Origin of the sequence: Streptacidiphilus jeojiense (assembly GCF_000719095.1) — a bacterium.
Classification (GTDB): domain Bacteria; phylum Actinomycetota; class Actinomycetes; order Streptomycetales; family Streptomycetaceae; genus Streptacidiphilus; species Streptacidiphilus jeojiensis.
Map to the genome: position 1 here is coordinate 1 of NZ_JOEH01000042.1, position 46,693 is coordinate 46,693.

Consider the following 46,693-nt stretch of genomic DNA (forward strand, 5'->3'; position numbering starts at 1 on the left):
CGGACGCTTCCTTCGAGCGGCTTTCACACCAGCCCTCCGGGCGCTTCCTTCGTTTTCTACTCTAGCAGACCGTTTCCGGCTTGCTTTCCGTCCTCCCGGCCCGTGAAGTGTTTGCTTCGCGGCCCGTTCCGACGAGTGAAACTCTAGCGGAATTCCCCGGCCGGAGCCAATTCCACCGCTTTCCCGATAAACGGCATGCCAAAGCAGAGCCATGCCGTCTCATCAGGGGTTTCGCCGCCACCGCTGTCCGCAGGGCAACTCGAAGAACGTTACGCGTCCGTCAAGACCGTGTCAAACCGAGAAGCGGGGAACCGGAGCCCGGAACGGAGAGGGCCCGTGCAGACCAGGTGTCTGCACGGGCCCTCTCAGGCAGTCGGAGGGATCAGACCTCCACGACCACCGGGAGGATCATCGGGCGGCGGCGGTAGGTGTCGGACACCCACTTGCCGAGGACCCGGCGGACCAGCTGCTGGACCTGACGGGGCTCGATGACGCCGTCCTGCGCCGAGCGCGACAGTGCGTCCTGCATCTTGGCGATGGCAGGGCCGAAGGCGTCGTCGTCGATGCCGGAGCCGCGGGCCTGGATGTTCGGGCCCGCAGTGATCTTGCCGGTGTTGGAGTCCACCACCAGGAAGACCGAGATGATGCCCTCCTCACCGAGGATGCGGCGGTCCTTCAGCGAGCCCTCGCTGATGTCGCCGACCGAGAGACCGTCGACGTACACGTAGCCGGCCTGGACCTTGCCGACGATCTTGGCAGAGCCGTTGACCAGGTCGATCACCACGCCGTCCTCGGCGATGACGATGTGGTCCTTGCTGATGCCGGTCTTCTGGCCGAGCTCGGAGACCGCCCGCAGGTGCCGCCACTCGCCGTGGACCGGCATCAGGTTGCGCGGCTTGCAGATGTTGAAGAAGTACAGCAGCTCGCCGGCCGATGCGTGGCCCGAGACGTGCACCTTGGCGTTGCCCTTGTGCACGACGTCGGCGCCCCACCTGGTCAGGCCGTTGATGACGCGGTAGACCGCGTTCTCGTTGCCCGGGATCAGCGACGACGCGAGGATGACGGTGTCGCCCTCGACGATGCGGATCTGGTGGTCCCGGTTGGCCATCCGCGACAGCGCGGCCATCGGCTCGCCCTGGGAACCGGTGCAGATCAGCACCACGTCCTCGTCGGGCAGGTCGTCCAGCGTCTTCACGTCGACGACCAGGCCGCCCGGCACCTTGAGGTAGCCGAGGTCACGGGCGATGCCCATGTTGCGGACCATGGAGCGGCCGACGAAGGCGACCTTGCGGCCGAACTCGTGGGCGGTGTCCAGGACCTGCTGGATGCGGTGGACGTGGCTGGCGAAGCTGGCCACGATGATCCGCTTGTCGGCGCGGTCGAAGACCTGCTGGAGCACCGGGCCGATGTCCCGCTCCGGCGCGATGAACCCGGGGACCTCGGCGTTGGTGGAGTCCACCAGCAGCAGGTCGATGCCCTCCTCACCCAGACGGGCGAAGGTCGGCAGGTCGGTGAGCCGCTTGTCGAGCGGCAGCTGGTCCATCTTGAAGTCGCCGGTGGCGACGACCATGCCGGCCGGGGTGCGGATGGCGACGGCGAGCGCGTCCGGGATGGAGTGGTTCACCGCGATGAACTCGCAGTCGAACGCGCCGATGCGCTCGCGCTCGCCCTCCTTCACCTCCAGCGTGTACGGCCGGATGCGGTGCTCGGTGAGCTTGGCCTCGATCAGCGCCAGCGTCAGCTTGGAGCCGATCAGCGGGATGTCGGGCTTCTCGCGGAGCAGGTACGGAACGGCGCCGATGTGGTCCTCGTGCCCGTGGGTGAGGACAATGCCGTCGATCTTGTCCAGCCGGTCCCGGATGGAGGTGAAGTCGGGCAGGATCAGGTCGACGCCGGGCTGCTGCTCCTCGGGGAACAGGACGCCGCAGTCGACGATGAGCAGGCGGCCGCCGTACTCAAAAACCGTCATGTTGCGGCCGATCTCACCGAGTCCGCCCAGCGGGGTGACGCGGAGCGCCCCCTCGGCGAGCGGCGGCGGGGTGCCCAGGTCAGGGTGCGGATGGCTCAAAAGTCTCTCCTCTCCGCGCGCACCGCGCACCCCGGTTGGGCGCACAGTGCGGGCGGCATCGTTTCTTCTTTTCCGTGGTGCAACACGTCACAGTTCCGGCGGGCGGGCAGGACGTGGAAGTCTGTTGTTCGGAGGTGTACCCCTCCGGTGTCAGAGGTGTACCCCTCCGGCGGCAAGATCCTTCTTCAGCTGTTCGATCTCAGCGTCAGTGGCCTCGACCAGCGGCAGTCGCAGCGGACCGGCCGGGAGGCCCTGCAGGGACAGGGCAGCCTTGGTGGTGATCACGCCTTGAGTACGAAACATACCGGTGAAAACCGGCAACAGGCGCTGATGCATCTCCGCGGCCTTGGCCACGTCGCCCGCGAGGTGGGCGTCCAGCATGTCACGCAGTTCCGCCGAGACCACATGGCCGACGACGCTGACGTACCCGACCGCACCGATCGAGAGCAGCGGCAGGTTGAGCATGTCGTCGCCGGAGTACCAGGCCAGACCGCTGCGGGAGATCGCCCAGCCGGCCGCGCCGAGGTCGCCCTTGGCGTCCTTGTTGGCGACGATCCGGGGGTGCTCGCCCAGACGGACCAGCGTCTCGGTGTCGATGGGGACACCGCTGCGGCCCGGAATGTCGTAGAGCATCACCGGGAGGCCGGTGGCGTCGGCGACCGCGGTGAAGTGCCGGCGCAGACCCTCCTGCGGCGGCTTGTTGTAGTAGGGCGTCACGACCAGCAGGCCGTTCGCACCGGCCTGCTCAGCCTGGTGGGCCAGCTCGACCGAGTGGCGGGTGTCGTTGGTCCCCACCCCCGCGACCACGTGGGCGCGGTCTCCGACAGCCTCCACCACGGCCCTGACCAGCGCGCTCTTCTCGGCGTCGGTGGTGGTGGGCGATTCGCCGGTGGTGCCGTTCACGACGAGTCCGTCGTTGCCCGCGGCGACCAGATGGGCCGCCAGACGCTGGGCGCCTTCGAGGTCGAGGGAACCGTCGGCGGTGAACGGGGTCACCATCGCGGTCAGCGCCCTGCCGAAGGGGATCTCGGGGGTGGAGGTCGGAGCCATGAACCCAACGCTACTCGTTGCCGGTGCGTCCCAGCACAGGCGGTCCATCAGGAGAAACGGGAATGAGGAGCCCGGTGCCGCCTGCTCGGGGGTTCAGGCGGCACCGGGGCTCGTGTTCTGAGACTAAGGAACAGTGCGATATCCCGCAAATGGGACATATGAGAGATCTGACTCCATGTGAGACAAGAACCCCCACAACGCCGCTGTCCCTAGGGCGCGACCCGTCCGTGCTCGTTGAAGGCGGCGTGCGTCAGGGGCATCAGTTCGGCCCACTTCGCCTCCATCTTCTCCGCCACCATCTCGATCTCCCGCTGCGGAAACGAGGGCACCTTGGCCCGCTCGTCCTTGGTGCGCAGCGAGAGGAAGTGCATCAGCGAGCGGGCGTTGCAGGTCGCGTACATGGACGAGAAGAGACCCACCGGCAGCACCGCTCGGGCCACCTCACGGGCCACGCCCTCGGCGAGCATCGCCTGGTAGGCGGCGTAGGACTGGCGGTACGAGTCCTCCATCGCGGAGCTCACGGCCTTGTACTGGTCGGCCGTGCCCTCGAAGAACTCGTACTTGCCGGGGCGGCCCTTCTGCACCAGCTTGCGCTCGGCGGCGGGGACGTAGAAGACCGGCTGCAGCTCGCGGTAGCGGCCGCTCTCCTCGTTGTAGCTCCAGCCGCTGCGGTGCCGGTGGAACTCCCGGAAGACGAAGATCGGGGCGCTCACCAGGAAGGTCATCGAGTTGTGCTCGAACGGGGTGCCGTGGCGGTCGCGCATCAGGTAGTTGATCAGCCCCTTGGACCGCGCCGGGTCCTTTCCGAGCTCGTCGATGGACTGCTCGCCGGCGGTGGACACCCGAGCGGCGAACAGCACGTCGGCGTCCTGCGCGCTGCTGCGCACGAGCTCGACGGTGACGTCGTCCCTGAAGATCGGCTCCGGTACGGCGGGGGCTTCGTCGGTCACCTGCTGCGTCCTTTCGGTGGTGCGGTGCTGCGTCCGGGCCGGTAACGGCCGCGGGCCAGCCTAGCGGCGCCGGGGGCACGGGTCGGCCGGCCGACTCCCTACCCTGGGACACAGGAAAGGGAGGGTATGTCGGAACGACTGGAACAACCCCAGGTCCGGGATGTGGAAGCAGCGGACGTCGCCGAGGTGGTGCGGCTGCGTGCCGCGTCCTGGCGCGCCGCCTACGCGGACCTGATGCCGCCTGCCTACCTGGACGCCATGGACACCGGACCCGAGGCCGTCGGCCGGGCGGTGCGCAGGCTCCGGGGGAATCCGGCCGGCTACCACGACCTGGTGGCCCTGCGCGGCGACCGGATCGTCGCCTTCGCCCTGGCCGGCCCGGAACGGCCGATGCCGAGCCACTACCGCGACGGCGGCCACGGCTGCGAGGAGCACGGCGGGACCCGGGGCGAGGTGTACGCGCTGTACGCCCATCCGGACGCCTGGTCCACCGGCGCGGGGGCGGCACTGCTCGATGCCGCCTGCGCACGCCTCAGGGCGGACGGGCACCGGCAGCAGGTGCTCTGGGTCCTGGAGGGCAATGCCAGGGGTCGTTCCTTCTACGAGCGCCAGGGGCTGCGCCCGACCGGCGAGCGCACCACCCTGAGGCTGGGCGGCGCGCTCCTGACCGAGCTTCAGTACGCGACCGTCCCCGCCGCCGAACAGGTCGTCAGCCAGCGGTCGGTGCTCCCCGGGCTCCCCGCCCCGGTCCGTCGTGGAGCTTGATGGCGTGCTGCATCGCCTTGCGGGCGCGCGGGGTGTCACGGGCGTCCGCGTAGGCGACGGCCAGGCGGAACCAGGCGCGCCAGTCCTCCGGAGTGCGCTCCGTCTCGGCCTGGCGCCGGGCGAAGACCGCGTCCGCCGAGTTCCGGTCGATGCGACCGCCGGCACTGCGCTTCAGCTCGTCCACCGGGAGGCCGCCCTCGGCCTCCAGCGCCCGCGCCAGCGCGGCGCTGCGCCGGCCGAAGCGGTAGGTCTTCCAGAGGAACCAGGCACCCAGCACCACCAGCACCTCGGCGGCGACGCCCATGCCGATGGCCAGGCCGTTGCCGGTCGCCATCAGCTGGCCCCCGATCACCACGATGACCAGGAAGCCCAGCAGCAGGCAGATCGAGACGCCGAAATAGGTGATCTTGGCGATCATGCTTCCTCGAAGACGAAGTTCTCGAGGCCGACGGTCAGCCCCGGCGCGTCCACCACCCGGCGCACGCCCAGCAGGATGCCGGGCATGAAGCTGCTGTGGTGCAGCGAGTCATGACGGATCGTCAGCGTCTCGCCCTGGTCCCCGAAGAGCACCTCCTGGTGGGCCAGCAGGCCGCGCAGCCGCACCGAGTGCACCGGTACCCCGTCCACGTCCGCGCCGCGGGCGCCGTCCAGGCCGTGGGTGGTCGGGTCCTCCTGCGGGGCCAGGCCGGCCTCGGCGCGAGCCGCCGCGATGAGTTGGGCCGTACGGGTGGCGGTGCCGCTGGGGGCGTCCGCCTTGTTCCGGTGGTGCAGCTCGACGACCTCGACGGACTCGTAGAACCGGGCCGCCTGCTGGGCGAAGCGCATGGTGAGGATCGCGCCGATGGAGAAGTTGGGCGCGATCAGCACCCCGGTGCCGGGGGCACCGGCCAGCCAGGTTCTGAGTGCTTCCAGGCGCTCCGGGGTCCACCCGGTGGTCCCCACCACCGCGTGGATGCCGTTGTTGACGCAGAACTCGACATTGGCCATGACCTGGTCCGGATGGGTCAGCTCGATGGCTACCTGCGCCCCGGCGTCGACGAGCTTCTCCCGCTTGTCGGCCCGGCCGAGGGCCGCGACCAGTTCCAGGTCCGGGGCGGAATCCACGGCCCGGACGGCCTCGGAGCCGATGCGACCGGTGGCGCCTACTACTGCGACGCGGATAGGGGTGGTCATCCGGGGGGCAACTCCTTGTCTGAGGGCGAGTGACGGCAGGGCGTCGGTTGGCAGCGCAGTTCCCCGCGCCCTGACAGCCCCTTCGGGGCTAGAGGGCCTCGGTGAGGCGTTCGGCGCGTTTGCCGCTGACCGGCCCTATGACGGCCAGTGAGGGCTTGTAGCCGCCGAGCACCGACGTGGCGACCTCGCGGACGTCGTCCAGGGTCACCGCGGAGATCTTCGCCAGCAGGTCGTCCACCGAGAGGTGGGTGCCGTAGCAGAGCTCGGCCTTGCCGATCCGGGACATCAGCGAGCCGGTGTCCTCCATGCCCAGCACGGTGGATCCGGAGATCTGGCCGATCGCCCGGCTCAGCTCCTCCTCGGTGATGCCCTGCTCGGCCACGCGCTGGAGCTCCGCGCGGCAGATCGTCAGCACCTCCTCCACGCGCTTGGGCTGGCAGCCGGCGTAGATCCCGAACAGGCCGGTGTCGGCGTAGGAGGAGGAGTACGAGTAGACCGAGTAGGCGAGGCCGCGCTTCTCCCTGACCTCCTGGAACAGCCGGGAGCTCATGCCGCCGCCCAGTGCGGAGTTGAGCACGCCGAGGGCCCAGCGGCGCGGGTCGTTGCGGGCCAGGCCGGGCAGGCCGAGGACCAGGTGGGCCTGCTCGGTCGGCCGGTCCAGGATCTCGACCCGGCCCGCCGTGCGCAGCGCGCGGGTGCCGCCGCGCGGCTCGGCCGGGGCGGTGTCGCTTCGGGTCAGCGCGCCCGCCGCGGCGAAGGCCCTCTCGACCTGGCGGACCACCTTGGCGTGGTCGACGTTGCCTGCCGCGGCCACGACCAGGTGCTCCGGGCGGTAGCGGCGCTTGTAGAAGCCGGCCACCTGGTCCCGGGTGAGCGCGTTGATGGTGTCGACGGTGCCGAGCACCGGTCGTCCCAGCGGCGAGGAGCCGAACATCACCTGGGCGAACAGGTCGTGGACCACGTCCCCCGGGTCGTCCTCGGTCATCGCGATCTCTTCGAGGACGACGTCGCGCTCGGTGTCGATGTCCTCCTGGCGGATCAGCGATCCGGTCAGCATGTCGCTGACCACGTCGATGGCCAGCGGCAGGTCGTTGTCGAGCACCCGCGCGTAGTAGCAGGTGTACTCCTTGGCGGTGAAGGCGTTCATCTCGCCGCCGACCGCGTCCAGCGCGGAGGAGATGTCCAGGGCGCTGCGCCGCCCGGTGCCCTTGAAGAGCAGGTGCTCCAGGTAGTGCGTGGCACCGTTGAGCACCGGTGTCTCGTCGCGCGAGCCGACGCCGACCCAGATGCCGAAGGCGGCGGAGCGCACCGTCGGCAGGGTCTCGGTGACGACCCGCAGGCCGCCGGGGAGGACGGTACGGCGCACGACGCCGGCCCCGTCCGTGCCCTTGAGCAGGGTCTTGGTGGAACCGGGGCGCTGCTGCGCAGCCGTGGGCTGCTGTGCCACGTGACTTCCTTAGGCGCTGACGAGCACCGGCAGGTGTTGCCGGGTGCTGGGCTACGGGGTGCGGCCCGGTCCTCCGAACGGGGGACCGGGCCGCAGGGTGGTGCCGTACTGCTACTTGGCCTCGGCCTCGGCCGGAGCCTCTTCGCCCTCGACCACGGGGATCAGCGAGAGCTTGCCGCGCGGGTCGATCTCGGCGATCTCGACCTGCACCTTGGCGCCGACGGCGAGCACGTCCTCGACGTTCTCCACGCGCTTGCCACCGGCGAGCTTGCGGATCTGCGAGATGTGCAGCAGGCCGTCCTTGCCCGGCATGAGCGACACGAACGCGCCGAAGGTCGTGGTCTTCACCACGGTGCCCAGGTAGCGCTCGCCGACCTCCGGCATGGTCGGGTTGGCGATCTGGTTGATCGTCGTACGGGCAGCCTCCGCCGAGGGACCGTCGACCGCACCGATGTAGATGGTGCCGTCGTCCTCGATGGTGATGTCCGCGCCGGTGTCCTCCTGGATCTGGTTGATCATCTTGCCCTTCGGGCCGATGACCTCACCGATCTTGTCAACCGGGATCTTGATGGTGATGATGCGCGGCGCGAACTCGGACATCTCGTCCGGGACGTCGATCGCCTCGTTCATCACGTCGAGGATGTGCAGACGCGCGTCGTGGGCCTGCTTCAGCGCGGCGCCCAGGACCGAGGCGGGGATGCCGTCGAGCTTGGTGTCGAGCTGCAGCGCGGTGACGAAGGTCTTGGTGCCGGCGACCTTGAAGTCCATGTCGCCGAACGCGTCCTCGGCGCCCAGGATGTCGGTCAGCGCGACGTAGTGGGTCTCGCCGTCGATCTCCTGCGAGATCAGGCCCATGGCGATACCGGCGACGGCGGCCTTCAGCGGCACACCGGCGTTCAGCAGCGACATGGTCGAGGCGCAGACCGAGCCCATCGAGGTGGAGCCGTTGGACCCGAGGGCCTCGGACACCTGACGGATCGCGTAGGGGAACTCCTCGCGGGTCGGCAGCACGGGGAGCAGCGCACGCTCGGCGAGCGCGCCGTGGCCGATCTCGCGGCGCTTGGGCGAGCCCACGCGGCCGGTCTCGCCGACGGAGTACGGCGGGAAGTTGTAGTTGTGCATGTAGCGCTTGCGGGTCTCCGGCGCCAGCGTGTCCAGCTGCTGCTCCATCCGGAGCATGTTCAGCGTGGTGACACCCAGGATCTGGGTCTCGCCGCGCTCGAACAGGGCCGAACCGTGGACGCGCGGGATGACCTCGACCTCGGCGGCCAGGGTGCGGATGTCGGTGACCCCGCGGCCGTCGATGCGGACCTTGTCCTTGATGACCCGCTGGCGGACCAGCTTCTTGGTCAGCGAGCGGTACGCGGCGGAGATCTCCTTCTCGCGGCCCTCGAACTGCGGGAGCAGCTTGTCGGAGGCGAGGCCCTTCACCCGGTCCAGCTCGGCCTCGCGGGCCTGCTTGCCGGCGATGGTGAGCGCCTGCGCGAGCTCCTCGGTGACCGCGGCGCTGAGCGCCTCGAACACGTCGTCCTGGTAGTCCAGGAAGATCGGGAACTCGCCGGTGGGCTTGGCGGCGTGGGCGGCCAGCTCGGACTGCGCGCGGCACAGCTCCTTGATGAAGACCTTGGAGGCCTCCAGGCCGGCGGCCACGACGTCCTCGGTCGGGGCGGTGGCGCCGCCCTTGACCAGCTCGATCGTCTTGGCGGTGGCCTCGGCCTCCACCATCATGATCGCGACGTCGCCGTCGGCCAGGGTGCGACCGGCGACGACCATGTCGAACACGGCCTCCTCCAGCTCGCTGTGGCGCGGGAAGGCGACCCACTGGCCCTTGATCAGCGCGACCCGGACACCGCCGATGGGGCCGGAGAACGGCAGGCCCGCCAGCTGGGTGGAGGCGGAGGCGGCGTTGATGGCCACGACGTCGTAGAGGTCGTCGGGGTTGAGCGCCATGATCGTGCAGACGACCTGGATCTCGTTGCGCAGGCCCTTGACGAAGGACGGGCGCAGCGGGCGGTCGATCAGACGACAGGTGAGGATCGCGTCCTCGGAGGGGCGGCCCTCGCGACGGAAGAACGAGCCGGGGATGCGCCCGGCCGCGTACATCCGCTCCTCGACGTCCACCGTCAGCGGGAAGAAGTCGAAGTGGTCCTTGGGCTGCTTCGAGGCGCTGGTCGCCGAGAGGATCATCGTCTCGTCGTCCAGGTAGGCGACGGCGGAGCCGGCGGCCTGCTTGGCGAGACGACCGGTCTCGAAGCGGATGGTGCGGGTACCGAAAGAACCGTTGTCGATGACGGCTACGGCTTCGTGCGTGGTGTTGTCTTCCACCTGGAAGATCTCCTTCGTATTCCTCAGGTGGAGCGCCCCCGCACCGATCGACCTGGTGGCGGCCCTGGCCGGTCTTCGATCGAAGCCTCCGGACGGGCGGCGCTGGTGCGCTCGGTCCTCCGGCGGCCACTACCGAGGACCGGCGCCCGGTGGCGCCGGCGGTCGGGATGCGTGTGGACGCTCCGCGTCTTTGCGGGCGGCGACCGGTCCGGTCGTCCCGCGGTGTCGGGCCCTCTCGTCGTCACGCGCGGCGCGCGCGACCGGAGGGCGCTTCACCCTTCGTTCTCACCTTACGCACGCAGTCTTTCCCACGCGTGCGCCCTGCCCAATCATTTCCGCGGGGCGGCCCCTCCCGTTCACGGGAGGAGGGATCGGGACCAGGATGTGCCGAAGGGCGGCTCCCATCGAGTGGGAGCCGCCCCCGGGCGAGGTACTAGCGGGCCGCGCCGGCGGCACCGCGACGGATGCCGAGGCGGTCGACCAGGGTACGGAAGCGCTCGATGTCCTTCTTGGCCAGGTACTGCAGCAGACGGCGGCGCTGGCCGACGAGGAGCAGCAGGCCACGACGCGAGTGGTGGTCGTGCTTGTGGGTCTTGAGGTGCTCGGTCAGGTCCGAGATACGACGGCTGAGCATGGCGACCTGGACCTCGGGGGAGCCGGTGTCGCCCTCCTTGGTGCCGAACTCGTCCATGATCTGCTTCTTGACAGCGGCGTCGAGGGCCACAGCAACTCCTTGGTGTCTCAGTGCTGCCGGGTGGTCCTGGTCTGCTTCACAGGAACTCGTGGAACCCGGCGGGCGGGGCCAAGGACACGCCTTGGACCCTGCACCAGCCTACCAGCGCGGCAGAGTACCCCTTGACAGCCCCTTCCGCAGCCGTCAGCTGGTGAAGCTGCGGACCGTCGAGTAGACGTCGAGGACGGCCAGTGCCAGCGGGATCAGCGAGACCAGCAGCAGGCCGTCGACCAGGTCCAGGATGCGGCCCCAGAACGGGGAGACCCCGCGGGTGGGCACGATCAGCGCGACGGCCACCAGCAGTGCGGCGCCGAGGGCGATGGCCGCGCCCAGGCCCAGGATGTGCACGTCCACCGTCGAGGTCCTGGACATGTTGGTGATCAGGAAGCCCTGCAGGTTCAGCGAGATCCCGACCACCAGCAGGCCGAGGCTGAGCAGACCGGCCCCGAGCAGGCAGATGACCTGGGTGGTGTGCCGGAACAGACGGGCCCGGAGCATCGTGCTCAGGCCGAGGACCAGCGCCAGCACCTCCGGCCAGGTGCTGTCGGTGAAGGCGAGGACCGCGGTGCTGCCGATGACCACGGCGGCGCAGCCGCCGACCAGTCCGACCAGCAGTTCGTGGCCGCGACGGGCCTTGGCGGCGATCCGGGTGTAGTCGGCCGGGTCCTCCTCGGCGGCGGCCTGGGCTGCGGCCTGGCTGCTGAGCCGGCCGTTCGCGCGGGGGTCGATCTGCTGCGGGGCGTGGAAGGCGACCGGGAGGCGTGCGAAGCGGGCCGAGAGCTGGGGCAGGAAGCCGATCAGCGCCACCGCGACCACCGCGGCGGCCGCGGCCACCTGGCGGGCCGAGGCGTCGGTGAGGATGGCGGCGAAGGTGGCCGCGGTACCGGCCGCGGAGACCACGGTGGCGGCCACGAAAGGCGCGTCGCCGCCCGGCATCAGCGCGGTGAGCAGCACCGACAGCACCAGCACGGCGACGCAGCCGACCAGGAACTGGACCCGGCCGGGCCCGTTCGTCATGGCCTGGTTCTGGTCGATCGCGATGATCCCGGAGCCGCCGATCAGCGCGTGCGGCAGCGCGGCCAGCCCGAGCGCCAGCGCCGAGCCCCGGTCGTCGTAGACCCGGGCGCGGACCCCGGCCAGCGCGGTGAGCACCAGTGCGGTGACGCCGGAGAGCAGGCCCGGCAGGGAGTGCATGTCGTGGCGCAGGTCGCAGAACCACAGGGCGAAGCCCAGCAGCACCAGCAGCACCACGCCACCGATCAGCGCGGCGCCGCGCATCAGCTGCGGACCCCACAGGCTGCGGTCGGCAGAGACCGCGGTGGCGATGGCCTCGGCCACGTCGTCGTACACCGCCGGGGGCAGCGAGTCGGCGAAGGGGCGCAGGCTGAGCAGGTCGCCGTCGCGGACCTGCTGGGCGATCAGCGGCAGGCTGCTGTCCAGCACCGTGCCGTCGCGGCGCACCAGGTGGAACCCGGTGGGCGCGCCCTCGGGCAGGGTCTGCCCGGACAGCCGCAGCACCTCGGGGTAGACGTCGGCCAGGGGGATGTCCTCCGGCAGGGCGACGTCGATCCGGCTGTCCGGTGCGACGACGGTGACCCGGCAGAATCCGGTGGCTGCGCTGGTGCTCACCCGGAGCCCCTCCCCCTGTGAGTGCCGCGTTGGCAATCTTTGCTGTCCTCTGTCAGCCGCTCACCCTACCGGCATCCGCGGGTGGGCCGGTGCCCGGCCGGAGCGCCCACCGCACCACCGCTATGTGCACGACCGCTCCCTATATAGGGGGCGTGGGGAGTTCCGACCCCTGGCCTGCCCCTGTCACGGTAGGGACTAGGATCGGCCCCTGCGGAGAGCGGTGACACGGGGAGCGCGCCAGCGGCGACCGCCCGTGCCCGTCAGGGGACTCGACAGGACGAGGCTGGTACGACCTTGAGCGTGGTAACCGTCAAGCGACCGCCGCGGGCGCACCCGCCCACGGTTCCGAGCGAGGAAGTCCGCCTGGAATCGCCTCCCGAGCTCCCTCGCGGCGACGGCGGCAAGTGGTGGCAGTCCATGCTGCCGATGCTGGCCACCGCGGGTTCGGCCGCCTTCTTCTTCATGCCCGGCATGCAGATGATGATGAAGGTGATGGGCGGTCTGATGGTCGCCTCGACCGTCGCCATGGCCGTCGCCCAGATCAGCTCCCAGCGCAAGGGCGGCGGCGGGGAGATGGAGGACGCGCGCCGCGACTACCTCAAGTACCTGGCCCAGCTGCGCAAGCAGGTCCGCCGCACCGCGACCGAGCAGCGCGACGCCCAGCTCTACCTGCACCCCGCCCCGGACCAGCTGTGGGCCGTGGTCGCCGAGGGCCGCCGGCTCTGGGAGCGCCGGGCCAGTGACAGCGACTTCGCCCAGATCAGGATCGGCACCGGACCGCAGCAGCTGTCGACCCGTCTGGTCCCGCCGCAGACGGCGCCGGTGGACGAGCTGGAGCCGCTGACCGCCGAGGCGATGAAGAGCTTCCTCGCCGCCCACGGCACCCTGCCCGACCTGCCGCTGGCCGTCTCCCTGCGCGCCTTCTACCACCTCTCGGTCTCCGGTGACCCGGACACCGTGTACGGGAGCGTGCGCGCCGCGCTCGCTCAGCTGAGCACCCTGCACTCCCCCGACGATCTGATGATCGGCATCGCCGCCGCCCCCGGCGCCGGCCCCGAGTGGGAGTGGGCCAAGTGGCTGCCCCACGTCCAGCACCCCAGCGAGTCGGACGGGGCCGGATCCGCCCGCATGATCTGCACCTCGCTGGACGCCCTGGAGGACATGCTCGCGGACCAGCTGACCGGCCGGGCCCGCTTCCACCGCGACGCGACCCCGGTCCCGGAGCAGCCGCACCTGGTCGTGGTCCTGGACGGCGCCGCGGTCGGCGCGGACTCGGTGCTGGCCAGCGGCGAAGGACTGCAGGGGGTGACCGTCATCGAAGTCGTCCCCGGCGACCTGGACGAACCGCGCGGCGCCCTGGCCGTGGTGGTGGGCCCCGAGGAGATGCAGCTGACCTCGGCGACCGGCAGCGTCTACCGCGGCCGGCCCGACGTGCTCAGTGCCTGGCAGGCCGAGGCACTGGCCCGGCAGCTGGCCCCGCTGCGGGCCTCGATCGGCGACGACGACGAACCGCTGCTGGCCAACCTGGACTTCACCGATCTGATGGGCGTCGGCGACGCCATGTCGGTGGACGTGGCCCGGACCTGGCGGCCGCGGCCGATGCACGAGAAGCTGCGCGTCCCGATCGGCCTGGGGGCCGGCGGCGAGCCGGTGATGCTGGACCTCAAGGAGGCGGCGCTGGAGGGCATGGGCCCGCACGGCCTGTGCGTCGGCGCGACCGGCTCCGGCAAGTCGGAGCTGCTGCGCACCCTGGTGCTCGGCCTGGCGATGACGCACTCCTCGGAGGTGCTGAACTTCGTCCTGGCCGACTTCAAGGGCGGTGCGACCTTCGCCGGCATGGCGGACATGCCGCACACCTCCGCGGTCATCACCAACATGGCCGAGGAGCTCACCCTGGTCGACCGGATGCGCGACTCCATCACCGGCGAGCTGAACCGCCGTCAGGAGCTGCTGCGCGCGGCCGGCAACTACGCCAACATCCACGACTACGAGCGGGCCCGCGCCGCCGGGGCCCCGCTGGAGCCGCTGCCCTCGCTGCTGCTGATCATCGACGAGTTCAGCGAGCTGCTCACCGCCAAGCCCGACTTCATCGAGATGTTCATCCAGATCGGCCGGATCGGCCGGTCCCTGGGCGTGCACCTGCTGCTGGCCTCGCAGCGGCTGGAGGAGGGCCGGCTGCGCGGCCTGGACACCTACCTCTCCTACCGGATCGGGCTGCGGACCTTCTCCGCCGCCGAGTCCCGGGCGGCGCTGGGCGTTCCGGACGCCTACCACCTGCCGCCGGTGCCCGGCGTCGGCTACCTCAAGTTCGGCACCGATGTGATGGCACAGTTCAAGGCCGCCTACGTGTCCGGCCCCTACCGCAGCGGCGCGGTCCAGGAGTCGACCGGCCGGGTGCGCAGGCAGCGCCCGGTGCTGTTCACCGGCGCCCCGGTGGCCAAGCCGCTGCTGCCGCTGAACGAGATGGAGCCGGAGGCCCCGCGCCGCCAGGACGACGCACTGGCGGACACCGTGCTGGACGTGATCGTGGACCGGCTGGAGGGCCAGGGCCCGCCGGCGCACCAGGTGTGGCTGCCGCCGCTCAGCGAGGCCCCCTCGCTGGACCAGCTGCTGCCGCCGCTGGGAGCGGTGCCGGACCGGGGCCTGTGCGCGCCCGAGTACGCCGGGACCAGCCGTCTGGTGGCCCCGATCGGCCTGGTCGACAAGCCCTTCGAGCAGCGTCGCGACCTGCTCTACCTGGACTTCTCCGGGGCCGCCGGGCACGGCATGGTGGTGGGCGGTCCGCGCTCGGGCAAGTCCACCCTGCTGCGCACCATGGTCAGCTCCTTCGCGCTCACCCACACCGCCGCCGAGGTGCAGTTCTACCTGCTGGACTTCGGCGGTGGCGGCATGATCGGGATGCAGGACCTGCCCCATGTCGGCGGGGTCGCCGGACGGCTGGACGCCGACAAGGTGCGCCGCATGATCAGCGAGGTCTCCGGCCTGCTGACCCAGCGCGAGGAGCTGTTCCGGGCCCAGGGCATCGACTCCATCGCGACCTTCCGCAACCGTCGCAAGAACGGCACGCTCCCCGGCGAGCAGTACGGCGACGTCTTCCTGGTGATCGACGGCTGGCTCACCTTCCGTCAGGAGTTCGAGCTGCTGGAACCGCTGGTCACCGACATCGCCCAGCGCGGTCTGGCCTACGGCGTGCACGTGGTGGTGGGCGCCTCCCGCTACGGGGAGATCCGTCCGGCGCTGAAGGACCTGCTGCAGACCAGGATCGAGCTCAAGCTCGGCGACCCGATGGAGTCGGAGATCGACCGCAGGGTCGCCCAGAACGTGCCGGCCGGGGCGCCGGGGCGCGGCCTGACCGCGGACAAGCTGCACTTCCTGGGCGGACTGCCGCGGATCGACGGTTCCGGCGGCATCGACGACCTCGCGGACGGCGTGACCGCCTTCGTCCAGGCCGTGAACAGCTCCTGGACCGGCCCGCGCGCCCCCCAGGTGCGGATGCTGCCCGCGGTGCTGCCCGCGGACCGGCTGCCCAAGGGCTTCGAGCACCCCGAGCAGGGCATCGCCATCGGCATCGACGAGAACGCGCTGGCGCCGGTGTTCCTGAACTTCGACACCGACTCGCACTTCATCGTCTTCGGCGACGGCGAGACCGGGAAGACGGCGCTGCTGCGGCTGCTGCTCAAGGGCATCACCGAGCGCTACACCCCGGAACAGGCCCGCATCGTCATCGGCGACTACCGGCGGTCGCTGCTGGGGGTGGTCACCAGTCCGCACCTGCTGGAGTACGCGGCGGCGCAGCCGGCCCTGCAGGCGTTCCTCGGCGACATCAGGGGCTCGATGGAGCGCCGCATCCCCGGCCCCGACGTCACCCAGGAGCAGCTGCGGGACCGCAGCTGGTGGTCGGGCGCCGAGCTGTTCCTGGTCATCGACGACTACGACCTGGTGGCCACGTCGACCGGCAACCCGCTGCAGCAGCTGTTGGAGGTGCTGCCGTTCTCCAAGGACATCGGGCTGCACATCATCATCGCCCGCCGCTCCGGCGGCGCCGGCCGGGCCCTCTACGAGCCGGTGATGCAGCGGCTGAAGGAGCTGGGCGCGCAGGGCATCGTGCTGTCCGGCGACCGCGACGAGGGCGTGCTGATGGGCAACGTCCGGCCGCAGCAGATGCCGCCGGGCCGGGGCGTCCTGGTCACCCGCAGGCGCGGGACGTTCACCGTGCAGACCGGGTGGGTCGGCCAGCAGCAGTAAATCGTTATCCGGACACGACCGTCCGATCCGAAGGGGTCGCTGAGTGATTCGTCACTCGGCGACCCCTTTTTCCATGCCCTCACAGGGCGGCAAAGATCCATAAGGATGACAGGTTGACAGCAGAGCCATCCTTTTAATTGCAGGCAGAGTTTCATGAAGTCAATCGATACCAAGGCAGATGGACAAAGAGGTCATTTGACTCAGATCGCTGATGGGCCATCACATCAGTTGCAACCTCGCCACTGCACAACGAAATCCGAAGCAAATCCGCCCTTGACGCCCCGTTAACGGCAGGGGTTACATGGCGGCCGGAGAGCGACAGATTCGCAGCAGCCAATCCGACCGGAGGCGATACCGCTTCTCCCGCACCAGAGCCCCACCGATCCGATCGGAACGCACATGACCGACATCCTGAGCCGTCCGCCCCAGGACCGCATCGCGGACGCCCCTCCGGCCGACGAGCCCCAGAAGCTGAAGCGATCCCTCGGCGTCGTCGGCGGGACCCTGCTCACGCTGTCGTGCGTGACCCCGGCCTCCTCGCTGTTCGTGCTGGTGCCGCTCTCCTTCGCCAGCCTCGGCACCGGGACCGCCCTGACCCTGTTGATCGCCATGGTCCTGTGCGTGGGCGTGGCCTGGTGCTACTCCGAGCTCGGCACGCTGATCCCCAGCGCCGGCGGCGAGTACGCGATGGCCGGCCACACCGTGGGCCGCTTCGCCGGATGGCTGGCGTTCATCCAGGCGATGATCGTGGTCATGATCGTTCCCCCGATCATCGCCATGGGCACCGCCGAGTACCTGGCACCGGTCTTCGGCGCCAACCCGGCAACCATGTCGTCGTGGATCCCGAAGATCGGCGGCGCCGCGGTCATGCTTGCTGCAACCCTGGTCGGTCTGCTGGACCTGCGCGCCAACGCCTGGATCACCGGCATCTTCCTGTGCCTGGAGGTCGCCGCGGCCTCGCTGGTAGCGGTGCTCGGCTTCGCCCACGCCAACCGGCCGGCCTCGGTGCTGATCCACCCGCACCTGCCCGGTGGCGCGGTCGGCACCAGCACCATCATCGTCGGGCTCGCCGGAGCGCTGTTCATCACCCAGGGCTTCTCCACCGCCGTCTACCTGTCCGAGGAGATGGACCGCCCGCAGCGCACCGTCCCGCGCACCGTGATGTGGACCCTGGTCATCGGCTCCGCCGTGATCCTGGTGCCGGTCATCGCCATCACCCTGGGCGCGCCCAGCCTCACGGCCCTGGCCAACGGCGACATCAGCGGCATGGTGACCGCCTGGACCAACTCGACCGTCGGCAACATCGTCAGCCTCTGCGTCGCCCTGGCCATCATCAACGCGGCCATCGTCATGGTGATCCAGAACTCCCGGGTGCTCTACGCCTCCGCCCGGGACAAGGCCTGGCCCGAGCCGGTCAACCGCGCCTTCTCCACCATCAGCGCCCGCTTCGGCGCCCCCTGGGTGGCCACCCTGGCCGTCGGCGTCCCCGGTGCCGTGCTCTGCTTCGTCAACCTGGGCACCCTGAGCCTGGTCACCGGAGTGGCGGTGACCCTGCTCTACGGCTTCGTCGCGGTCGCGGCGCTGGGCGCACGGCGCGGAAAGCACAAGGAGTCCGGAGCCTGGCGGATGCCGGCCTGGCCGGTCGTTCCCGTGATCATCCTGGCCGTGCTCGCCTACGTCATGAAGCAGCAGGACGCCGAGGCGCTGTGGATCACCGGTGGCATCACCGCCGCCGCCGCCCTGTACTGGGTGTTCTACCTCCGGCCGCGGCCGGAGACCCGCTGGGTGATCACCGTCCCCGAGGACGAGAAGCCCGCCGTCTGACCAGCGGCCCCAGCAGGATCCGAAGCGCCGCCGTACGGCTCAGTCCGTGCGGCGGCGCTGCATGTCGCGGACGACCACGGCGGTACCGGTGATCAGCAGCACCACGAGCAGCCCGATGCCCAGCACGTACGCGGCGGTCCGCCGGTCGCGGTCGGCCTGGGTCTCGCCGAGCGCCATCGGCATCGGCTGCAGCGGTGCTGCCGAGGTCCTGCTGCGCACCGTGGGCACCGCGGCGGACTCCGGCGGGGAGTCGTCCGAGAGGGCCGCGACCGGGTCGACGACGCCCCAGCCGACGTAGTTGTTGCGGCCGGCGTCGGTGCGCTGCGCGGTCTGCTCGATCCTGGCGATGATCTGCGCCGGGGTCCAGGTCGGGTACTTCTGCTTGAGCAGGGCCGCGACCGCGGCCGCGTACGGTGCGGCGAAGCTGGTGCCGGAGTCGACGCACTGGCCGCCCTTGGGCACGGTGGAGACCATGTCCACGCCCGGTGCCGCGACCTGCACCGAGGGGCCGGTCTCGGAGAAACCGTCGGCACGTTCGTTGTCCCGGTCCGAGGCGCCGACACCGAGCACCCCGGGGAACGCGGCCGGGTAGGTCGGATCCGAGAGGTTCTCGTTCCCGGCCGCCGCGACCACCACGACCCCGTGCCGGATCGCCTTGGCGATGGCCTTGCCCAGGTCCCCGCTCTCCGGCTGGTAGACCGGCTTGCCGTTCGAGGAGACGTCCTGCGAGATGTTGATGACGCCGGCGCCCTTGGCCACGGCCTCGTCCACGGCCTTGGCCATGTTCTCGATGTCGCCGCCGCTGCCCTGGCCGTCGTTCTGGCGCAGCGACAGGATGGTGGCGTCCTTGGCCAGGCCGACGAATCCGGTGCCCTGGGCCGGGCGGGCCGCGATGATGCCGGCCACCATGGTGCCGTGGCCCACGGTGTCGGTGAACGACGTGCCCTTGTCGCCGGTCAGATAGCTGGTCCCGGCCACGACCGCGCCGCGGAGCTGCGGGTTGGTGTTGTCGACACCGGTGTCTATCACCGCCACGGTCACCCCCTTGCCGGTGGCGTAGCGCCACAGCTGCGACAGCAGCACCCGCTGCAGCGACCAGGGTTCGCCGGGGATGTTCGCGGACGGGAAGACGCACTGGCCGTCCGAGGCGAGCGCGGTGCGCGGAGGGTGGTCGAGGGCCAGGGCGGGTCCCGGCGCGGTGACGGTCAGCGCGGCCGCGGCGAGCAGCGCCGGGAGCGCCGCACGGCGGCGGTGGTGGTGCCTGCTCACTGGTGTTCGTTCCCCCGCGGTGTCCGTGGTCGAGAAGGCGTCGGCAACAACGCGCCGTGCCGGGTCCCGCTCAGGCGGGCCCGGCACGGCGACGGCGTCCGCGACTGTCAGCCCCAGATGCTGGCGTTCTTGTTCTCGGTCGACTGGTAGTTCTGCGCGGCGCTGTCGAGCGCGGCGGCGATCTGCGTCAGCACGGTGTGCAGGTCCGAGGCGGAGGAGTTCCACTCCGCCTGGCGGGCCTGGTAGCCCTCCTGCGCCTTGCCCTCCCAGCTCTGGGCGATCCGGGAGACGCCGGCCTGCAGGTCGTCGAGCTGCGACTGGACCCGACCGGCGGTGCTGCGCACCTCTTCGGCGGCGTTCGAGATGGTGGAGAAATTGACCAGGATGTGGCCGTTGTCGGACATGCTGTCCCCTTCTCAGGCAGTGGAGTTGATGCGGTCTGGTCAGCCGAGAGCAGAAGCGATCTTGCTCATCGAGGACTGCTGCTCCTGCTCGGTGCCGCTGTACGAGGCCGAGGAGGCGTCGATGGCGTCCTTGATCTCGTTGAGCACCTTGTTGAGCTTGGCCGCGTCCTGGTTCCACTTCGCCTGAAGCGTGTTGTACGACGAGGCGGCGGAACCCTGCCACCCCGAGGTGATGGAGCTGACCAGGCTCTCCAGCCGGCTGAGCTCGGCCTGGATCTGCGCGTTGACGTCAGCGATGCGTGCCGAAAAGGCCCGCATCTCATCGGCGGTAGTCCTGAACTGACCCGACATGTACACCGTCCCCCATGAGACAGACCATCGAGACCGGGCGCCCTACCGGGCGCCGGCGGCCGACACCACTACGGTGGTGTCCCACAGCACTCTAGCTGTCATGTGCAACGCCCCCAACACCGGGCTGTGGACAACTTTCCCGTCCCGCGCGGGCGGTGCGGACACGCACCGCCGCTGCCTGCGCGGACCTGCGGGGCCGCACCGCGAGGGGCTGACGGAGACTCAGGAGCCCTGCTGCTGGCCCGCCGCCGCGGTGGTGAGTGCCGGACCGGCCGAGAGCAGCCCGGTCCACGCCTCCGGGACCGGCGGCGGCGTGATGCCGCTGTACCCCAGCCGGGACTGGGCGTTGTCCTGCTGCTGGCCGCTCTGGCCGGTGCTGGTCGAACCGCTGCCCGTGGCGGCCGAGGCGCCGGCGGAAGGGCTGCTGCCGTCGGAGTTGAGCTGCACCGGGTAGCGCAGACCGGTGTCGGTGAGCAGGCTGACCGGTCCGGCCGTGGTGCTGGTCCCGGTGACCGAGCGGAACAGCAGCCCGGTGCCGGGGGTGACGTAGACGCCCGCGGTCCCTGACGAACTGTCGACCGGGTACCCCGAGCCGGTCCACAGGCCCAGCACCGGCACGCCGGCGGCGGTCGTGGCACCCGTGTAGACGCTGCAGGCCACGCCGGTGGCGGAGGTGTTCACCTGGGTCACCGACTTCAGCGGCCAGTCCTTGTCCCCTTCGAAGGCCCCCTTGTTGTTGGCCCCGGCGACCGCGGCCGCGGACATCACGGTCTCGGTGGTCTTCTCCGGGTGCAGCGCCTGGACCAGGCCGTCGGTGAAGTCGGACATCGGGTGGACGCCGTCATGCAGCACCACGTAGTGCAGGTAGGCGCTGTTGCCCTCGGCCACCCGGAAGGTGTCGCCGACGTGGAAGTCGTGCCCCAGGAAGTTCACCGCCGCACCGAAGTCGGCGATGTCCGCCTTGGGGACGGTGATGGGGTCGCCCGTGCGCAGCGTGGCCAGCCAGTCCTTGGTCACGACCTGGGGCTGGCCGACGGTCGCGCCGAGGGCCACCGTGGCCAACAGCTCGTCCTGCCCGCTGTCCGCGGCCAGTTGGTGCGCGGTACCGGTCGAGTCGACCAGGTAGGTACCGCTGGGGGCCCGGACGTAGAGGGCCTGGTTCGCTCCGACGCTGCCGGCTCCGGAGACCTTGGCGGCGTCGGGGCCGCCCAGCACGAACAGCTTCTGGTCGGTGGCGTTCTGGCCGCCGGCGGCCGGGCGCTCGCAGTCCACCCAGGACTTCGCCGTGGCCGCGTCCTTGGCCGTCGGCAGGCTGTCCGGTGCGTAGGGGATGCCGACGGTCGGGGCGTGCGGGACCTTGCCCGAGTTGAGGACCTTGTCGTCGACCTCCTCCACCGTGGAGCCGGGGGTCAGCAGCAGCCGTGCCGAGGCGATGTTCAGCACCGGGTGCAGTTCGTGATCCATCATCACGTACCGGGTGGTGGTCTCCTTGTCCACGATCACCGCGTTGGCGGTGTCCCAGTGCAGCGGCGCCGACGGCTTGATCATGCCGTAGGCGCCGAACCCGGCGACCGCCACCGCTCCCACGATCAGACCGGGCACCACGGCGCGCCGGGGCTTGGGCGCGTCCTCCTCGTTGCCCCCGCCGGAGGGCTGGAGGAAGGCCGCGACGGTGCGCCTCCGTGAGAAGGTGTAGGCGCTCAGTTCGTTCCGGCGTGACGCCATGCTGTCGACTCTCCCCGTCCCCAGTTCTCCAACTCCGCGGGTGCCCCGATTTTCCGGGACCACCCAGCGCCCGCGCGCGGACCCTACGTACCGTACGGGTACGGTATTGCGATCAGCCAACCGGCCACCCTTAGCACCGCGCCGTCCGTCCAGAAAGGTTGACCCGGGGGATGTCAAGCCAGACCGCACCACCGCGCGACCAGCTGCCCGAAGCCCGCCGGTCGGCCCCGGTCCAGCCGGTGCCGCGACCGCGGCCGGGGCGGATCGGACCGCTGCGGCTCCCGCAGCTGGTGCTGTTCGAGATCGCCGCGGTCCTGGTGGCGGTGGGCCTGGGCGCCGGCATGAAGGTGCTGGTCCCCTGCGGATCCGTGGCCGCGGTCCTGGTGCTGCTGGCGCTGGCGCGCCGGCACGGGCTCACCCCGGCCGAGATGATGCGCGCCAGGTCCGGGCTGCGGGACCGGCAGCGCCGGTCCCGGACCGAGGCGCCGGGCGAGGTGGACCCGGCGATCGCCCCGGTGCTGGAGTGCGAGCCGGCGCTGCGGACCGTGCAGCACACCGTGCAGGTCGGCGGCAGCGCGACCACCGGCCGCCGGGAGCGGCGCGAGATCGGCATGATCGGCGACGGGACCTTCCTGACCGCCGTCATCCAGGTCGAGGCCCTGGACGATCCGCTGCGCCCGGCCCGTGACGGGCACGCCGGGCTCCCGCTGGACCTGCTGGCCGACGCGCTGCAGGTCGACGACGTGACCGTGGACTCGGTGCAGGTGGTCCAGTACAGCCAGCCCGCACCCGCGCCGCACCTGCCCGAGCAGGCACTGGCCGCCCGCGGCTACCGGGAGCTGCCGAACGGCGCCTCCACTCCGGGCCTGCGGATGACCTGGGTCGCCGTCAGACTGGACCCGGAGCTGTGCCGCACCGCGGTGGCCGCCCGCGGCGGTGGCGAGGCGGGCGCCCGCAAGGCGCTGCAGCGCGCCACCGACCAGCTGGCCAGCCGGCTGGTGGGGGCCGGGCTGCGGGCGACGGTGCTCGACACCGCCGGGGTGACCGCGGCCGTCTCCACCGCGACCTGCGCCAGCCCGCTGCGGACCAACGCGTCGGCCACCGGTGGCCGGCGCACCTCGGAGACCGCCAAGGCCTGGCGCTGCGACGACCGCTGGCACACCACCTACTGGATCGGCCAGTGGCCCAGGCTCACCGCCCCGGGGACCGGTACCGGCTCCGCGGATCTGGTCAACCTGCTCACCGGGATGCCGGCGCTGGGCAGCAGCTTCGGGCTGACGGTCCGTCAGGCCGGCAACGGCTCGGTGGCGCTGAGCGGACACGTCCGGGTGACCGCGCGCGGTGAGGGTGACCTCGATCAGGTGACCAGGCAGTTGGAGACCCGGGCCAGGAGCGCCGGGGTCGGACTGGTCCGGCTCGACCACGAACAGGTTCCGGGCGTGCTGGCGACGCTGCCGCTGGGCGGCACACGGTGAGGGGAGCGGGCGCGGTGACCACGGTGGAGGCAGGCGGCACGGCCGATCGGCGGGTGCTGCCCGGATTCGGCCTGCGCGGGCCGCGACGGGAACAGCACGTACTGAGCCGGGAGCAGTTGTCGGCGCTGACGCTGCCGGTCGGCGACGACGGGGTGGTGATCGGCGTGGACGGCTCCAACGCCCCCGCGGTGATCGGCCTGTTCCGGCCCAGCGCCTACGAGGTGATCCTGGTCGGCGGGGTGTGGACGGCCCAGCTGATCGCCCTGCGGGCGGCCGCGACCGGGGCGCGCGTCGCCGTGGAGACCGCGCGGCACCAGGCCTGGGCCTCGGTGGCGCAGGCCGCCGGTGGCGGCCAGCCCTGCGTCACGGTGCACCCGGTGGGCCGGATCGGCCCGCAGGGCGCGTCCGTCGCGGCCCCGGTGCTGGTGGTTCGGGACTGCGGCGCGCGACCGCCGCGCAGCCGGCTCTCGGCCGGCCCCTGGCAGACCACGCTGACCCTGCTGCCCTTCCTCGGGCCCGGCGCGGAGCGGCTGTTGGGCGCCGCCGACCTGGTCGGCGTCCAGCGGGTCGCGCCGCAGGAGGCGGCGCTGGCGGGACAGGTACTGGAGCTGCCACCGGGCGAGGTCGCCGCCCTCCCCACGCTCGGCGACGGGGTCACCCTCTGGGGTAACCGCCGGCGGCGGGTCTTCGTGATGAGCGGACCGACCGGTGCCGAGGCCCAGTTGTTGGGGCAGGCTCGAAGGGTGGACTGAGGCCGGCGGGCCCCCGGGTCGCACCACCGGGGCATCACCGGCGCAGGGGGTCTGCCAGGGGCATTGGCTGGTTGACTACGCTGGTGCACGACGGAGGCGAACGAGAGGGACAGCAGTGACGAGCGATCGCGACGGCGTCTATGCCGGCGACCATGCGCCGGACGAAGACGAGGAGTGGTCGGACGCGCCCGAATACACGCCTCCGGCCTGGTACACCCAGAACGCACAGCAGGTGGGCCCGGCGCAGCCGGCTCCACCGCAGTCTCCGGCGCCCGAGCCGTTCGTACCCGCACAGGCCTACCAGCCGCCGCACACGCCGGCCCTGGGCGTGCCGGTACCGCCGCCCGCCCAGGAGGCCGAACCGGCGGCGCCGGTAACGGAGCACGTGCCCGCGTCGGAGCCGGTGCCGGCGCCTGCGCAGGAGCCCGAGGCCGAGCCCGCCGACGCGGTCCCGGCCGACGCGGTCCCGCCCGCGCAGACGGAACCGGAGCCCGAGCCGGAGCTGGCTGCCGAGTCGCAGCAACCGGCCGAGCCGACCCCGACGGCGCCCGATGCGGCGCCCCGGCCCACGGCCGAGTCCGCGCCCGAGGGCGGCCCCGAACCGGTGGCCCCCGCCGCGGAGCCGCCGGTACCGCCGCAGGCCTACCGCCCCGCCAGTGCGGAGACCCAACTGCCCCCGCAGCAGCCCGTCGCACAGCAGCAGCCTCCGCAGCCGCCCCAGCCCGCGCCCTGGCCGCAGCAGCAGCCCCAACAGCAGTGGGCTCCGCCCGTCCCGGCTCCGCCCGCCCCGGCGCCGGTCGAGCAGCCCCAGTGGGCGCCGCCGCCGGCACCCCCGCTGCCGACCGCCGAGCAGCAGCCGCAGTGGGCGCCGCCCGGTCCCCCGGCACCCGAGCAGCAGCATCCGCAGCAGCAGCCCCAGCAGCAGTGGGCTCCGCAGCAGCCGGTCGATCCGCGCCAGGGCGGCTGGCCGCAGCAGCAGCCCGGGGGCGCCCCGGGTGCGCCGCTGGGCTACACCGCCGCCGTCGAGCTGTCCTCGGACCGGCTGCTGCGCAAGCAGCCCGAGGAGCGCCGCAACACCCCGCGCTTCCGTTTCGGCGGCAAGGCCGCGGAGGAGGACCGGCAGCGCAAGCTGGCGATCATCCGCACCCCGGTGATGAGCTGCTACAAGATCGCGGTGATCAGCCTCAAGGGCGGTGTCGGCAAGACCACGACGACCACCGCGCTGGGGGCCACGCTGGCCTCGGAGCGGCAGGACAAGGTCATCGCCGTCGACGCCAACCCCGACGCGGGGACGCTGGGCCGGCGGGTGCGCCGCGAGACCGGCGCCACCATCCGCGACCTGGTGACGGCGATCCCGCACCTGAGCAGCTACATGGACGTGCGCCGGTACACCTCGCAGGCGCCCAGCGGCCTGGAGATCCTGGCCAACGACGTCGACCCGGCCGTGTCCACGACCTTCAACGACGAGGACTACCGGCAGGTCATCGGCTTCCTGGGGCGGCAGTACCCGATCGTGCTGACCGACTCGGGCACGGGCCTGCTCTACAGCGCGATGCGCGGCGTGCTGGACCTGGCGGACCAGCTGATCGTGGTCTCGACGCCCAGCGTGGACGGCGCCAGCAGCGCCAGCACCACCCTGGACTGGCTCTCCGCGCACGGCTACGCCGACCTGGTCCAGCGCAGCATCACGGTGGTCTCCGGGGTCCGCGAGACCTCGAAGATGATCAAGATCGAGGACATCGTCGCGCACTTCCAGACCCGCTGCCGCGGCGTCGTCGTGGTCCCGTTCGACGAGCACCTCTCGGCCGGCGCCGAGGTCGACCTGTCCCGGATGCGGCCGAAGACCCGGGAGGCGTACTTCGACCTCGCGGCGATGGTGGCCGCGGACTTCCCGCGCACCCAGCCGCAGCCGCTGGGGTGGCCAGGCGGCCCGCAGGGTCAGCAGCAGGGCGCGCCGCAGCCGTACGGGCAACCGCAGCCCTACGGGCAGCCCCAGGCGCCGTACGGGCAGCCGCAGCAGCCCCCGCAGCCGTACGGGCAGCCGCAGTACCCGCAGCAGCCCTACCCGGAGCAGCAGCCCTACCCCACCGAGCAGCAGCCCTACCCGGCGGACCAGCAGCAGTACCCCGAGCCGCCGCCGGGATGGGCCCCGCCGCAGCCCCCACCACCGCCGCCCGGGTACTACCCGCCGCCGGAGCAGTGACCGTACGGAGGAGGGAGGCACCCGGGCCGGGTGCCTCCCTCCTCCGTCGGCAGACCGTCAGTCCGTCAGTTCGCGGGCCCGCTTGACGTCCACGGCCATCCGGTCCAGCAGCGCGTCGATGGAGTCGAACTTCTCCATCCCGCGCAGGTAGGCCAGGAAGTCCACGCTGACGTGCAGCCCGTACAGGTCCAGGCCGACCCGGTCGATGGCGTAGGCCTCGACCGTGCGGGCGGTGCCGTCGAAGGTCGGGTTGGTCCCCACCGAGATCGCCGCCGGCATCCTCTCGCCGTCGGCCGTCAACCAGCCCGCGTACACCCCGTCGGCCGGGATGGCGGTGTGCGGCAGGGTCTCCACATTGGCGGTGGGGTAACCGAGTTCGCGGCCGCGCTGGGCGCCGCGCACCACGGTGCCCTCGACCCGGTGCGGACGGCCCAGCACCTCGGCCGCGCCCGCCGCATCGCCCTCGGCGACCAGCCTGCGGGCCAGCGAGGAGGAGCAGGGCACGGCCTCGCCGTCGGTGTCGTCGCCGTGCACCGCACCCACCGTCAGATCGCAGACGTCGACGGAGAACCCGTACCTCGGGCCGAGCTCGGCGAGCAGCGCGACATCGCCCGAGGCGCGGTGCCCGAAGCGGAAGTTGGGCCCCTCCACGATCAGCTCCGTGTGCAGCGCGTCGACCAGCACCCGCTCCACGAACTCCTCCGGCGCCAGCTGCGAGAAGGCCAGGGTGAACGGGATCAGCAGCACCGCGTCCACGCCCAGCTCGGCCATCAGCTCGGCCCTGCGCCGGTGCGAGGCCAGCAGCGGCGGGTGGCTGCCGGGGCGGACCACCTCGCTGGGATGCGGGTCGAAGGTGACCACGACGGAACGGGCACCGAGCTCCCGGGCGTGCTCGACCACCTTGCTGATGATCAGTTGGTGGCCCCGGTGCACCCCGTCGAAGGAACCGATGGTGACGACGCTGCGCCCCCAGTCCCCGGGGACTTCCTCCAGGCCATGCCAGCGCTGCACCCTGACCGCTCCTCGTTAGCTTGTCGCTGTGACACCTATAGCCTGCCATGCGGCTGATCGCTGCCCTGCATTGGCTCGGCCTCGCGGAGCAGCGACAGCAGTTCCCGGTGCAGCGGGTCGCCGCCCCCGGCCAGCGCGTCACGGAAGGCTCCGAGCACCGGTGGCGGCTGCTCGGCGAGGTCCTGGACGAAGGGGACCAGCGCACTCCGCTCGGCCTGGCCGAGGGCGGTGCGGGCCACCAGCCAGGCGGCGACGGGCGCCGCCGCCTCGGGGTGCAGGGCGAGGTACTCCGCCACCAGCCGGGTCACGGCCGCCCTGGCGTGCGGGGCGGGGGTCGCCCCGAGGGCCTGGAGCACGGCCGCCGCCTCCTCCCCCGGCTGGTTCATCCGGGTCCGGTAGCCGGCGAGGACCAGCGAGGGGTGGCTGTCCAGGGCGGGCGCCAGCGAGCGGGGCGTCAGATGGGGGTCGGCCGCGGCGTAGCGGTCCACGGCGGCGGGCAGATGACGGCCCCTGGTGGCCGGGTCGGCCACCAGGACGGCCAGGGCGGCGCCGTGCAGCTCCCGCTCGCCGGTTCGGGCCAGCAGGGCCTCGGCGGCGTAGCGGAGCAGCGCCAGGTCGGCGTCCCGGCCGGGCGTACGGTCCGCGCCGGGTCCCGGTCCCCGGTCCGCTCCGGGCGCCGGTGCCAGGGCCAGCGCGAGGGCCAGGGCGGGTGCGTGCACGGCGGCGGCCACATGGCGTTCCGGGCGCGGATCGTGGGCCCAGCGGTCGACGGCCCGGCACATCGCCGACGGCTCGACCGCCACCAGCTCCCGCAGCAGCGCGTCGGCGCGTGGATGGGCCGCCGCGACCAGCGCCTCGGCCAGGTCGTCCAGACCGGTGCTGCGACGGCTCCGCAGCAGCTGCAGCGCGGCCGGGGCCGCCTGCTCGTCCCGGAGCCAGTCGCAGAGGGCGGGGAAGGTCCCGGCCGGGTCGCCGGCGAGCAGCGCGGCCACCGCCTCCAGCGGTTCCGCCGTCCCGCCGCGGGACAGCAGGCGCAGCAGGTCCATCCGGACCGGCAGCGCCAGCGGCAGGCCGGTCCACAGCGCGAACGGCAGCACCTGGTCCCCGGCCCGGGCGCGGGCCGCCATCCGGGCGGCCAGCGAACGCAGCAGCGGCAGATAGGGATCCGCGTCCGGCAGCCGCAGCAGGACGGACACCAGCAGGGCGGAGGCCCACCAGCGGGCCTCGCTGTCCGGGGGCGCCGCATCGGGGCCGTCCAGGCGCAGCACCAGCCGGCTGAGCCAGGCCTCCAGCGCGACCGGGTCGTCCTGGAGCCGCAGCAGGGCCTCGCGGACCGGCCCGATCCGGTGGTGCGGGACCGGACCGGGGGCGGGCGGCGGCTGCGGTGGCGGTACCGCGTGCCCGCGCGGGCCGCCGCGGCGGTGGCTGCCGTGCGGCGGGGCGGCCGCCGTCTGCGGCCCGGCGGCTCCGGCTTCGGGGCCCGCCGCGCTCCGGCCGGGACCGCCGCTGCCACCGACGCCGCCGGTCCCCGCGCCAGTGCCGAGCAGTCCGTCCATGGCAGCGGCCAGGTCCAGGTGCCCGCCCTGGATCCACTCCGACAACTCCTCGTGGGCGAAGCGGTAGCCAGGCCCGGCGGGCACCAGCAGCCCCTCGGCCAGGACGGCGGGCACCCAGTGCGCCGGGAACACCTCGGCGAACCCGCGCCGGTCGAGCGCGCCCCCGCCCGGCCCCAGCATCCTGCGGGCCGCCTCGTGCACGCAGCCGGCCACGGCGGCAGCCAGCCGGCGGCACTCCCCCGCGCTGCGCGGTCCCAGCCGCTCGGCGATCCGCAGGCAGGCCAGGTCGACCCGGGCGCCGAGCAGGTCCGCGCGCCCGGGAACGGGGGACAGCGGCAGCCGCGGCGCCGCCGTCCGCAGATCGGCGAGCAGCCGCAGAGTGAACGGGTGCCGCGGCACGCCCCCGTCACGCCCCGGCGCTGGAAGCGCTGCCGCGAGCACCCCCGGGAGCAGTCCGACCGACCGAGCCGCCTGTTCCGCGACGGCTTGCGGCATGGGTCCGAGCCGCAGCGGCGGCTGCAGGTCCTCCGCGGAGAAGAACCCCGCCGACTGCTCCCAGTACTCGGGGCGGCAGCCGATCAGCAGCGCGGCGTCCTCGCGCCGCAGCCGGATCCCGGTCTCCGCGCACCAGGCCGGCAGCCGCAGCGACTGCGGCATCTCCTCGGGGCCGTCCAGCAGGACCAGCAGCGGCCGGTGCGCAGCGGCGGCCAGCCGGCAGGCCTGGTCGGCGCGGGTGCCCAGGGCACGGCCCACCGCGTCCATGACCGAGACGTCGTCCGGACGGACGTCCGCCCCGCGCAGCCAGACCGTCGGCAGCCGGTGCGCGGCCCGGGAGCGGCGTACGGCGAGAGCGGCGAGCTCGGTGGTCCGGCCGCTGCCCGGCTCGCCGACCAGGGCGGCCACCGGGCGGTCGGCCGGCGCGCCCCAGACCTCGGGCAGGCCGTCCGGACGGTCGATCCGCACCGATGCCGGGCCGACCAGGGGCCCGACCGTGGTGGCGGCCAGCTCCAGTACCCCGGCCAGGTTCAGCGCCCGCCCGTAGGCCGGCACCGTGGCCGCGTTGCGGGCCAGCAGGTCGGCGACGACGGGGTGGCCCGCCGCGGCCCGCAGCGGCACCGCCAGTACGGCGTCCCGGTCCCGGCCGCGCAGCGCGGCGGTGGCGACGGCGGTGACCGCTCCGGTCTCGGCGTCCAGCACCGGGGTACCCGAGGCCTGCACCGGCAGACCGTGCGGCGCCTGGTCCAGCTCCAACTGCCAGACGTCGGCGACCAGGTGCCAGCGCTCGGCCGCCGCGTAACGGGCCGTCACCAGTCCGGCGACCCAGCCCTGGAGGGTCTGCTCCGGGCCGGGAAGGTTGATCAGCCGGGTGCCGTGGCCGCCCGCCAGCGGCAGCGGCGGCATCACGGCGTCGGTGCGCAGCAGCGCCAGGTCGAACTCCGGCAGCGGCACGATCTCCGCCGCGGTGAGCCGGCGCACCGCTCCGCCCGGCCAGAGCAGCAGCAGCGCGGGCAGTCCGTCGACGGCTTCGTGGCTGGTCAGATAGGTGCCCTCGCGGTCCACCGGGAACGCCGTGCCGCGTGTGCGTCCGGCGGCGTCGGAGACCCGTACCAGCGCTTCGTCCACCCGCTGCACCCGCGCTCACCCCCGGTCGGCCGCCACTCGACCGCAGGCTGCCCGCCGCGGGCCGGGGGCGACCCCGGGTGCACCTCGCGCCCCCCTGCTTCGCTCCGAGCGCTCGCTCGATGGGGTGAGCCGGGTTTGTACCGGTGCAGCTGTGGTCCTAGGCCGGTCCTAGGTCGGCCGTCCGATGCGCCCGCAGCGCCCGGCTGTGAGGCTTGGGTGCATGACAGCGACCGCCAGGACAGCACTCACCGGAACCGAACTCGCCTACCTCAGGACCCAGCACCTCGCCCGGCTGGCGACGGTGGACGCCAAGGGCCGTCCGCAGGCCAACCCGGTCGGCTTCGTCATCCGCGAGGACGGCGCGATCGACATCGGCGGCTGGGCCATGGGAACGACCAAGAAGTGGCGCAACATCGCCGGCAACCCCTTCGTCGCCCTGGTCGTGGACGACCTGGCCAGTGTGCAGCCGTGGAAGGTGCGCGGGGTGGAGATCCGGGGCGAGGCGGAGCAACTGGTCGGGCCGCACGACCTGGGCGCGCAGCTGAGCGCCGAGGTGATCAGGATCCATCCGTCCTGGATCCTCAGCTGGGGCCTGGAGGACTGACCTCAGACGAAGACGGCCAGTGACTTGGCCTTGCCGCCGCGCTCCTCGATCAGGGCGAGGAAGCGCCCCTCGGGGTCGAAGACCGCGATCGGCTCGACGGACCGGTCCATCCCGGGACCGGCGATGCGGACCCCGTTGACCAGCAGTCGGGCCTGTTCGGCGTCCACGTCCCAGCGGGTGAAAGCGGCCGCAGCGGCGTCGGCGATGGGAAGCACCGAGTCCGCGAAGGAGTCCTCCAGCGCCGCGAGGGTGTGCGAGCCGTCGACGGTGTAGGGGCCGACCCGGGTGCGGCGCAGGGCGGTGAGGTGGCCGCCGGTGCCGAGCCCGGCGCCGAGGTCGCGGGCCAGCGCGCGGATGTAGGTGCCCGAGGTGCAGTCGACGGTGACGTCCAGGTCGATCAGCGGGGTGCCGTCCTCGGCCTGCGCCTCGCGTCGGGCGTGCACCTCGAAGCGGGAGACGGTGACCGGGCGGGAGGCCAGCTCCACCTCCTCGCCCTCGCGCACCCGGGTGTAGGAGCGCTTGCCGTCGATCTTGATGGCACTGACCGAGGAGGGCACCTGTTCGATGTCGCCGGTCAGCGCGGCGATCCCGGCCTCGATCGCCTCGGGGTTCACCGCGGCGGTGGAGACGGTCGCGGTCACGTCCCCCTCGGCGTCGTCGGTCACCGTGGCCTGGCCCAGCCGGATGGTGGCCTCATAGGTCTTGGACGTCAGCGCCAGGTGCCCGAGCAGCCGGGTGGCCCGCTCGCAGCCGATCACCAGGACTCCGGTGGCCATCGGGTCCAGCGTCCCGGCGTGGCCGACCTTCCTGGTCCCGGCGAGCTTCCGGATCCGGGCGACCACGGTGTGCGAGGTGATGCCGGCGGGCTTGTCCACGATGACCAGCCCGTCGGGGCCGGTTCCCTTGCGCTTCAACGATCAGAGCCTTCAGTCGGCGGTGCTTCAGATGGGGTTGCGTCGGGCGGGGGTGCGTCGGGCGGGGGTGCGTCGGGCGGGCGGTGCGTCAGCCGGCGCGGAGGGCGGCGCGGAACCGGGCCACGGTCTCCGCCACCGGGTCGTGCGAGGTGAAGCCGGCCGCGTAGGCGTGTCCGCCGCCGCCGAGGGCTCCGCAGGCCGCCGCGACGTCCACCGCGCCCTTGGCCCGGGAGGAGCCGCGCAGGCTGCCGTCCGGGTCCTCCTTGAGCACCAGGGTGGCCTCGGCCTCGGAGGCCTTGCGGACCACGTCGATCAGGCCCTCGATCTCCTCCGGGAGCACCCCGTGGGCCACCAGGTCAGCCCAGGGGACCCAGGTCCACACCAGGCCGAGACCGTCCGCCGCCTCCGGGTCCAGCACGGCCCGGTCCAGCGCGGCGGCCAGCACCTTGAGGTAGCCGAAGGACTGGGTGTCCCACAGCCGCCGGGAGATCAGGTCGTGCCGCACCCCGGTCGCCAGCAGCCGGGAGGCCAGCTCATGGGTGGCCGGCGTGGTCGCCGAGTAGCGGAAGGAGCCGGTGTCGGTCGCCACCCCGGTGTAGAGGCAGGTGGCGATGGAGACGTCCAGCGGGACGCCGAGCCGCCGCAGCAGCTCGTCCACCAGGACGGCCGTCGCGGGGGCGGCCGGGTCGATCAGCAGATGGGTGCCGAAGCCGCCGTTGGAGGCGTGGTGGTCGATCACCACCAGCGTCTCCGCGGCCTCGGCCTTGGCCTGCAGCAGACCCAGCCGGCGGACGTCGGCGACGTCGAAGGTGATCAGCAGCTCGGGCCGGTCCGGCACCGCGGAGGCCGGGACCAGCAGGTCCTGCGCGGGCAGGAAGCCCAGCGAGGCGGGGACGATCTGCGGGTCGTCCCCGAAGGAGACCCGCACCTCGATGCCCAGCGACCGCAGCGCGATCCCGGCGGCCAGCGCCGAGCCGAGCGCGTCGCCGTCCGGCAGCACATGGCAGACCAGGTCGACCGAGGAGGCCGAACCGATCGCCGCGAGCACCGGCTCCCAGTCGGAATCGACCAGCCCGCCGTGGGCGGTCCCGCCGTCGGTGAGGTCCGGCGCCACCGCCTTCCCGCTGCGCGGGGACGGCAGCGCCGGGACGCCCACCACCAGCGTGGCGGGCGTCCCGGCGGCCTGCTGCGCGGCCACGCTACTCGTCCTCGGTGTCGTCGAGGTCGGCGTCGTCGTCGAGATCATCCTCACCAGGCTTGCGGTACGGGTCCGCCTCGCCGGCGTAGGTCTTGCCGACCGCGACGCTGCGCACCTCGGCGTCCTGCTGCCTGGCCTTGACCAGCAGGTCGTCCAGGTGCCGGGCGGTGTCCGGGATGGCGTCGGCGACGAAGGTCAGGGAGGGCGTGAAGCGCACCCCGGTCTGCCGTCCGACCTCGGTGCGCAGTACGCCCTTGGCGCTCTCCAGCGCGGCGGCCGAGGCCGCCCGCTCGGTCTCGTCGCCGTAGACGGTGTAGAAGACGGTGGCCTCGCGCAGGTCACCGGTGACCCGGGTGTCCGTGATGGTCACGAAGCCCAGGCGGGGATCCTTGATCCGCCGTTCCAGGGTCTCCGCGACGACCACCCGGATGCGGTCTGCGAGCTTGCGCGCCCTCGCGGTGTCGGTCACTGGTCCTCCTCGTGCAGGGGGCTCGATCGCCCCTTGGTCCCCAGGCCCGTCCACAACGTACCCGGAGGCATCCACCTAGGGATGCCATGTCTGATTGTGCTATTCGTCATCGTCGTCCCTGAGCCGGCGCCGGGCCGACAGCAGTTGGACCTCGGGACGGCCGGAGACCAGCCGTTCGCAGCTGTCCAGGACCTCGTTGACGTACGAGACGTCGCCCGACACCACGGCCAGACCGATCTCGCTCCTGCGGTGCAGGTCCTGGTCCCCGGTCTCGGCAGCGCAGACGCTGTACTTGCGCTGCAGTTCGGCCACGATCGGCCGGACGATCGAACGCTTCTCCTTGAGCGAGTGGACGTCGCCGAGCAGAAGGTCGAAGGTCAGTGTTCCCACGAACATGAGTGACAGGTCAAGCCGACCTGAAGGCCTCGAAGGGTTACTCCTTGGTGAAGCCCCGCCACCGTACTCAACGCGGCCGGGGCCGGTCGACAGGTTTCGTCGACCGGCCCCACCCGACTCAGTGACCTATGCGCGCGGCTTCTCGCGCATCTCGAAGGTCTCGATGACGTCCTCCACCTTGATGTCGTTGAACGACCCCAGGGTGACACCGGCCTCGAAGCCCTCGCGGACCTCGGTCGCGTCGTCCTTGAAGCGGCGCAGGCCCTCGATGGTGAGGGACTCCGCCACGACCTTTCCGTCGCGGATGAGGCGGGCCTTGGCGTTGCGCCGGATCAGGCCCTCGCGGACCAGGACACCGGCGATGTTGCCGAACTTGCTGGAGCGGAAGACCTCGCGCACCTCCGCGGAACCGAGGCGCACCTCCTCGTACTCCGGCTTGAGCAGGCCCTTGAGCGCCGCCTCGATCTCCTCGATCGCCTGGTAGATGACCGAGTAGTAGCGGATGTCGACGCCCTCGCGCTCCGCCGCGGTGCGCGCACGACCGGCGGCGACCACGTTGAAGCCGATGATGATGGCGTCGGAGCCCATGGCCAGGTCGACGTCGGACTCGGTGATCGCACCCACACCGCGGTGCAGGATGCGGAGCTCGACCTCCTCGCCCACGTCCAGCTTGACCAGCGCGTCCTCCAGGGCCTCCACGGAACCGGAGACATCGCCCTTGATGATGAGGTTGAGCTGCTGGATGCCGCCGGCCGCGATCGCCTTGTCCAGGTTCTCCAGGGAGATCCGCATCGGACGGCGGGCGAACATGGCGTTGCGGTCACGGGCCGAACGCTTCTCCGCGATCTGACGCGCGGTGCGGTCGTCGTCGACGACGATGAAGCTGTCGCCGGCGCGGGGCACCGAGGTCAGGCCGAGGAGCAGCACCGGACGGGACGGACCCGCCTCGGCGACGTTCTTGCCGTTCTCGTCCAGCATGGCGCGGACGCGGCCGTGGGCGTCGCCGACGGCGACGGAGTCGCCGACGCGCAGCGTTCCACGCTGGACCAGGACGGTCGCCATGGCGCCGCGGCCCTTGTCCAGGTGGGCCTCGATCGCGATGCCCTGGGCGTCCTGCTCCGGGTTGGCGCGCAGGTCCAGCGAGGCGTCGGCGGTGAGCACGACGGCCTCGAGCAGTTGCTCGATGTTGATGCCCTGGCGGGCGGAGATGTCGACGAACATGGTGTCGCCGCCGTACTCCTCCGCGACCAGGCCGAACTCGGTCAGCTGACCGCGGACCTTGGTCGGGTCGGCGCCCTCGACGTCGATCTTGTTGACCGCGACCACGATCGGCACACCGGCGGCCTGGGCGTGGTTCAACGCCTCGACCGTCTGCGGCATGACGCCGTCGTTGGCCGCGACCACCAGGATCGCGATGTCGGTGGACTTGGCACCACGGGCACGCATGGCGGAGAACGCCTCGTGACCGGGGGTGTCGATGAAGGTGATGGCACGCTCTTCGCCGTTCACCTCGGTCGTCACCTGGTAGGCACCGATGTGCTGGGTGATGCCGCCGGCCTCGCCCGCGACCACGTTGGTCTTGCGGATCGCGTCCAGCAGGCGGGTCTTGCCGTGGTCGACGTGACCCATGACGGTGACCACCGGCGGACGGGACATGAGGTCGGACTCGTCGCCCTCGTCCTCGCCGAACTCGATGTCGAAGGACTCCAGCAGCTCGCGGTCCTCGTCGTCACGGCTGACGATCTCCAGGACGAAGCCCATCTCCTCGGCGAGGAGCTGCAGCGTCTCGTCCGGGACGGACTGGGTCGCGGTGACCATCTGCTCGAGGTTGAGCATCACCGAGACGAGCGCCGCCGGGTTGGCGTTGATCTTCTCGGCGAAGTCGGTGAGGGACGCGCCGTGCGACAGCCGGACCGTCTGGCCGTTGCCGCGGGGCAGCATCACGCCACCGATCGACGGGGCCTGCATGGCCTCGTACTCCTGGCGCCGCTGACGCTTCGACTTGCGACCGCGCGCCGGACGGCCACCGGGGCCGCGACCGAACGCACCCTGCGTGCCGCCACGGGCACCCGGGCCGCCGGGACGTCCGCCGAAACCGCCGGGACGGGGACCGAAGCCGCCGCCACCGCCGCTGCCGCCACCGGGGCGACCGGCGAAGCCGCCGCCGGCCGGGCGGGCGCCCGGACCGGCCGGACGGCCCTGGAAACCGGGACGCGCGCCACCGGCGCCGCCACCGGCCGGACGGCCACCGGGGCCACCCGGACCACGGCCGCCGGGGCCGGGACGGCCGGGGCCGCCGTTGGACGCGGGACGCTGCGGCATCATGCCGGGGTTGGGACGCGGCATGCCGGACGGGCTCGGGCCGCCGGGGCGGGGGCCGCCCTGCGGACGGGGCATCCCACCGGGGGCGCCGGGACGGTCGCCACCGGGACGCGGGGCGCCACCGGGACGGTCACCGCTGGGACGGGCCGGACGGTCGCCACCGGGACGCGGGGCGCCACCGGGAGCCGGGCGGTCGCTGCCGGGACGGGCCGGACGGTCGCCACCGGGGCGCGGGGCACCGGTCGGTCGGTCGCCACCCGGACGCGGGGCGCCACCGGGGGCCGGACGGTCGCCGCCCGGACGGGGCGCGCCGGGACCGGCCGGGCGGGCACCCGGACGCGACATACCGGTGTTGCTGCTGGTGAAGGGGTTGTTGCCCGGACGCGGGCCGGCCGGACGGGCGCCGGGGGTCGCGGCGGGACGCGGCGCCGGGGCGCCGGGACGCGGACCTGCGGCAGCGGGGCGCGCGGCGGGAGCCGACGGCGCCTCGGGGGCGGCCGGGGCCGGCGCCGAGAACTCGGCCGCCGGGGCGACCGGACGCGGCGCGGGGGCGCCAGGACGCGGGCCCGGGGCGGCGGCGGGACGCGGCGCGGCCGGAGCCGCGGGCGCCGCCGGGGCAGCGGCGGCGGCAGGCCGCGGCGCCGCGGGGCGCGGTGCGCCCGGACGGGGTGCCGAGGCGGGCGAGGCCGCCGCGGGCTTGGGGGGCGTCGGCTTGCTCGACGACGCGGGCTTCGACGGGGCACTGGCCCCACCGAAGGCAACTTCCAACTTTCGTACGACAGGCGCCTCGATCGTCGAGGACGCCGAACGTACGAACTCACCGAGCTCTTGGAGCTTGGCCATGACGACCTTGCTCTCAACGCCCAAATCCTTGGCGAGTTCGTAAACCCGGACCTTAGCCACTTCGCTCCTTTGTAGGTCCGGGTGTTCCGCCGGACCGTCGCTACTTCATGCTCGTACTCATCGCGTACTCATCGAGTGCTCATCGCAATCTCGACCTACTTTCGAACTCGCGAGGTACCTGGTGCTCGGCCCCCGCACATGGGTGCGGCAGCTCAGTGCTCTGACATTTCTGCGACCCTCGGCAGTGCCTCTACGTACCGCTGGACTGCCGCGGTGTCGAGCGGCCCCGGCAGGCGGAACGCCCTGGGGAACGCCCGGCGGCGCAGCGCCAGGTCGAGGCACCCCGGCCTGGGGTGCAGGTGCGCTCCCCGGCCGGGCAGCGTGCCTCGGGGATCGGGGACGCAGACGCCCTCGACCGCCGTCACACGCAGCAGGTCATGTTTGGCCGCCCGCTCCCTACACCCGACGCAAGTGCGTTCCGGGCATGAAAGGTCACGCGTCCGACCAGACACGTCCAAGTCTACCCCTCTGATGGTCTTCACTCCGACCCACTTACTGCGCACTTCCGCCCGGAGGCGGCTCAGCGGTCGCGGCCCTCGGCCGAACCGGAGGGGCCGTCGCTCTCGACGTCCGGGCGGATGTCGATGCGCCAGCCGGTGAGGCGCGCGGCCAGGCGGGCGTTCTGGCCCTCCTTGCCGATCGCCAGCGACAGCTGGTAGTCCGGCACGGTCACCCGGGCGGACCGGGCGTCGTAGTCGACGATCTCCACCCGGGTCACCCGTGCGGGGGACAGCGCGTTGGCGACCATCTCGGCCGGGTCGTCCGACCAGTCCACGATGTCGATCTTCTCACCGTGCAGTTCGGCCATCACCGCGCGGACCCGGCCACCCATCGGGCCGATGCAGGCGCCCTTGGCGTTCAGCCCGGACTTGCCGGTCCACACCGCGATCTTGCTGCGGAAGCCGGCCTCGCGGGCGATGGCGGCGATCTCCACCGAACCGTCCGCGATCTCCGGGACCTCCAGCGCGAACAGCGCGCGGACCAGGTTGGGGTGGGTGCGCGACAGCGTCACCGAGGGGCCGCGCACGCCGCGGCGCACCGCGACCACGTAGCACTTCAGCCGCAGCCCGTGCTTGTACTCCTCGCCCGGGACCTGCTCCTGGGCCGGCAGGATCGCCTCGATCTTGCCGATGTCGACCAGGACGTTCTTGGGGTCCTTGCCCTGCTGCACCACACCGGTGACGATGTCGCCCTCGCGGCCGGCGTACTCGCCGAAGGTCAGCTCCTCCTCGGCGTCGCGCAGCCGCTGCAGGATCACCTGCTTGGCGGTGCTGGCCGCGATCCGGCCGAAGCCGCTGGGGGTGTCGTCGAACTCGCGCGGGGTGCCGCCCTCGGCGACCTCGTCCGCGTCCTCCTTGGCCCAGACCGTCACATGGCCGGTCTCGCGGTCGAGCTCGACCCGGGCCTTCTGCCGCGAGCCCTCAGTGCGGTGGTACGCAATGAGGAGGGCCGACTCGATCGCCTGGACCAGCAGGTCGAACTTGATCTCCCGCTCCTGCACCAACCTGCGCAGGGCACTCATGTCGATATCCACGGCTACGCCTCCTCTTCTTCTCTTCAGTCAGTCGTGGGGTACTGCTACGCCTCGTCGGAGCCGGCTTCGTCGTCGACGTCGTCCACGTCCTCGACGTCCGCGACGTCCTCGATGTCGTCGTCCAGGCCCTTGCGGTTGAACTCGATCTGCACCCGGGCCTTGGCGATGTCCGCGAACGGCAGCCTGCGCTCGGTGGCCCTGCCCCTGCCCTTGACCGGGGGGATCTCCAGCAGCACGCCGTCCTCGTCGGACTCCAGCACCCGGCCGGTGACCTCGGCGCCGGTGCCCAGCTGCGCCTTCACCACACGGGTGCGCGCGCGGCGCCAGTGGCGCGGCAGGGTGAGCAGCCGGTCCACGCCCGGGGAGCCGACCTCCAGGCGGTACTCGCCCTCCCCCAGCACGGCGGTGCCGTCGGGACCGTCCAGGGCCGCGCCGAAGGCCCGGCTCAGCTCGGCGACGGTGTCCAGGTCCACGCCGCCGTCGGCGTCCAGGACCACATCCAGGACGCGGCGCCCGCCGACCTTGGTGAGGGTGACCTCTTCCAGATCAACGCCCGCCTCGGAGGCGAGCGGTTCCAGCAGAACCTGCAGCCGGTCGTTCAGGGTGGTGCTCATCCGGGTGACTCCTCGGCCGCGTCTGCTGTTGTCTGTAGGTCTAAAGAACAGCCCACAGCCTATCCGCTTCCGACCCGAAGTGCCGATTCGGCGACTTTGCGGGGGCGATGCCCGCCATGGCCGATCACACGGTAGCGTCCCTGCTCGTGACCACCTCTGCCCCTGGAATCCGGCGCCGCTCCCTGCTCAGCGCGGGGATCGGGACCGGAATCGCCGGTCTGCTCGTCGCCTGCGGCAGCGTCTCCGCGCAGACGTCGGCCGACGGCCGTACCGTCCGCACCGTCGAAGCGCCCGATCCGGACGTTCCGGTACGGGCCAGGGCGCTCGCGGCGACGCGGGCACTGGCGGCGCGGTACGACGCGGCCATCGCCGCGTTCCCGGCGGCGGCGGGGCAGCTGCGGCCGCTGCGGCAGCAGCTGACCGCGCAGGAGTCGGCCTTCGGCGGGACGGCCGCCTCGGCCTCCGCCTCGCCGTCAACCTCGGCCTCCGCGACACCCCCTTCCACGCCGGCGACCAATCGGAGCGCGGCGGTCGCCGCCCTGGACGCCGCCGAACGCGCCACCGCCCAGGCCAGGTTGAAGGACCTGGCGACCGCCTCCCCGGCGCTGGCCCGGCAGCTGGCCTCCGCCGCGGCCGACGGCGCACAGCACTCGATGCTGCTCCGCGGCTCGGTACCGGCGGGACCGGCGGCAGCGCCGGTCACCCGCAGCGCGCTCCCAACCGCCGCCCTCGCCGCGCTGCAGGCAGCGCTCGCCGCCGAGGACGCCGCCGTCTACGCCTACGGGGTGATCGGCGCACAGCTCGGCGGCAACCGCAGGACCCATGCCACCTCCTCCTACCAGGCCCATCGGGACCGGCGCGACGCACTGCAGCAGCGGATCGGCGCCACCGGCGCCACCCCGGCCGCAGCCGCGCCGGCCTACCGGCTGCCCTCCCCGGTCACCGACGCGGCCTCGGCAGTCCGGCTCGCCGGGTCGGTCGAGGACCGGATCTGCGGGGTCTACGCCAACGCCGTCCAGGCGACCTCGGGACCGCTGCGCCTGACCATGGCCGCCGCGCTGCGGCAGGCCGCGCTGGACACCCTGGCCTGGCGCGGCACCGGCAGTGCCTTTCCCGGCCTCGCCCATGGCTGACAATGGTCCGGTGCACCACCGCGGGGGCGAACGAACGAAGGGCCGGTATGGCAGCGACGGAGCAGCAGATCAGCATTCCGGTACGGCTCCGGCAGACCGTCACCGCCTGGGAGGGTGAGCCGGGCGTCCGCTGGCTGGAATCGCTGCCCCGGCTGACCGTGCAGTACCTGGACCGCTGGGATCTGACGCTTGAGCGGGTGTTCGAACCGGGCGGGCAGATCAGCCTGGTGCTCTACGTCCGCAGGGCCGACGGCACGCCGGCCGTGCTCAAGCTGGGTCTGCCCGCTCCGGAGACCGTCCAGGAGCACGCCGCGCTGGCGCACTGGGACGGGCGCGGCGCGGTACGGCTGCTGGAGGCGGCCCCCGGCGGCGAGGCGATGCTGCTGGAGCGGCTGCACGGAGAGGTGCCGCTGCTGTCGCTGGCCGAGAGCAAGGCGATGCTGGAGGCCGCCGGGACGCTGCAGCGGCTGTGGGTGGCGCCGCCCGAGGACCACGGGTTCACGTCGGTGGCCGACTACGTCACCGGGCTGTGCGGGACCCTGCGCAGCAGGCGTGAGCTGGCCGCCGCGGCCGATCTGCGTCCGCTGCTGGACGAGGCGCTGGAGACCGCGGCGGAACTGCTCGGCAGCGGCACCGAGGAGCTGCTGCTGCACGGCGACTTCCACCACGGCAACGTCCTCGCGGCCGACCGCTCGCCCTGGCTGGCCATCGACCCCAAGCCGCTGGTGGGCGAACGCGCATACGATCTGGCCTGGTTGGCGCAGGACCGGCTGGAGACCCTGGCCGGGGTACCGGGACCGCAGGCCGCTGCGCGGCGGAGGATCCAGCGGCTGTCCGACGCGGTCGAGGTCGACCGGGAGCGGCTGCGCAGCTGGACGCTGTTCCGGACCGTCGAGGCCGGCCTCTGGAGCCTGGAGGTCGGCGACCCCCGCAGCGCCGGGCTCTTCCTCGAATTCGCGGCGATGCTCTAGCCGCACCCGTACCACCAGACCTGTGACACCGACCGCCGAGAGGACCCCGCCCGTGGCCGGCCGAGCCCACCGCAAGCGGATCACCGACGAGGACATCGAGAAGATCGACGGCTTCAATCCGTACACCCTGCTGCCCTGGGTGCTGATGGTGCTGAGCCCGGCGCACGCGGTGATCGGCGGGAGCTACCCGCGTCCCGTCGCCGCCCTGTGCGGGCTCGGGGTGTTCGTCCTGCTCTACTGCGCGACTGTGCTGACCGCGTTCCAGCCGCGGTTCCAGAACGGCAGGGTGCCCACGGTGCTGGCACTGGTGCTGGTGCCGGTCACCGGTGCGCTGGCCGGATCGCTGCCGCACGCCCTGCTGCTGTACTCGCTGCTCGCCATCGCCGGCGCGGTGGTGGTACCGGACCGGGGCGGCCCGCTGGTGTTCATCGGCGTCCCGGCGCTGGCGGCGCTCACCGCCTACATGCGGAGCGGGCACAGCGGGGACGTCGTCGACGCCGCCTGGAGCAGCTTCCTGCCCGGCGCGATCACCTTCGTGACCCTGAAACTACTCTCCGCGGTCGGGCAACTCCGGGAGACCCGTCAGGAGTTGGCCCGCGCCGCGGTGGCCGAGGAGCGGCTCAGGTTCAGCCGCGACCTGCACGACCTGCTGGGCCACAGCATGTCCGTGATCGCCCTCAAGGCGGAGGTGGTGCGACGGCTGGCACCGACCGACCTGGACGCGGCGCTGGCCCAGGCGGCGGACATCGAGGAGGTCAGCCGCAAGGCGCTGGCCGAGATCAGGGAGGCTGTCAGCGGCTACCGGGAGACCGGGTTGTCCGAGGAACTGGCGCGGGCCCGCTCGCTGCTGAGCGCCGGCGGGATCGAGCCGGTGCTGCACGAGTCGGGACCACCGCTGCCCGCCCAGGTGGACCTGCTGCTGGCCTGGGTGGTCCGCGAGGGCGTCACCAATGTGGTCCGGCACAGCAGGGCCAAGCGCTGCACCATCGAGGTCGAACGCGGCTCCGACCCGGTCCGGTTGAGCATCACCGACGAGGGCTCCGCAGCCGCGGCCGCGACCGCCGCCTCCTGCCCCGACGGCAACGGGCTGCAGGGGCTCAAGGAACGGATCGCGGCGGGCGGCGGACTGCTCACGGCGGAGCAGACCGAGAAGGGGTTCCGGCTGGCCGCGGTGATCCCGGCCCAGCGCTGACCGGCCGTCAGCGGCGGGGCGGGAACGGCAGCGGCGCGCCCATCACCGCGTAGGGGACGGCGGTGTTGGGGAACATCACCTGGCGGGCCAGGTCCTGGTATCCGAGCGAGCGGTAGAGCGCACGGGCCGGGGTCTCCCGGTCGATCGCCGACAGGATGGTCCGCGGCAGCCGGGTGCCGGCGCAGAGCGTGGTGATGATGCGGCGCCCGAAGCCCAGCCCCTGGTAGTCGGGGTGGACGTGCAGCTCGGTGACGGAGAAGGACTGGTCCAGCCAGAAGCCGAGGCCGTTCGCCTCCAGATGCGGCTCGATGACCGAACTCCACCAGTGCGAACGGTCGTTGGGCATGCCGTAGCCGAACCCCACCAGCCGTCCGAGGCCCCGGGGGTCACTGCGTTCCACGGCGCCGAACGCGCGCACGCCCGGGACCAGGGCGTGCCGTCCGACGATCTGCAACCGTACCGCGACCTCCTCGCTGCCCAGGCCGAAAGCGGCGGCCTGCACCGCCAGGGCCTCCGAGGCCCGTCCCGCGAGGTCGAATGGCTCGATCGTGACGTCGTTCATCGCCCTCGCACCGTACCTGGTCGGCCACGGGGCGGGACAGTCTCCCGCGCCCGTGGCCGACGGAGTGTCACCGGGCGCCGGGTCGACGGCGCCCGATCAGCATGAACGCGGAGACACCGAGCAGCACCAGCGAGACCGCCAGGCCCACGAACGGGAGGGTGGAGCGGGAGGCCCCGGTCTCCGCGAGCATGCCGCCGGCAGCGGAGCCGCTCGGTCTGGGCGCGGTGGTGTGCATGATGGGTGCGGCCGCGGTGTGGCTCGCGACCGTGGGCGGGATCGTGGTGGTCACCGGCGCGGCGGCGGTGGTCATCGGCGCCGCCGAGGCGCTCGTCGGGGCGGCCGAGGCCGACACCGGCGCAGCCGTGCTGCTCGCCGACGCGGCGCTGGTGGCACTGGCCGAGGCCGAGGCGGGCACCGGGCTGGGGGCCGTGTCGTGCACCTGGACGACCGGGGGCGGCGACGAGGAGACCGGCAGGCCGATCGCCTGGACCGACCCCGAGGAGGGCGACCCGGAGGCCGCCGGCGCGCCGGGGCCTCCGGCCACCGCGGTGGACGCCGAGGCCGACGCCGAAGCGGAGGCGGAGGCGGAGGCGGACGACGACACCGGCACCGAGGGGGACGCCGAGGTGCTCATCACGGGGCTGCTGGACGAGGCACTCGCCGAGCCACTGGGCACGGTGCTCGCCGAGGCGGAGGCCGAAGCGGAGGCCGAAGCGGAGGCCGAAGCGGAGGCCGACGGGGAAGCGGACGCCGAAGCCGAGGCCTGTGGGCAGTTGAGGTTGGTGAGCGATGCGGCGAGCCGCGTGGTCAGGAAGTCGAACAGGTTCTGGTCCGGCTCCGGCGACACCGCCTTGGCGAAGAAGGCCTGGTCGGCGTTGATCCGCTGGCGGCCGGTGGTGGCCAGGCTGGTGCAGTAGGCCATCGGGTCACCGGTGTCCCTGCGGCTCAGCGGGGGCATGTCGACGCCGGCACGGTAGAGGTTGGTCTTGGCCCGGCTGGTCGCGCCGTCCACCTGGGCCATCGGGTCGTTCACCGGGACCAGGGCGATCGGGGCCCGCTGGAACGCGGCCGCCTGGATCTCGTCCAGGCCCAGTGAGGTGACGCTGTGGCCGGGGTCGGCGAGGTCCGGTGCCGTGTAGGGGGTGCAGTTCAGCGCCGGGTCGACGAAGGACACCAGCAGCAGGTTGTCGCTGCCGTTGGCGAGCGAGAGGGCCCCGGGCAGTGCGGCGACGGTGGCGGCGGTCTTCTGCGCCATCGTGCCGGCGGCGGTGGCCAGGTAGTCCGTGGTGACGTTGTCGCTCTGGTCCTGGTCGATCAGGCCGAAGTCACGGGTGCTCATGCACGGCTTGCCGTCGCTGCCGGTGCCCAGCGGGGGAACCTTGAGCTTCCCGGACCGCTCCGCGCGGTTCGCGGCGGAGAAGAAGGCCGGCGCGTTGCAGTAGGCGAACTGCGTGAACAGCGAGCCGTTCAGCCCGTTGACGCAGTTGCCGGCCCGGAGGCTGCCCTGGCTGCTGCGCAGCGTCAGGGTGTCGGCGTTGAAGCCGAACCAGATGCCGACCACGGCATGGGCGGGGAGCTTGGGCACGACCGGGGCGACGGCGGCCTTGGTCCCCCGGTCGATCACCAGCGGGTCGTAGACGGAGAGCGCCCCGGTCGCCGGGTCCACCACGGTGGCCTGGACGAAGGCCGACTGGTCGGTGTTGGCCTCGTGGCAGGGGCCCTGGGCCGGATCCGTGGCCGAGAGCTGGTACGGGGTGGCCAGGCCCCTGGCGCTCAAGGGGTTGGCCGGGACGGTGAGGGTGCAGTTGGTGTTGGGGGTGGCCGGCGGGGCGGCGGCGGGGGTACCGCCGGTGGTGGCGCCGAAGGCACTGCCGAGCAGGGTGGCCAGGCCGAGGATTCCGGCCAGCACGCCGATCAGCGTGGCCCGCCTGGTGCGTCCGCGGGGTGGTCGCCGTCGGTGCGGAGGTGAAGCAGGTGATGCTGCGTCATTCAGGTGCATGCGCAGTCCTCTGTCAGAGGGCACCTTGGAAGGGGTGACATCCGGAGGGCTCGCGCCCGTCCTGGGGGAAGGGATGTCACTCAAGGTGATGACGGCGCGAGTGTATGCACGGCGCGCATCCGTACGAGGCAGTTCCCGGAACACCTGTCACAGCTACCACTCAGGTGCTCAGCAGCGGCCACCCATCAGAACAAAACGCTCATGAACGTGCCTACTTCGGAGAATCCCACGCGTCGGTAGGCAGCCCGGGCGACGGTGTTGAAGTCATTCACGTAGAGGCTCACCACCGGGGCGACCTCCCGCAGCGCATGCTCCACCACGGCGGCCATCCCGCTCTCGGAATGGCCCCGGCCGCGATGGCCCGGGGCGACCCAGACCCCCTGGATCTGGCAGGCCTGAGGGGTCGCCGCCCCGATCTCGGCCTTGAAGACGACCTTGCCGGCCTCGAAGCGGGCGAAGGCACGTCCGGTGCTCACCAGTTCGGCGATCCGGGCCCGGTAGAGCAGGCCGCCGTCCCCCGCGAGCGGGGAGACCCCGACCTCCTCGGTGAACATGGCCACGCAGGCGGGGATGAGCAGGTCCATCTCGTCCCGGCGGACCCGGCGCACCCGGGGGTCGGGGGCGATCTCGGCGGACGGCTCCCAGGTGGCCATCAGCGGCTGGTTGGGGCGCACCTCGCGGGCCGGCCCCCAGGCGGGCTCCAGCAGCGACCACAGCTGTGCGGTGGCCTCGGCCGGACCCACGATGGACGAGCAGCGGCGGCCCTGCCGCCGGGCGCGCTCGGCGAACGCCGCCACGGCCTCCGGTCCGGCGCTCAGCGGCACCAGATTGGCGCCCGCGTAGCAGAGCGCCTCCAGACGGCCGCCCTCGTACCAGCCCCACATCTCACCGCCGAGCCGCCAGGCGTCGAGTCCGGCGACGGCGACACGGGCGGCGACGAAGGCGTTGGCGATCGGGTCGCGTTCCAGTACTTCGAGGGCAGCCGGGAGGTCACCGGGTTCCAGGACCCGCGTCGTCATCACCGAACCGCTCAGCACGGAGGCACCCTATCCCCTCACCACGCCCGGAGAGGAGAGCAGGGAGGGGCTATCCGTCCCACACTGTTCTCCGCTCCGCCGTCATGCGTTCCGCGGCCGGCCGACTACTCGCTGACCGAGACGGTGGGCTCGCCGGAGGTGACGCCCTCGTCCTGCATCTGCTCGGCAAGCTTCAGGGCCTCCTCGATCAGCGTCTCCACGATCTTCGACTCCGGCACGGTCTTGATCACCTCGCCCTTGACGAAGATCTGCCCCTTGCCGTTGCCC

At 72.3% G+C, this 46,693-nt stretch carries 36 protein-coding genes and 1 pseudogene; 10 read left to right on the forward strand and 27 right to left on the reverse strand.

All coding sequences use genetic code 11. The features are described 5' to 3' along the window. Positions 1-382: 382 nt before the first annotated feature. From IF29_RS0137535 to thyX, 3 genes are all read right to left on the reverse strand, one after another. Positions 383-2,068, reverse strand: coding sequence for a ribonuclease J (locus IF29_RS0137535; protein WP_030265541.1), 1,686 nt, complete (start codon positions 2,066-2,068; stop codon positions 383-385). Between the two features lie 150 nt (positions 2,069-2,218). Beyond that, positions 2,219-3,118 carry a 4-hydroxy-tetrahydrodipicolinate synthase gene (dapA, locus tag IF29_RS0137540; RefSeq protein ID WP_030265544.1) on the reverse strand — a complete coding sequence of 300 codons (900 nt, stop codon included), beginning with the start codon at positions 3,116-3,118 and terminating at the stop codon, positions 2,219-2,221. A gap of 209 nt (positions 3,119-3,327) precedes the next feature. Further along, positions 3,328-4,068 (reverse strand): FAD-dependent thymidylate synthase, encoded by a 741-nt coding sequence (gene thyX, locus IF29_RS0137545; RefSeq protein ID WP_030265547.1) that lies wholly within the window; start codon positions 4,066-4,068, stop codon positions 3,328-3,330. Between the two features lie 126 nt (positions 4,069-4,194). Here thyX and IF29_RS0137550 point away from each other — a divergent pair, with 126 nt between their 5' ends. After that, positions 4,195-4,833, forward strand: a complete 639-nt coding sequence (locus IF29_RS0137550) for a GNAT family N-acetyltransferase (protein WP_051726550.1) — start codon at positions 4,195-4,197, stop codon at positions 4,831-4,833. On the opposite strand, the gene IF29_RS0137555 is transcribed toward IF29_RS0137550, so the two are convergent. From IF29_RS0137555 to eccD, 6 genes are all read right to left on the reverse strand, one after another. After that, complete coding sequence (locus tag IF29_RS0137555; protein ID WP_030265553.1) at positions 4,778-5,251, reverse strand: tetratricopeptide repeat protein; 474 nt, start codon at positions 5,249-5,251, stop codon at positions 4,778-4,780. The two genes, IF29_RS0137550 and IF29_RS0137555, sit on opposite strands and share 56 nt — an antisense overlap. Beyond that, positions 5,248-6,006, reverse strand: coding sequence for a 4-hydroxy-tetrahydrodipicolinate reductase (gene dapB, locus IF29_RS0137560; RefSeq protein ID WP_030265556.1), 759 nt, complete (start codon positions 6,004-6,006; stop codon positions 5,248-5,250). The genes IF29_RS0137555 and dapB overlap by 4 nt, the downstream gene beginning before the upstream one ends. An 88-nt stretch (positions 6,007-6,094) precedes the next feature. After that, positions 6,095-7,453, reverse strand: coding sequence for a M16 family metallopeptidase (locus tag IF29_RS0137565; RefSeq protein ID WP_030265559.1), 1,359 nt, complete (start codon positions 7,451-7,453; stop codon positions 6,095-6,097). Positions 7,454-7,564: 111 nt separating this feature from the next. Next, positions 7,565-9,778: a polyribonucleotide nucleotidyltransferase gene (locus IF29_RS0137570; protein ID WP_030265567.1), complete on the reverse strand. Its 2,214-nt coding sequence runs from the start codon at positions 9,776-9,778 to the stop codon at positions 7,565-7,567. Between the two features lie 433 nt (positions 9,779-10,211). After that, positions 10,212-10,502, reverse strand: a complete 291-nt coding sequence (rpsO, locus tag IF29_RS0137575; RefSeq protein WP_030265570.1) for a 30S ribosomal protein S15 — start codon at positions 10,500-10,502, stop codon at positions 10,212-10,214. A gap of 153 nt (positions 10,503-10,655) precedes the next feature. After that, positions 10,656-12,140 carry a type VII secretion integral membrane protein EccD gene (gene eccD / locus IF29_RS0137580; protein ID WP_030265573.1) on the reverse strand — a complete coding sequence of 495 codons (1,485 nt, stop codon included), beginning with the start codon at positions 12,138-12,140 and terminating at the stop codon, positions 10,656-10,658. Positions 12,141-12,434: 294 nt separating this feature from the next. Between eccD and IF29_RS0137585 the strand changes: the two genes are divergently transcribed. Further along, positions 12,435-16,385 (forward strand): type VII secretion protein EccC, encoded by a 3,951-nt coding sequence (locus tag IF29_RS0137585; protein ID WP_030265577.1) that lies wholly within the window; start codon positions 12,435-12,437, stop codon positions 16,383-16,385. Positions 16,386-16,784: 399 nt separating this feature from the next. Next, positions 16,785-18,209: an APC family permease gene (locus tag IF29_RS0137590; protein ID WP_030265580.1), complete on the forward strand. Its 1,425-nt coding sequence runs from the start codon at positions 16,785-16,787 to the stop codon at positions 18,207-18,209. Positions 18,210-18,248: 39 nt separating this feature from the next. Here IF29_RS0137590 and mycP read toward each other — a convergent pair whose 3' ends face one another. The 4 genes from mycP to eccB all read right to left on the reverse strand — a co-directional run bounded on the left by mycP (position 18,249) and on the right by eccB (position 21,958). After that, complete coding sequence (gene mycP, locus IF29_RS0137595) at positions 18,249-19,478, reverse strand: type VII secretion-associated serine protease mycosin (RefSeq protein ID WP_030265584.1); 1,230 nt, start codon at positions 19,476-19,478, stop codon at positions 18,249-18,251. 107 nt (positions 19,479-19,585) lie between these two features. Further along, complete coding sequence (locus IF29_RS0137600) at positions 19,586-19,882, reverse strand: WXG100 family type VII secretion target (protein ID WP_030265587.1); 297 nt, start codon at positions 19,880-19,882, stop codon at positions 19,586-19,588. A gap of 39 nt (positions 19,883-19,921) precedes the next feature. Further along, positions 19,922-20,233, reverse strand: a complete 312-nt coding sequence (locus tag IF29_RS0137605) for a WXG100 family type VII secretion target (protein ID WP_030265590.1) — start codon at positions 20,231-20,233, stop codon at positions 19,922-19,924. 222 nt (positions 20,234-20,455) lie between these two features. Beyond that, positions 20,456-21,958 (reverse strand): type VII secretion protein EccB, encoded by a 1,503-nt coding sequence (gene eccB / locus IF29_RS0137610; RefSeq protein ID WP_030265593.1) that lies wholly within the window; start codon positions 21,956-21,958, stop codon positions 20,456-20,458. Between the two features lie 170 nt (positions 21,959-22,128). Between eccB and eccE the strand changes: the two genes are divergently transcribed. The 3 genes from eccE (at position 22,129) to IF29_RS0137625 (ending at position 26,388) form a co-directional block, all read left to right on the forward strand. After that, positions 22,129-23,433, forward strand: coding sequence for a type VII secretion protein EccE (gene eccE, locus IF29_RS0137615; protein ID WP_030265596.1), 1,305 nt, complete (start codon positions 22,129-22,131; stop codon positions 23,431-23,433). 14 nt (positions 23,434-23,447) lie between these two features. Beyond that, a complete protein-coding gene (locus tag IF29_RS0137620; protein WP_084715458.1) occupies positions 23,448-24,185 on the forward strand; it encodes a hypothetical protein in 738 nt (245 codons plus the stop codon). 115 nt (positions 24,186-24,300) lie between these two features. Then, entirely contained in the window at positions 24,301-26,388 is a 2,088-nt protein-coding gene (locus IF29_RS0137625; protein ID WP_030265603.1) for a MinD/ParA family ATP-binding protein, read from the forward strand. Between the two features lie 57 nt (positions 26,389-26,445). Here the strand turns inward: IF29_RS0137625 and IF29_RS0137630 are convergent, their stop codons facing one another. Further along, entirely contained in the window at positions 26,446-27,399 is a 954-nt protein-coding gene (locus IF29_RS0137630) for a bifunctional riboflavin kinase/FAD synthetase (protein WP_030265606.1), read from the reverse strand. 35 nt (positions 27,400-27,434) lie between these two features. Then, positions 27,435-30,578, reverse strand: a complete 3,144-nt coding sequence (locus IF29_RS0137635) for a serine protease (protein WP_157624132.1) — start codon at positions 30,576-30,578, stop codon at positions 27,435-27,437. Positions 30,579-30,798: 220 nt separating this feature from the next. On the opposite strand from IF29_RS0137635, the gene IF29_RS0137640 reads away from it, so the two are divergent. Next, a complete protein-coding gene (locus IF29_RS0137640; protein ID WP_030265613.1) occupies positions 30,799-31,182 on the forward strand; it encodes a PPOX class F420-dependent oxidoreductase in 384 nt (127 codons plus the stop codon). Positions 31,183-31,184: 2 nt separating this feature from the next. Here IF29_RS0137640 and truB read toward each other — a convergent pair whose 3' ends face one another. The 8 genes from truB to rimP form a co-directional block, all read right to left on the reverse strand. Continuing rightward, positions 31,185-32,096, reverse strand: coding sequence for a tRNA pseudouridine(55) synthase TruB (gene truB / locus IF29_RS0137645; RefSeq protein ID WP_030265617.1), 912 nt, complete (start codon positions 32,094-32,096; stop codon positions 31,185-31,187). 88 nt (positions 32,097-32,184) lie between these two features. Continuing rightward, a complete protein-coding gene (locus IF29_RS0137650) occupies positions 32,185-33,294 on the reverse strand; it encodes a DHH family phosphoesterase (protein ID WP_232242796.1) in 1,110 nt (369 codons plus the stop codon). Between the two features lies 1 nt (position 33,295). After that, positions 33,296-33,763: a 30S ribosome-binding factor RbfA gene (gene rbfA / locus IF29_RS0137655; RefSeq protein WP_030265627.1), complete on the reverse strand. Its 468-nt coding sequence runs from the start codon at positions 33,761-33,763 to the stop codon at positions 33,296-33,298. 99 nt (positions 33,764-33,862) lie between these two features. Further along, entirely contained in the window at positions 33,863-34,159 is a 297-nt protein-coding gene (locus IF29_RS0137660) for a DUF503 domain-containing protein (RefSeq protein WP_030265629.1), read from the reverse strand. Positions 34,160-34,285: 126 nt separating this feature from the next. Then, positions 34,286-37,384 carry a translation initiation factor IF-2 gene (gene infB, locus IF29_RS45545; RefSeq protein WP_084715460.1) on the reverse strand — a complete coding sequence of 1,033 codons (3,099 nt, stop codon included), beginning with the start codon at positions 37,382-37,384 and terminating at the stop codon, positions 34,286-34,288. 152 nt (positions 37,385-37,536) lie between these two features. Next, complete coding sequence (locus IF29_RS45550) at positions 37,537-37,836, reverse strand: YlxR family protein (protein WP_084715462.1); 300 nt, start codon at positions 37,834-37,836, stop codon at positions 37,537-37,539. Positions 37,837-37,904: 68 nt separating this feature from the next. After that, entirely contained in the window at positions 37,905-38,918 is a 1,014-nt protein-coding gene (gene nusA, locus IF29_RS0137670; RefSeq protein WP_030265637.1) for a transcription termination factor NusA, read from the reverse strand. Positions 38,919-38,962: 44 nt separating this feature from the next. After that, entirely contained in the window at positions 38,963-39,532 is a 570-nt protein-coding gene (rimP, locus tag IF29_RS0137675; protein WP_030265640.1) for a ribosome maturation factor RimP, read from the reverse strand. A 146-nt stretch (positions 39,533-39,678) separates the two neighbouring features. On the opposite strand from rimP, the gene IF29_RS48250 reads away from it, so the two are divergent. The 3 genes from IF29_RS48250 to IF29_RS0137690 are packed head-to-tail and all read left to right on the forward strand — an operon-like array spanning position 39,679 to position 42,828. Further along, positions 39,679-40,665: a ferritin-like domain-containing protein gene (locus tag IF29_RS48250; RefSeq protein WP_232242797.1), complete on the forward strand. Its 987-nt coding sequence runs from the start codon at positions 39,679-39,681 to the stop codon at positions 40,663-40,665. Positions 40,666-40,712: 47 nt separating this feature from the next. Continuing rightward, entirely contained in the window at positions 40,713-41,636 is a 924-nt protein-coding gene (locus IF29_RS0137685; protein ID WP_030265644.1) for an aminoglycoside phosphotransferase family protein, read from the forward strand. A 52-nt stretch (positions 41,637-41,688) separates the two neighbouring features. Beyond that, complete coding sequence (locus tag IF29_RS0137690; RefSeq protein WP_037598200.1) at positions 41,689-42,828, forward strand: sensor histidine kinase; 1,140 nt, start codon at positions 41,689-41,691, stop codon at positions 42,826-42,828. Between the two features lie 7 nt (positions 42,829-42,835). On the opposite strand, the gene IF29_RS0137695 is transcribed toward IF29_RS0137690, so the two are convergent. The 4 genes and pseudogenes from IF29_RS0137695 to IF29_RS45560 all read right to left on the reverse strand — a co-directional run. Next, positions 42,836-43,390: a GNAT family N-acetyltransferase gene (locus IF29_RS0137695; protein WP_030265659.1), complete on the reverse strand. Its 555-nt coding sequence runs from the start codon at positions 43,388-43,390 to the stop codon at positions 42,836-42,838. Positions 43,391-43,457: 67 nt separating this feature from the next. Next, a complete protein-coding gene (locus IF29_RS47170) occupies positions 43,458-45,299 on the reverse strand; it encodes a hypothetical protein (RefSeq protein ID WP_063757708.1) in 1,842 nt (613 codons plus the stop codon). A gap of 275 nt (positions 45,300-45,574) precedes the next feature. Beyond that, positions 45,575-46,408: a GNAT family N-acetyltransferase gene (locus tag IF29_RS0137705; protein WP_030265665.1), complete on the reverse strand. Its 834-nt coding sequence runs from the start codon at positions 46,406-46,408 to the stop codon at positions 45,575-45,577. A 122-nt stretch (positions 46,409-46,530) separates the two neighbouring features. After that, a pseudogene (locus IF29_RS45560) lies at positions 46,531-46,693 on the reverse strand (flavodoxin-dependent (E)-4-hydroxy-3-methylbut-2-enyl-diphosphate synthase); the annotation flags it as partial.

Coding starts and splice junctions, on each gene's coding strand:
- IF29_RS0137705 (WP_030265665.1), bottom strand. CDS start 46,408: ATGACGACGCGGGTCCTGGAACCCGGTGACCTCCCGGCTGCCCTCGAA.
- IF29_RS0137600 (WP_030265587.1), bottom strand. CDS start 19,882: ATGTCCGACAACGGCCACATCCTGGTCAATTTCTCCACCATCTCGAAC.
- dapA (WP_030265544.1), bottom strand. CDS start 3,118: ATGGCTCCGACCTCCACCCCCGAGATCCCCTTCGGCAGGGCGCTGACC.
- IF29_RS0137685 (WP_030265644.1), top strand. CDS start 40,713: ATGGCAGCGACGGAGCAGCAGATCAGCATTCCGGTACGGCTCCGGCAG.
- IF29_RS0137550 (WP_051726550.1), top strand. CDS start 4,195: ATGTCGGAACGACTGGAACAACCCCAGGTCCGGGATGTGGAAGCAGCG.
- rimP (WP_030265640.1), bottom strand. CDS start 39,532: ATGAGCACCACCCTGAACGACCGGCTGCAGGTTCTGCTGGAACCGCTC.
- dapB (WP_030265556.1), bottom strand. CDS start 6,006: ATGACCACCCCTATCCGCGTCGCAGTAGTAGGCGCCACCGGTCGCATC.
- eccB (WP_030265593.1), bottom strand. CDS start 21,958: ATGGCGTCACGCCGGAACGAACTGAGCGCCTACACCTTCTCACGGAGG.
- IF29_RS0137660 (WP_030265629.1), bottom strand. CDS start 34,159: ATGTTCGTGGGAACACTGACCTTCGACCTTCTGCTCGGCGACGTCCAC.
- IF29_RS0137590 (WP_030265580.1), top strand. CDS start 16,785: ATGACCGACATCCTGAGCCGTCCGCCCCAGGACCGCATCGCGGACGCC.
- IF29_RS0137695 (WP_030265659.1), bottom strand. CDS start 43,390: ATGAACGACGTCACGATCGAGCCATTCGACCTCGCGGGACGGGCCTCG.
- IF29_RS0137605 (WP_030265590.1), bottom strand. CDS start 20,233: ATGTCGGGTCAGTTCAGGACTACCGCCGATGAGATGCGGGCCTTTTCG.
- eccE (WP_030265596.1), top strand. CDS start 22,129: ATGTCAAGCCAGACCGCACCACCGCGCGACCAGCTGCCCGAAGCCCGC.
- IF29_RS0137555 (WP_030265553.1), bottom strand. CDS start 5,251: ATGATCGCCAAGATCACCTATTTCGGCGTCTCGATCTGCCTGCTGCTG.
- IF29_RS0137640 (WP_030265613.1), top strand. CDS start 30,799: ATGACAGCGACCGCCAGGACAGCACTCACCGGAACCGAACTCGCCTAC.